Raw genomic sequence first — 55109 nt, 5'->3', positions numbered from 1 at the left:
TTACAATGTTTGTCTTTTATACGTAATTTAAGTGTTTTCATGGGCTTATATTAGCTCATATTAGGCTTGAAATATTGTTTTTTAGCAATTAAACGACATTTCATGTCGTGTCGCTTATATCTCTGACCTGAAAGACAGAGGTTTACGCTCCATTTGATAAAGTCGGGGATAAAAAATGGCGCTCTGAAGCGCCACAATTATGATAGATATTTAATTATTTGGTTTCTAACAGATTCACCTGCTCAACCTGCACATCACTCATGATGTTGCCATGTTCTAACAGTTGATTAAAATAGTTTTCCACCACCTGATACTGCTCGGCCGTGCTTTCCACACGGTACATATTCTGGCGGAATTCATTGCTAGAACGCAGTCCTTTGGTGTACCAGGCAATATGTTTACGTGAAATACGGCAGCCTGAATATTCTCCATAAAAGCTATAAAGTTCAGATAAATGCCCAAGCAATACCTGTTTGACTTCTTCAATACTCGGTGCAGCCAAATGTTCACCGGTCGTCAGATAATGGGCAATTTCACGGAAAATCCAGGGACGGCCTTGTGCCGCACGGCCAATCATAATCGCATCTGCACCGGTATAATCCAGCACCATTTTAGCTTTTTCCGGACTGTCGATGTCGCCATTGGCAATGAGGGGAATATTCAGCTCGGCCTTAACCTGCTTGATTAACTCATAACGCGCCGTGTTCAGGTACATATCTTCGCGGGTACGACCATGCAGGGCCAGCGCTGCAATACCGGCCTGCTCCGCACGCTTGGCCACACGCAGAATATTTTCCTGACCGTTTAAAAAACCGAGTCGGGTTTTTAAAGTTACCGGCACATCGACTGCTTCTACGACTGCATCTAAAATCCGGGCGACCAGATCTTCATCCTGCAATAATGCCGAACCGGCCAGCTTATTACATACTTTTTTGGCAGGACAGCCCATATTAATATCGACAATCTGTGCACCATTGGCCACCTGATAACGCGCAGCTTCAGCCAGATCAGCCGGATCGGAGCCGGCAATTTGTGCAGAAATCGGCGCGATTTCGCCATCAAAATTGGCCCGATACAGACTTTTTTTGCTCATGCGCAAAGTCTTGTCCGAGGTCATCATTTCACTGACTGCATGGCCTGCGCCAAAATATTTGCACAGCGTTCTAAACGGCCGATCAGTGACGCCTGCCATTGGTGCCACCCACAGCTTTCGCTCAATAGGACGATCAAACAGTTCTTGAATGACAGGATGTGAACTCAATGTAGGAACCTCGGGAAACAGAAAATGCGCAGCTTATCCTGACCTGGGAGAAAACTGGATACGGCGCTGAAAACCGGGCTAGTTTAAAGCCTTCTGACTAAAATTTCTATGCATCTGTACCGACCACAGCATATCTGTTTTTAGCAGATGCTAAAAAACAAAAGCCCATCAGAAGATGAGCTTTTTGCAGCGAAACCGGCAATTAGATTGCAGTAATACCGCTGGCCTGGTCGCCTTTTTTACCCGCTACGATGGTAAATTCAACGCGCTGGCCTTCATGTAAAGTTTTGAAGCCCTGGTTGGTAATTTCGCTGTAATGAGCAAAAACGTCCTGACCTGAATCTGCCTGAATAAAACCAAAACCTTTAGTTTCATTAAACCATTTCACAGTACCAGTAACTGTATTTGACATAAGATAATCCTGTATTAAAAAACTTTTAAATTGGTCATAGATAAACCAATAATTAACTGGAAAATGACTTTGAAACTAAAAATCTGATACTACGAAGGATATTAAAAAACGACGGAGGGAAAAGATTTGCTGAAACAATAGTAATTCTTCTAGTTAACGACCACTATACAGACTTCTGTTCTGAATGCAATAAAAATAAATTAATTCAATTTATATAACTGATTTAAAGCAATATAAAAACTTTTACCATCCAGGTTAAATTCTACCTGCTGTCCGGACTGAAGCTCAATCATTTTACCGACTTCCACCCAGATAAAACCCTGGCTCGAGCGCTGCTTCTTTTTCAGCGGCATTACTTTTACAAAAATTTCCTGACCATTGACTGCAGTGGCCAACTGCCAATTTTCTACATTATTCAACATAACTGACTCATTATATGAGCTTAGGTGATCATTTAAGAAAGCTGTTCCATTTTATTAAAATTTCATCTTTCAAAAATCGGATAAAAACACAATCAAATTTGATTATTTTAAACTTTTCACTGTCCCAATTCTCACAATTATGGACAAATATTCAATCACTATAAGCATTAAAAGTTGGATGCGGGAGCCGGATTTGAACCAACGACCTTCGGGTTATGAGCCCGACGAGCTACCAGACTGCTCCACCCCGCAAAGGAGAGTTAGCTTTATACGCCCTATATTTGCTAAACACAAGGTTTATTTAAAATATACACTAAAATAACCACGGTTCTACGCTAAAATAATTCCCTTTATTTTGAGTAGAAAATTTTGGAATTATTAAAAAACAACAGATAATAGATTTCTTTCATAAGACATTTTTTACTCAGTTCCAAATTATAGATTCCAGCAATTAAATTGAATCTTAAGCCTAGTCTTTTTCCACGGTTACGATATCGCTCAGCAAGAATTTCGAAGGTTTTCAAACTGCCGAATACATGCTCAATCCCTATTCTTCTTTTATTGATTTCCTGATTATAGATTTTGAGTTCAGGATCCAGTTTGCAGCGCCTCTTTGCTTTTAATGGCAACAAGCTATTTGGATACACTGTATAAATTCCCTGATAACCCTTATCTGCAAGAATAAAGGCACCTGCAGGAATCTGATTCAAGTTACGTTTGAAGAGTTCAAAATCATGTACGGCACCGTGACTGCTACATAAACTCAGGATTTTTTGAGTTTGATAATGAATGATGGCCTGTACTTTGAAGGTGTGGGTCTTTTTCTTGCCGCTATAGCTTTTCTTCTGTTTTTTTAGGCCTTTGGATTGGAATTTCTGTGGCATCCACGATCACAACATTCCAATCGATGCCTTCGCCCTCGGGTAAATCTTTGGATAAATTAAAGAGATTGGACCGAATCAGGCAGTCTTCAACATGACGGACAATTCTTGAGGCTGTGGGCTCTGACACGCCATAACTTGTTGCGACATGGAACAATGTTCGGTATTCACGCCAATAGCTTAGACAGAGCAGAACCTGGTCTTCCAGGCTTAACTTGGGCGGTCTGCCTTTGGCAGGGACATGTTTCTTCAATTGCTCAACCATTAAATCAAAGGTTGACCATGAGATGCCCGTGTATCGCTTGAACTGAGGATCAGAAAGCTTGTTTGAATCGATGTATTTCATCCGCAGATTATGCATGAATGCCAAGAAATCTGGAGTGCAAATATCAACCAAAAAGAAGATCGTTTTTTGATTTATGAAAGAGATCTAATATTTTAAAAACAATTCAGATGATTTTATACAGCATCACCCTTATTTATTTAAATTTTTTCCTTAAAATAACCGAAGATCATCAAATTAAAATCAGCGCTTTATTTTGAAATAGAATTTAGTATCTAACCCTACAGTATCCGCTTTTTGAGCCACTCAATTCTCTGGCATCTTGCAGATAAAAATTGACAGCGCAACGTGGGCCGTATACATATATATTCACACTTGTATAGCCGAATTTCTGTATACTTCATCTGCCCTGTAGGCTGACCCGTCTGGACCGAGTTTTCCTGTTTATGAAACACACCTTCCTGTCATCTGTAATCAAACCTTTAAGCCTGATTGCATTATCTTTAAGTTTAGCTGCCTGTGGCGACAGCGCCTGGTGGAATAAAGGCGATGAGCCAAGTCTAGATGCAGATCAGATCAAGCGACTGATTCCTTCCCGCGTGAAAGATCGTGATTCATGGGCCAAAGATATTTACGATATTAGTGAACAATTGGGTATTCCGCAGACCAAGGAAAATATGTGTACCATTGTCGCCGTGGTCGATCAGGAATCCAACTTTGTTGCCGATCCACAGGTCTATGGTTTAGGTGAAAAAGCGGTTAAAGAAGTCCAGGAACGCTTAGACGAGAAGTTTAAAGATAAACTCGGTGAAGCCATTGGAGGCACCATTGCCGGCTATTTTCAGGATGTACTGAAAAACCATCCAAGCCCGGAAGATAACTATTTAAGCCAGATGCGCCGGGTCAAAACCGAACGGGAACTGGATGAACTTTATCGTGAAATTTTTGACTATATGGCCAAGCATTATCATGTGTCGGCCCTGACCGGCGCCGCCAAGCTGTTTGGTCAAAATATCGGAGAAAAGCTGAATCCGATTACCACCTTAGGTTCGATGCAGGTGCATATCAGTTATGCCAAGGAACATAAACGCCAAGGCGGCAATATTGCAGAATTACGTACCGATTTATACAGCCAATATGGTGGCCTGTATTATGGTATTCACCGTCTGATGATGTATCCGGCCGACTATGATAAACCGCTATATCGCTTTGCCGATTATAACTCGGGTATGTATTCCAGCCGTAATGCCGCTTTTCAGAGCATGCTCAATGATTTAACCGAAGCCGAATTATCTCTAGACGGCGATTTACTGCTCTATAGCAAAGATGGCGGTGTTCGCAGTGCCAAGAGTCAATCTGAACGCGAGCTGATTAGTGTTTTTGCCAAACATAATATTGTGCTCACCCCACGCCAGATCCGCTCCGATCTGAAAAAAGAAAAAGAGCAGGATTTTGAAGATACCGCCTCGTATCGCGCCTTATTAAAACTGTATCAGGAACAAACTGGCAAAGCACCATTTTATGCGATAATGCCAGAGGTGGTAATTTCCGGGCCAAAACTCAGCCGTGATTATAATACCAACTGGTTTGCTACTCGGGTCAACGGGCGATATACCACATGCATGCAAAAAGCCAAAAATATAAAAATCTAGCCTTATTCGATTTTGATGGAACCCTGTATGAGCATGATAGTTTTACCGGCTTTATTTTCTACAGTCTGGGCAAACGGCATATTCTCAAGCGTGGACTGACCACCCTCCCCTGGATTATAGCTTATTATTTAAAGCTCTATCCGGCGCATAAAATGCGGCCCCGACTGTTTAAGGGAATGTTTAAGTCGGTACCGCAGCATCAAATTAAGGAAAAAGCAGAAAGCTATGCAGCACAATTGGTTCAAGCTTTAAATCCGAAATTACTCAATCAACTACAAAAGCATCAAGCCCATGGAGATGATATTGTGTTGGTCTCTGCTTCTATTAATATTTATTTGGAAGCGGTATGTGAGTTATTAAATATTGATTTAATCTGCTCTCAGGTGGCTTTAGAGAACTCTATCTTTAGCGGTGAATATTTAACGGCAGATTGCAGTTTATATGAAAAGAAACAACAAATTATAAAGCGTTATGATTTAGAGCAGTACAATGCTATTTATGCCTATGGTAATAGTTATGAAGATGAGCCAATGCTGAATCTGGCAACCTATCCTTATATGGTGGGCACAGATCAAGCTTTACCTGAAGTGACGCTCTATAAAAAATTAGCTTGATTTTAGAAAAGCAATAAAAAACCCACAATTTATTGTGGGTTTTTAGTGGATTGGGGTTACATGTAGCGGATGCCTTTAGTGGTAAAAGTATTATTTTTAATAGGTATAATGTTGCCACTTGCTTTAGTTTGACCTAATTTGATTTTAACATCACCTTTCATTTCAGTTAGATCCATGTCCTTTGCAACAATTAAATTACCTATGACTTCAATTTGACCAGTACCAGCGAACTTTCCAGAAGCCTTACCTGTATTACCAGCTCCTTTGGAACCAATTAAATTACCAAATAATTTTGTTTGAGTTTGATTATCTGCATGAACCACAAACCCTTCGTCAGCCATTCCAATTAAAGTGAAAAGACTAGTCGGATATTTAGAAGTATCTTTTAAAAACACATTATCAACAGCAAGAATATCATCATAATTCTCAATATCATCTACTTGTTGTTGAGTAAAATCTTTACATAAATTTGCAGGACGCTCTGAATTAAGACAAACCTCCGCCAACCTTACCTTCATCGTAGCTAATTGCAAACTAAGTAAGTCTGCCCTATTTTCGCCTAACAACAACTTTTGCGCCTCTGTTAAATTATTACCATTTGAATCTTTGCCAGTTTTTAATTGCTTATCTATCATCAAAATTTGAGCGGTAATATCTGTTGCAACGATATAATCATAAGGTGAAAAGACATTTAATTCACCTGAACTACTACTTGCATCTTTTTCAATTGTTAAATTTCCAGTCGTAATGATTGTATTTCTAAAATATTTTGAGCTATCGTTTTCTGAGTCTGGTAAACGTATTACTACATCTCCATCAAACCAAAAAATTCCATCAAATTTCTGACCCATTTCTATTTTGCTTTGAATCAGTTTATTTACATCTACAATCCAAACATCTGTACCTGATGATTTTCCACGTGTTATAGCATAGTCCCTTTCAACTTCTTCATAATATGGGCAAGTAATTGATGTGGCAGAGTTTTGCAAATTCGTATTTTGCTTTTCACAACTGATTGTATCACCAACATGCTTAAAAATATAATTTGCATGTGCTTTCATATCAATCGCAGGTATTAAATCCAGCCCACCATCAAATTTATTTACTTTAATTCCGTCTGTCTCAGGTTGATAATCGACTACAGTTTTTCCATTACTTAGGTAAATATTACCTGATTCAAGCCCTTCTTTTATATTTGCACCAACAGATATTGCTACATTTTCAGTTAATGCTTGAAGCGTTTCTTTCTTTTGAACTTTCAAACCTCCCGCAAAAACTGAACCCTCATGTGCAGATAATCCTTCTCCTTGAACTATAATAAGGTCAGTTCTTAAAATCGCGGTAGCGCCACCACTTTTACCTACAATATCAAAACAGTAGCGACCAGCCCCACAAGAAACTCTTGTAAATTCAATAACCTCTGAACCACCACTTACAGTGCCTGATTCAATTTTATCAATATTGATTGTACTCTCTTTTTTTAAATATTTGACCAAAGCGTGATAGCCTATCATGGCTTGCATTTGAGCTTGAGTCTGCGCATGGGTCGTGGTTGCACTGGACTGCAGGTTCCGCATTGTCGACATATAACCCACAGTTAATACTGTTAAGGACAGACCAACCAATACAATAAACAGCAGAGAGGAAACGCCTGCTTGTTTTATAAAAGAAATGCCATTGCGCATATTTCTTTTCATATTTATAACATTTTGCATGACTAATCCTCCCTATTTAAAGTTAAATAGGCATGTAGTATTTTCAATTTTTTGTGTAGCAGTTTCGGTACTTGCCGCATAAGTATTCGTGGTAATAATTATCTGATACTTACCAGGGTCTAAATCAGCATCATTCACAATACCAAATGGCCAACAATTATTTTGAATGACCCTAATTGTCATTGCGCCAATTTTTTTATCCGTAGCCTTGCTTGACTCAAATTGAATGTTTTGAACAGCATCATTGATTTGAATTAAACGCTCAACAGGATCATTCGTCACATTTGGTTTTGACAAATTTGTACAGTCATAACCCGCACCTTTACCGTACAACAATAAACCATTACTTGCATTTCTCAATGCCTGACACTTATTCGTCGCAACTTTCCAGACTAGATATTCGGCATTATCTGTACTTGATGCTGTTACGTTATAAGTATCTGAACCATTTTCTTCCAATTTATATGCTTTTAAATTTGTGCCGTAACTAGACGTATCACCAAAACCAATACCTTGCAAAATACGGTCTGTCGCAATTAAACCCAGCATCATACTGCTATCACTTTGTGCACCCAATGATGCTTCAGCAGTCACTTTACCTGTTGTAACAAATGCGCGTAGCATTGCCAAAATAATAATAATCGAGAGCGTTAATGCGATTAAAATTTCGATTAAAGTAAAACCACGCTGTGAAAGTTTTAAGCTGTGCATGTTCTTTACTCCTTTCACGGCGCTATTTCAACAGGAATAGGCACGTTCCAATGCGTTGTAGAATCAGTTTTTTCAACCACTTTTACAGTTGGTGATACAACTATAACTTCACGATCAACTGGAGTTACAATAACATTATCACCATTATCCTTAGTGATTACGTTATAGTCCTTTGTTTGCACAATACAATTTACTGTTACTTTTTTCCCCGCCACATCTAAATCAACATTATTGCTACAACCACTACCGGCAGAGCTTTCAAGGTACTGCCTCATTTGGTTCACAGTGTGCAAATGTAAATTTTGATCACGATGCAAAACTGCAGTACGACCAGAAATATAAGCCGCACCCAAACCAATAATTGCCATAAGTAACATAGACACTAACACTTCAATCAGTGTTACGCCTTGTTGATACTTAGATATCGCAGAAGTTTTATAATGTTCCTGATGCATTGTTACCACCTCCGCTTGCAGCTATATTGTAATAAGTGCAACTACCGGTACGTAAATATCCATTATTATTCAATGTTAGTTGCTGATGTCCTGTAGTACAGCCTATTGATAGTGTTACTGTAATGAGAGGAGATATTACTGCTTCCCAAATGACTACATTTTTACTGTTTATTACTTCAATCTTTTTGTCTGTATTATTCACTTTTAACGTGGCTGCAACATCATCCTCTTTAACCGCATTCGGGTTACGCAAAGCTTCATTTTTAGCGCGGGAATATGCTTCCAAAAACTCTTTTTCCGTTTTGGTTATTTGTGCATTAGCTACCCAAGCTCGACCAAGTGGAAAAATAGCCATTGCCAATATTGCAAACAAAGCAATCCCAATCATCAATTCGATGAGGGTCACACCACGTTGTCTTACCATGATGTTAACCCACCACAAGCAGAATCGCCTGTAATACTACGTGAATTTGTATTTGTTAAAGTAATCTCACAACCATGATTACGATCATTACCAATAGCTTTTAAACTATATGTTGTGGTTGTCACAGTAAGCTTATAATCAAAAGTATCTGCCGATGGTTGCCAGCTTCCAGTCATACTATTGGTAGTGAAATAATCACTAACTGTTTTTTCACCTGCAGAATCAACATATTTTAAGTTTCGCTGATACAAACTTTCCATCACCACGCTTAAAGCAACCAAATCTGACTGGGCACTACGTGCTTTGGCTTTGGTGATGTAATTTGAATACATAGGCATGGCAATGGCTGCGAGAATAGCCAAGATAATGACAGCCACCATTAATTCCAGGAGCGTAAAACCTGCGCTAGACGTGTGGAAGTTCGAGCCTTGTTTCTTATACATTTTCTTTCTTTACCAAAAGCATACTTACTTCTATAAAACTAGCATAGGATTTGTTTAGTATATGTTGTATAAACCTCCAAATTGTTTAGAAATAATTCACTGCATTTTAATTATGATTATGATTTTCAATTAAAAAATGTTTAATCCTAAATATTTTTACCAATTGTTAAAATATGTAAATAATTAACATGTTTTTCATATACATATTTAACTGAGTGTCATCAATCTTGTTGTGCTTTAAATTTTCATCAAAACTATATACTTATACTCACATAGAGTATATAAGCTTGGATATCATTGTACTTATCAAGTAATTGGCATAAATGCTCAAAGTTAATCATTTATGTGAATTATTTTATAAACAATTAACAAAAATCATACCAAATAACCTTTTTCTCCAGATTTCCGAGTTGGCTGCTTTGTTTTTAGTTTTTATGGCTCTTTCTATACAATAAAAAAGGCAATTTCCTATGAAAATTGCCTTTTTGTCTTAACGCATTTTATGCCTATTTTTTAAACGGAAACGCATACTTGGCAATCCGTTTCAGTACACTGCCATATTGTTTAAACAGGCTGGCATTGTTGTAGTGCAAACCATATTTTTCACATACTGCCTGTACTTTTGGCGCCATCTGACGGTAACGGCGTGCCGGTACATCCGGATATAAATGGTGTTCAATCTGGTGGCTTAAATGGCCAGTCAGAATATGGAACGCTTCTGAACCAGTCAGGTTAGAAGAACCGCGAATCTGGCGCATATACCAGTGACCACGGCTTTCATTTTTCAATACCGATTTTGGGAATACCTCAACATCTTTGGTGAAGTGACCACAGAAAATAATACTGAAGGTCCAGATGTTACGAATCCCGTTGGCCACCAGGTTGCCAGTGAATACCGGTAACGCAGCAGGACCAGCAATCAGCGGGAAGAACACATAGTCTTTAAACAGCTGTTTAGAGATTTTGCTCTGTAAAGGTTTCCACTCTTCTTTCAGCTCAGCCTTGGTTTTACGGCCCATCCACACTTTACCAAGTTCCAGGTTTTGAATCGCAACACCCCACTGGAACAGTAAACAGAATGGAATACTGTAAATCGGTTGTAGCAGATGACCCGGTTTCCAGCGTTGTTCTGGGAACAGACGTACCAGACCATAGCCGATATCATCATCCATACCTTTAATATTGGTATAGGTATGATGCTTGTAGTTGTGGGTTTGACGCCAGTTTTCAGAGGTACCGACAATATCCCACTCATAGGTCTGACCGTTGAATTTTGGATCGTTCATCCAGTCATATTGACCGTGCATGACGTTATGGCCAAGTTCCATATTTTCCATGATTTTGGCAAAGCCGAGCAGACCAGTACCCAAAATCCAGGCTGGCGGGAACCAGCCAGCAAACAGGCAGGCACGACCCGCAATAGAAGCATAACGGATGGTTGAGTATACACGGCGGATGTATTTGGCATCTTTTTCGCCTAAATCATCCAGCACTTCCTGCTTGATGGCGTCTAATTCACGCGCCAATTCATCCAGTTCTAATTGGGTTAATTCGCGGTTTTTAGGATTTTTAAAATATTCAAATTTGACTGGCATATTCATAGTGAGTGTACCCGCTTATAAGTCAATAACTAAGTCTGTTTGTGCCGAATTCACGCAAAGCTTGAGCAAATTACCCGGTTCGGTGTTTTGTGCACCATTCACCAGATTTTTGGTCGAGCCTTCGACTTTGTTGCAGGCACATTTATTACAAATTCCCATACGGCAGCCATGCTTCGGTTGAATATTCTGCTGCTCCAGGCTGGTCAAAATAGATTGGCCTTTGGGAATGGTCACGGTTTTATTCGATTGGGTTAAGGTCACCTGCACAAAACCAGCTTCTTCATTGAGCATTGGGCTCATGCTAAAGGCTTCAGTTTTTAATTGTTGTGCATGCGCAAACAGTTCTTCTACCCGTGCAGCAAAACCCGATGGACCACAGGCATAGACTGCGCTCTGTTCAATCTGCTCAAGGGCTTGCAGATGGCTTTCATTCAGACGCTGTGCCGGTGTTTCCCCTGCCTGGGTATAAAACACGTCAAAGCTAAAGTGTGGATATTGTGTCGCCCATTGTTCAAACTGGGTTTTAAAAGCAACATCGGCAAAGGTTTTTACCCAGTACATCAGTTTAACCGGGGTCTGCTTTAATTGACCCGATTTGGCCAAAGCATCGACCAGGCTATACATTGGGGTAATACCACTACCGGCAGCCAGCAAAATGAGTGGCTGTGTCGCTTCAGGCAACAACATATCGCCATAAGGCTGGCCAAATTCCAGAATATCGCCCACATTGGCCTGATTGACCAACCAGCTGCTGACTTTACCCTGATCGACTTTTTTAACGGTTAACAGCACATGCTGAGTATCCAGTTGCGTCAGGCTGTAGGTACGCTCATAGCGAATTCCTTCAATGGTGACAAAGACCGGGTGATGTTGGCCCGCCTGTCCAAGCTGGAATTTCTGATTGAACTGCACCATCAGGCTGACCGTGTCCTGCGCGGTCTGCTGCTTTTGCACAATCTTGCCCAATGCCTGATTCACAGACCACAACGGATTGATTTTTTGTAACCAGAAGTTTGCCGAGTACGGATCAACAATCGCACTCGCAAGAGATTTGAGGGGAGATTTCGACTTTTCGATAACGTGCATAGCCTACACCACGCGATGAATTCTCAATTATTATACACATGTATATATATTTGTATATACGCTTGTATTGTTTCTATTCATTTCACAAGTTCACACACAACGGCTATACTACTGAAAAGCCTTTCAGCTCTGGACCCTATGACTCAGCCTGCCATGAAAATAAGTAATGATGTTCTTGCCCAAGATGTTCCCAACATCCGTGAACCCATGACGGTGCGTACGGTCGGCAGGAAAGCGACCATTACCAAGGAAGAGCTGTTTCAGGCTGCACTGAATCTGATCGGACCCCAAAAAAGTATTGCCTCTTTAAGCCTGCGTGAAGTCGCGCGCGAAGCCGGTATTGCACCGAATAGTTTTTATCGTCACTTTAAAGATATTGATGAGCTGGCCATTGCCCTGATTGACCGGGCCGGCCATGTGCTGCGTCAGATTCTGAATCAGGCACGTTTAAAAGCATCCAAACAGAACAGCATTATCCGCACCTCGGTTGAAGTCTTTATTGAACAGCTAGATGCTGATGAAGGTAATTTAAGTCTGCTGTTGCGTGAAGGCTATACCGGATCGACGTCTTATAAGCAGGCAGTGGAACGTCAGCTGAACTATTTCCAGCAGGAACTAAAAGATGACCTGATTCGTCTAGAGCGTTTGAATAACAGCAAACTGTCCCATCCGGAGATTGTTTCTTCAGCCATTACCCAGCTGGTGTTTAATATGGGTGCCAAAGTGATTGATATGCCCGCCAATGAACGTAAAATCATTGCCGAGCAAACCATGATCATGATCCGGATGCTGCTCGAAGGCGCACGCCATTTAGATGAAGCACAAATCCGTTAACTGGATTTTAAACTGCTTATTTAAAGTGTTGATCGAATCCGCTGCTGCACATCGCGTGCGCTCTGCTCAGGAGATTCCAGCGGGAACATATGCCCACCCGCTACAACACTAAACTCAATGCCATATATCTTTTTTAGTCCCTGCGGGAAACCTTGCTTATAAAAAGCACTCTGCTCTGCCGTGATTAAATGCACCGGTAAATTTGGGGCTTTACGCGGCCAACGCCACCACCAGCTTGGTACAGTTCTAAAAATATCTGCCTCGACCTGTTTTGGAATCTGTAAGCTGATGCCGGCCTCATCTTCTCTAAGACCATGCCGGATAAAATCCTGAAAACAGCGCTCATCAAACTGTTTAAACAAGGCATTGCCACGTAACTGCTGATAAGCCTGCTCACGGCTAGACCAGGCGTCTTTACGTTTCAGACTCAGCCCGGCCGGGGTTAAACGGTCAATCTGTTTTGAACCCAGCTTTTGCAATAACTCGAATATCGGCGCTGTTTTACCAATCACAAAAGGCGGGTCCATTAAAATCAGCTGGCTAAATAAATCTGGCCGTTGATAAGATGCCATCAGCAACACCAGCGCGCCAAAAGAATGCCCCAAACCGACCACCGCCTGTTTTGGTGTTTGTAACTCGATATCGGCAATGACCTGCGCCACCAGTTTTTCCCATTTTGGCTCAACCGGATAGTCCGGATTCAGGCCAATGACCGGAATATATTTCAGCTCAATATCGGCATCAAAATAATCAAAAAAGGTCTGATAGCAAGGACTGGCGATGCCATTGGCATGGGCAAAATAAACAACAGTTTTGGTCATAAAGGTATTTGAAGCAGATAATCCATTTTGCAGGAGGTAATTTTAATTTTTTGCTGCGATTCTCAAGATCAGCCAGGCTGGTTCAACACTCTACGCCTGACCAATATATTTATTTGGCCGACACCACCAGATTCTGGCTAGGCAAGAAAGTTGCACCGCAGGTGGTTTTATCACCAACAATCACCACACCACGCCCTTTGACCTGGGTGGTTGGATCAACCGCAATGGCAGCTACAGTGGTTTTACATTTTGGACAATAATGCTTCATGCCATTTAAATGCACGGCAATGCCATTAATAACAAATGAACTTTCACATTCAGCAACCACACCGCCATGTGAAGTTTTAGAGCCTAAAGTGACTAATGCTTTACCCATCGTTGTTATATCTTTTAAAAATTTGGCTCATCTTAGCATGAACATTTTACCGGACTCTAGTGCACTGATCGCCGGGCTGTTTATGTCAGGCAAATCAGCATAAAAAAGCACCCTTCAAATTAGACTAAAAGTGTCCAACTTTCGGGGTGCAGTTCACGAAGGTGCTTTTCTAAAAATTACGACTGTTATGGTTTAACCACCACCATCACCTGAATTGCTTCCGGGGTAACCGCAATACCGTCAAGCAGGCTTAAACCTTCTTTTTGCAATTTCTGCAAACGGCTGATTTCATCTTCACGGATGCTTGGGTTAAATTGCTTCAGATACGTTAGACGGTCAATTTCATATTGCCATTTCGCGCCATACATCTCTTTGGCCTGCTCTTTTAAGCCCGGCAAGGCAGTTTTGGCAATGTCCAGCGCCTGTGCATAACGCTGCTCAATCACTTCACGGCGTGCTTTTACCACCTGACGGCAGCTATTGCCATCTAAATGATGTAAATACGGTTTTAAGATTTCAGGGGCAATTTTTTGCGACAGATCCTGACCTTTTTCACTCAGCAATACACGAATCAATTGCTGCGGCAAGCTTGATGGCAGGTTCAATGCTTTTGGTGCAATCACATCAACCTTGAACCACACTTCCAGCAGCACCGAACCTTGCGGTAATGCAGCTGACTTTAACACCGCCACATTGGTACTACCAAAGCTTTGGGTATTGATCATTTCCATCACGCTTTCGGTAAATGGATGTTCCAAAGTCAGATATTGTGCATCTTCGCGGATTTGAGCCTGATCACGATAGAAAGTCGCAGTCATGCCCTCTTCATCTAAAGTCAGACCTTGCACCTGCATCTGGTCTGTTGGCTTGATGATGACTGTGCCATTGCTTTGTTCATCAAAGTCGATGTTGGTTGAAGCCATAAAGCGCTTCATGAACATTGGCAAGGTAGTGTTGTCATCATAATCTTCCAGCGCCTGGACAATTTCCTGCGCCACCACCGGACGGCAAGAGTTGTATTCCAGTAAACGGTCACGGCCTTCCTGCAGTTCAGCTTCCAAGGCTTCGCGCTGTACGCTAACCGCTTCCAGCAATTCTTCAAACTGCTGGCCTTGATCTGCCAGTAAGCAGTCTTTTAATTCAACAATGAAGTTTTCCTGCAAGGTCTGCGCCGTTGGGGAAATATTGCTGAATATATTCAACGCTTCGTTATACCAGCGGAACATGCGTTCTTGCGCCGTGCCAAGTAAATACGGCACGTGAATCTGAATCCGGTTTTCCTGACCAATCCGGTCTAGACGGCCAATTCGCTGTTCCAGTACGTCCGGATTCGCCGGTAAATCAAATAAAATTAAATCTGATGCAAACTGGAAGTTACGCCCTTCTGAACCAATTTCCGAACAGAGCAGGATTTGCGCACCATAGGAATCTTCTGCGAAATACGCCGCTGCCTGGTCACGTTCCAGCAGGCTCATGCCTTCATGGAACATCGCGGTACGGATACCGGCATGTAAACGCAGTGCATTTTCTAGCGCTTCCACCACCGGACCACTACGTGCAATCAGTAGCACTTTTTTGTGTTTTAAATCGCTGCGCAGCTTTTCCATCAGCCACATTACACGCGGATCGGTTTCCATCCACGCACCATCAAGCTGGCCTTCTTCTGGCCACATCTGTTCACGCAACTTGCCCTCTTTGGCCCAGTGCTCTGGGGCTGGCAGTGGTGCTGGCTGACAGTCCCGTCCCGGGAAGCCCTGAATCGCTTCACGGGTGTTACGGAATAAAATACGGCCGGTACCATGACGGTCTAACAGTTCATGAATGGCGCGGAAACGCTGTTCCGGATGGTCTTCAATGCGATGGCCCAGTAAGCCTTCCAAAGCGGCCAGATGACCTTCTTCCAGTGGCATGTCGGACATCAGCACTTCGGCAATTTTGGCTGTTTGCTGATATTGCGCTTCTTCATCCAGGAAACGGTCCAACGAACTGAAACGTTGAGGATCGAGCAGGCGTAAACGGGCAAAGTGACTTTCAACACCCAACTGTTCCGGGGTTGCAGTTAAGAGCAACACACCGGCCGTTTGTTCAGCAAATTCTTCGACCAGATCATAACGGTCATTGCCGCCTTCTTCTTCTGACCACATCAGGTGATGCGCTTCATCAACCACCAGTAAATCAAAACCAGCTTCAAGTGCCTGCTCACGCAGATCTTCGTGGTCAATCATCAGGTCAATAGAAGCAATAATACATTGCTCGGTCAGGAACGGGTTTAAATCCGGGTCATGTTCTTTAATTGACGCTGTACGGGTCAGATCAAATAAAGAGAACTGCAGGTTGAAACGGCGGCGCATTTCAATCATCCACTGATATTGCAGTGAATCTGGCACCAAAATTAAAATACGTTCTGAACGGCCGGTTTTGAGCTGCTGATGAATGATCAGACCAGCTTCAATAGTTTTACCCAAACCCACTTCATCGGCCAGTAATACACGCGGTGCAAAACGCTTACCGACTTCGTGGGCAATATAGAGTTGATGCGGAATCAGGCCAACGCGTGAACCAATCAGGCCACGCAGCGGACTGCTGTGCATATTGGCCTGCATCAACAGCGCTTCAATACGCAGGTCGTACCATTCTTTATAGTCAATCTGGCTGGCCAGTAAACGGTCTAAGGGTTTAGACAGCTGGATTTGCGCGCCAATTCGGGTTTCATTCAGCGATTTCTGTTCTTCTGAACCATCTTCCAGCTGACGTACCACGTTATAACGCACCACGCCACCGCGATCTTCCAGACTCTGAACCGTCCATTTCAGGCCTTCCTGGTCCTGTACTTCATCGCCCGCATTAAACACGATACGGGACAAAGGTGCATTGTTACGTGCATAGACACGGGTTTCGTCACTCTTGGGGAATAAAATGCTGATTGAACGTTCATCTACATCAATAAGAACGCCTAAGCCCAGTTCTGTTTCTGTATCTGACAACCAACGTTGACCAATAGCAAACTGCTGCAATTTTTCCACCTTTTTCTAGAAGTTAGGACTGTCGCGTTATCACTCAAGGACTGCTTGCCATTTGAGCAAAATTTGACATCGTAAAGCAATATATTTTGACATAAAGCCCACCAAAAAGTGAGCTTAAATTCATGAGGATATGTTTCCCTTAAAACGGCACCGGGCAATTAAACTCCAGTGTTTCTCCCGTTTGAGGATGTTGAAAACTTAAATACGCCGCATGCAAACACAGGCGTGGAGACAGCTGTTGCTGCTCTGGCGTGGCATATAAGGTATCGCCAATAATTGGATGACCCAGATATTGCATATGCACCCGCAGCTGATGCGAACGGCCGGTAATTGGAATAAGTTTGACCCGCGTAACCGCCTGTCCATTTATTTCAAACTGTTCCAGCGCCTGCCAGTGGGTAAGCGCCGGTTTCGAATGAGAAGGATCGGCCATATGCAACGGCGGACGGGTTGGATCATAGACCACCGGCACATCAATGGTGCCTTCGCCGTATAGATGCCCGGCCACCACTGCCTGATAATGCTTATCGGTCTGGCGTTCCTGAAACTGGCGTGAAATCTTGTTTTGCCCCAAGCGGCTAAGACCAAACACCAAAATACCTGAGGTGTCACGATCCAGACGATGAATTAACAGGGTTTTAGGCTCAATGGCGACCAAACGGCTGATCAGGCAGTCTTGTAAATCTGCTGTTTTTCCTGGCACTGTGAGTAAGCCGGCCGGTTTATGGATGAGCATAAAATCTTCATCTCGATAAATCAGGTGTTCGGTTAGAAAATTACTCAAAGTACACTTCCAGGCTGATCGCGAAAATAAGGCGGCAATGATAAAAACCTTGCACCACAATTACAATGCAATTTGCGCAAATTGCAGACGTTTTTTCCGATTTTGCTGAATAAAAATGTCAATTTTCTGAAAATGGCAAATTTAGTCCGTTAAAATCTGCAGCAATCCGTGAAGTGTGGGTTTGGACTGCAGATCTTCATAGCGAATATTGGCACCATTGGCACGCCATAAACCGACCAGACTCACCATCGCTACCGAATCCAGACCATAATTTTTTAGGTCGACATAAGGATCAATTTCCAAGGCATCCATATCCAGCTGTTCTGCGACAGCCAACATAATGCCTTTGGTCGACAATACATATTCTGACGGCGCACTTAAATCCCATAAGCGAGTCAGGCTATAGGTATTTAAGTGATGTATCCCCTGTGCCGAAATATTTTCAATCCACTGAATATGCTGTTCCTGATTCACCAATAAAATCGCATCGTCGACCACACAGAGCTGTTCGGTCACGCTATACAGATGCGGTAAAATCTGTTTTAGCATCGGAGTGACCTGTCCGGCAAAAATCAGTTGGGGATGGGTTGAAGCGTATTCACCCAACTGCTGCATGCCTTGCAGGACATCATCGCCGTATAGATCGACAATAGGAATGTCCAGTGCTTTGGCTTTATTGCTGATCTGGATCAGATGAGTCATCAGGTCGCTGTCCTGTATACCTACCATCATCCTTAGGTTTTGCAGTCCTACCAGTACCAAAACAGATTCATTTGATGCAAGCTGCCATTTGGCTTGAGATGGTACGAGTTGGATTTTTTTGGGCATGAGGTACAGCATGGAAGGCTCTTATAAATACAAAATAGCATGATGATTCATGCTATTTTAGTTTAGCATCGATTTAAAAAACACTTTGATTTCACAGACGTTTATTGTTCTAATTTCGTATAATCGCCATTATCTTAAATAAGCATAATTCAATACAAGCAATTGATCGAACTATAGATTAATTTAGGTAGTTAAATCATTAACCCTATTTGAAACAATGAAAATAAAAACTTACTCTTCTAAAGGCTTTATCGGAGTTTTATTGCTCATAATATTTATGGCATGGTTTGTACTTAAATGCATTCCTCTATCAGAGCAAGAACAAAATGCAAAAATTAGTAGCAAAATGGAAAGACAACGGCTTCGATTGGCTCAAGAATTTGATAGGTACACTCTAGAGGAACAAGCACGATTGCCAAAATATGATTCCCGTAAATATGCCCTAATTAAACGTAATAGCAGATTCTGGTTAATACCTAGAGAATATTTTAGTGATAATGGTTTTCATATAAGGTGGCCAAATACGGTAAATAGGCTACTAAAAAGAAATTGGGAAAATAAATCTAATAAAAAATACCCTATTGTGCGAGTCTTGATGGAGTCACGACAATTTAATGCATCTACAGGTTATGCAGGTAATGATAAATTTCTAAATGTAGAGCCATGCAAAAATGGAAATGATTGGTTTATTTGGAATGGAATAAATGTTCGGATATACCCGAGTGATGTACCTAATCTTTCAGATAGGCAGCGTTTAGATATATGTTTAACAGTATTGAAAATACTCAATGAGGAAATAAAGGAAATAAAGGAAATAAAGGAAATAAGTTAATTAACTTTAAGATTTCCTTAAATTAACATAATACACGTTGTACGAAATTCTTTTGATTTCCTTTTTAAATCATAATTTTATTGTATATAGGCAAGCCCAATCATTAGCGATTGGGCTTTTTAATTCATATTTAACGTTCCACGCTTCATTTTGGTACAACTTTGGATGAATTTATTGAGTTGAGCTAATCAATTTTTTTCTTGAATTAACTTTGCTGTGCTACAAACTTCTCAATCGCTACCCGTGCAATCTCCGCATCTTCAAACGACTTCACACCCGACACACCCATCGCACCGACGAGCTGCCCTTGATACATAATCGGTTCACCACCTTCTAGCATCCCTGAAAATGATTCCATGGTCAGGAAGCCCATCTGACCGCCTTTGATAATATCTTCAAACAGTTTGGATGCATGGCGACTCATGGCAGAACATTTGGCTTTTTCGATGGCTAGATTTGCAGTCATTGGTGCTGCCCCATCCATACGTTTCATGGCCAGTAAACTGCCCGTTTCATCCACCACGGCAATACTGACATTAAAGTTATGCTGTATCGCATATTGATGCGCTTCATTTAATAGAAATTCAGCATCACTTAAAGTCATATAATGTTTGGTTTTCATTTTGATCTCGAATTAACTGAAGCTTCCCTCTCCTTTTAGGAGAGGGTTAGGGAGAGGTCAAATTTACGCTTTCATCTCAGCAAAAGTGGCTTTTGCCGCCTGAATGGTAAACTCGATATCTTCATCGCTGTGCGCGCTTGAAATAAAGCCGGCTTCAAATGCAGATGGTGCCAGGTTCACGCCACGCTCCAGCATGCCGTGGAAGAATTTACGGAAAGCATCGACATCACATTTTAGCATCGAGTCAAAGCTGGTGATATCGTCCTGATCGGTAAAGTACAGACCAAACATCGCGCCCACTTGCTGGGTTTTAAACGCAATACCGGCTTCATCCGCAGCAGCTTGCAAGCCAACCAGCAGTTTCTCAAGTTGCGCAGACAATTTCTCATAGAAACCTTCAGCACGAAGATGTTTGAACATCTCTATACCGGCACGCATTGCCAATGGGTTACCTGATAGCGTACCTGCTTGATAGACCTTACCCAATGGTGCGATACATTCCATCACTTCACGTTTACCACCGAATGCACCGACTGGTAAGCCGGCACCGATGATTTTACCTAAAGTGGTTAAATCCGGAGTTACGCCATAATGTGCTTGCGCACCGCCTAAGCCAACACGGAAACCGGTCATCACTTCATCAATAATAAACACCGAGCCATGTTCATCACAGACATCACGAATGGCTTGCAAGAAACCATCAATTGGCGCAACCAGGTTCATGTTACCGGCAACCGGTTCCACAATCACCCCGGCAATTTCTGAACCAAACTTGGCAAAGCATTCTTTTAAGGTGGCAATATCGTTATATGGCAGGGTTAAGGTGTGTTTGGCAAAATCCGCAGGAACACCGGCAGAGGTCGCTTCACCCTCACCTTTGGTTAACAGGCCAGAACCGGCTTTCACCAGTAATGAATCTGAGTGACCGTGGTAACAGCCCTCAAATTTCACGATCTTGTCACGGCCGGTATAACCACGTGCCAGACGAATCGCGGTCATGGTCGCTTCAGTACCGGAGTTGGTCATACGCACCAGTTCAATTGATGGCATGATTTCGCAGATAATATCGGCCAGCGTCGTTTCATGAACGGTTGGCGCACCAAAACTTAAACCGTCTACCGCAGCATCCTGCACCGCTTTAATAATCGCTGGATGGGCATGGCCCAAAATCATTGGCCCCCATGAACCGACATAATCGACATAGCGTTTACCATCTACATCATATAAATATGCGCCTTGGGCTTTTTCAATAAAGACCGGCGTGCCGCCTACACCATTGAACGCACGCACCGGTGAGTTCACGCCACCTGGAATATGTTTGCTGGCTTGTTTAAATAATTGTTCTTGCTTTGGAGATAGGCTCATGAATCGACTCAACTCAAAATAAAATCAGACAAAAATTTCGGCTTAAACCGCCTTTTTAAATAGTTCAGACCAGTCATATACGCGTTGAGCAACGGTATGCATCGGACGACCTAATATATCACTAATCACCGCACAAAGGTCGGCACCAGCATCAATCACCTGCTGACTATTTTCCACGGTTAACCCACCAATCGCGCAGATGGGTACATTCAGTTTTGCTTTGGCCTGCTTTAAGGTTTCTAGACCAATATTGCCGGCTTCCGGCTTAGTATCGGTGGCGAAAATTGCCCCAAATGCCACATAGTTAGCGCCATCGGCAATGGCCTGCTCTGCCAGTTCAAGTGAATTGTTACAGCTGCGGCCAATCAGGACATTCTTCGGTAAACGTGCTGCGGCTTCGACAATTGAGCCATCATCTTGACCCAAATGCACGCCGACACCATATTTTACCGCAGCTTCCAAATCATCATTAATCACAAATGGCACTTTGTACTGTGCACACAATGATTTCATATATTCAATTTCATAAGCCTGATCTTCTTTTGCCACCTTTTTACGGCGATATTGCAAGACTGCAACTTCATAGGTCGCCATTGCACCTTCAAGTTTGGCTAAAAGCAGTTCAATCGGATCATCATTGGTAATTAAATATAAGCCACGCATTTTGCCTGCCTGAAACACCTCAAAAAATTGGCTCTCATTATTACATAGTTACAGCTCAAGAGCAGGCCTTGCCTGTATTTTCGCTGATGCTTTGTTTCAGTTCAGATTTTTATGCAAAATCCCTAGTATTGGGGATAGAGTCAGCGCCGGTTTCGGTATTTACTAAGACTCACAATAATAACGATATAAGTTGTTGTTTTTTATTTTTTTATATCAATAACAACCAACGTGCATTCATGGTCTCATGGACGTACTAGAATTTGATGCCAGGACGCATTTGGGGAAATGTGATCAAACGCTAGCACGTCCACACTCTTTTGACTCTCTTCATTCTTTTTATTTCAATGATTCCAGCTATAAAAAAAGCCCGGAGAAAGGTCACTCCAGGCTTGGAAAGTTAAAAACTGATGTCATCAAAGTGTCATACACTCTGCATTGCTTCAATTAATAGAACATTCACTCTACAATTTCAATGAATTTTTTGACCATTCATCTTATTTTTGACCGAAAGTTTTAGTTTTGCTCGAAAAATGAAGATTAGCTGTCAATTTTATCCAGTGCGCGGTCTTTAAGACTCAGGTTGCCGCGCAGAATGTCGGCAAACATTCGCCAGTCAGAAATAAAGCTATACAGCGGCTGTTTAAAGCTGGCCGGCTTGTTTTTTTCAAAGAAAAAATGACCGACCCAGGCGCAGGCATAACCGGCCACCAGTCCATAGACAAAGTAACGTGGCTTACGCTGCCTGACCATTTGCGTCAGGCAAATCAGGCCGATACCACTGCCCAGCATATGCAGACGCCGGCTCATGATATTGCGGTGTTCGGTTAAATAAAAACGATAAAACTCGTGATAATTTTGAATTGGACCTTGAGGCGTGTCATCCGGTTTTTTCGCCCATTCGGTGTTGAGGGGTGCGTTCATGTTCATCATCCTGATGCTCTGTTCTTGCTCAAATTACCGCATTTTCTGTACAAATAAAAGCCACTTTGTTCGCGCTATTTTTCTGGCTACTTTTTTCAGGACAGATTTTGGTTACAATCAGAAGCCTTAAACAATGAACGCCTTTTCTGGACGCTTGATAATAATTTGGTATAGCGGCGTCATCTGCCAGAAAGCTACTTTTTTGCTGTATTGCTCAATTTTTTAGGACCAATTGAATGACCGAGATTGAATTAAAATTTCAAATTCCTGATGCGCGCCGTAATGCCTTACTTAAAGCGCTGGATCCTAAGAAATCTGAAACCATTTCGCTGCAAGCCCGATATTATGACACTGCCGACCGCCTACTGGCACAGCATGGTATTGCGCTGAGACAACGCTTGGAAGGCACGCGCTGGGTGCAAACACTGAAAGCCGGCAAAACCCATATTGAACGTTTTGAACATAATCATGACCTGGGCGAACTGCACCAGCCACCTGCGCTTGATTTAAGCATTTACGATGCCGCTCCCGAAGCCAGACAGCTATTAGATGCAGTTCTCAGTCAGACTGAAAGCCCGCTGCAACTGCAATTTGAAACCGATATTACGCGTACTTTGCGTGTTATCCAGCTAGATGAAGTCGAGATTGAAGCCAGTTTAGATGTAGGCTGTATTCGCAGCGGCGAGCGTGAATATCCCGTCCATGAGGTTGAGTTTGAATTAAAATCTGGTTCGGTGCAGGCCCTGCTGGCCTTCTGTTTTGAATGGGTCAAGAAATACCAGCTCTGGTTAGATGTACGCAGCAAGGCCGAAATGGGCAATTTGCTGGCTTTAGACTTACAAGTCAGCCCGCCGCGTCTGGCTGAAGAATTCCGTTTAAATAAAAAAGCCTCAGCCGATCAGAATTTAAGACTGTTAATTGCCCAGCAATTGCAGCATTTACTACCTAACATTGCGGCTATTTCAGCGGGTGTTAATGAAGCCGAGCATATTGTACAGGCGCAAAATGCACTGAATCAGCTGTATTTAACCGTGCATTTGCTCAAAGACTGGAGTGCGTCTATTTCGGAAAAATGGGCCAATCAGTTACTGGCGTTTAGACAGCAGTTTGACCAGCTGCAACATTTAGAGCACATGCAAAATACCCTCGGCACCTTTTTGCAGAATCCGAATACCGCCTCGAATCTGGCCAAAGATATTTTATATGCTAAAGAGAAACTGGCCAATCTGGTGAAATCGACCCAGAATGTACATCATTATCTGGAACTGTTGATGTTTAGCCTGGATGAAGATGCCTCCCACCCTGCGCAGGATTTAAAACAGGCCGCTCAGCAGACTTTGCAGCATCAATATAAATTACTGCAAGAACAGCTAAACCAGACCAGCCAGACCGATTTTGACAGTCTGGATCAGCTGGCGCAGAAAATTAATGCCCTGAAATTTATTTTCCCGGTACTCACCACGATCTATGATGTTAAAAACCTGCAAAAGTACAGCAAAGCCCTGAACGATGCCCAACTGGCCGCGCAGGAATATCAGGTTCTCTCCTCCGCTGCGCTGTATATCCAGCAAACTGAGCTGGAAGCCAGCGATTGGTTTGTACTCGGCTGGCTGACCGCAAAACAGGAAGTCCATGCGCAAGCCTTGCTGGATGCCACCGAACAATTCCTGGTGAGTCGCAAGTTTATTAAGTAAGTTCAGCCACTCCCCGCTCCGGCCAGACAAAGGAATACGCTTTATGGCTACTTTTTATGCATGGCTTGGCCTATAGTAAGGTCAATCAAGAATAAAAATTGCAGGAGTTGGTTATGGCGGAAATCGAACTGAAATTTCAGGTGCCGGTGCATCAGCGCCGCGCCTTTGAAAAAGCCATTGCCAAGAAAAAAGCCGTGCCAATGCAGCTGTGGGCCAAATATTATGACAGTCCTGAGCAGCAGCTGGCACAGCATGCCATCGCCCTGCGTCAGCGTCTGGAAGGTCAACGCTGGTGTCAGACCTTAAAAGCACCGGGGCAGCATCATTTTGAGCGTTTTGAACTGGAACTGGCCCTCGGCCCAGATGAACCGGAGCAGCTGGATCTAAGCCTGTATCAGGAACATAAACAGGCGCAAACCTTGCTAAAACAGGCGCTGGAGCTGAAAAAGGCCGATTTAAAAAATACCGGTCTGGAGCTGCAATTTGAAACCGATGTGCAACGCCTGATTGTGCTTGAACAAGTCAAAGACAGTGCAATTGAACTGGCGTTTGATCAGGGCGAAGTCCGCACACCAACAGCACAAAGCGATATTTACGAAGTCGAGTTTGAACTGAAACATGGCGATGTTAGCGACCTGATTGATTTTGTGCAGCCATGGGTAAAACGCTATCAGCTCTGGCTTGATGTTCGCAGCAAATCACAGCGCGGTCAGATGCTCAAGAATCAGCAGGACATCTTGCCCGTTCAACATCAAACACCTTTTAGTCTCGATAAACATGATTCGAGTAGCCGCGCGCTGGCCAAAATTGTCAGCAACTGTCTGACTCATTTATTACCAAATGCCACGGCGATTGCCGACAATCATTATCAGAGTGGTCATGTACATCAGGCCCGTGTGGCCATTCGCCGTTTACGCAGCGCGCTGAAAATCTTTGGTCACTGGTCCGAACAGGTACAACCCGAATGGCAAGCGCAATTGGCAGAACTGTTCCGGCAACTTGGTTCCACCCGCGACCGCGATGCGCTGAGTGAAAGCCTGATGCCACGTCTGGCCAAGGCCGGCTCTCCCCTCGCGGAACTGCCAGCAAGTAGCGAAAGCAGCGATGAAATTGATGCACTATTTCGCGCGCCAGAAACAGTGCGCCTCTTGCTGGAGCTGCTACAGTTTAGCCAGTGCACAGCACATGAAGATGATCAATCGCTGAAAAAACAGGTACGGAAACAGCTTGCAAAAATGCACCGGCAAATTTGTCAGGATGCCGTGCAGTTTGAACATCTTGACAGTGAACAGAAGCACCGCACCCGCAAACGACTCAAACGCCTGCGTTATTCAGTCGAGTTTATTGCCTCTTTATTTGAAGCGGATGCCGTCAAACAGTATCTGAAAGCACTGAAACCGGCACAGGAATCTTTGGGGCAGTTTAATGATCTGGTGGTGGCCGAAGCCCTGTTTCAACATGAGGTTCAGCAAAACCCACAGGCCTGGTTTGTTCTGGGCTGGATTGCTGCCGAGCAAAAGCATGTTCTGGCCGAAGCCCAGCAGCATTTGCTGGAATTTACCCGCAGCAAAACCTTCTGGTCGGACTAAAGCCCAGCACGGAGATAATCATTTAGCGGTACTTGCCAAATACCTTCCAGGTACCGTTATCGGCCAGCGGATCATGATAACTATCGCTCCGCTGCTTGCGCGGTTTTTCCCGGGCATCCACCAGCTGAAAATGCGGTTCGACACTCAGCACAATACCGTTGACATAAAAACGGGTGCGGGTGTATTCACTTTGCCCATGCTGAAACACATAGGTACGCAAATCAATAAACTCACGGTGTGCCACCAGTGCGGCGCTGTCGTCACTCTCCAGCCACTGTTTCATCGCCAGCATCTGCGTAGCATCAAACTGGCCGCACTTTTCCATCAAGCTGGCCAGACCGCGAAAAGTTTTTGATTCTTTGGCCCGGGTTTTATTAATCCGGATTCGGTCAACATGAAAGAAAAATAAAGGCAGGTTTAAGTGACTTGGCAGATGAATGGCATCCAGCACTTCATCTTCCATAAAGGGCTGAAACAGCTCTTGTGCCCGCTCAATCAATCCGGACCATTGCTGGAAATAGGCTTCAACTTCAGCCGGATTGCCATAATAAATTGGCAGCCCTTCTACATTGGCCAGATGTGCCGGCGGCCAGATGTTTTGTCGCAGCAGCGCAATATCACTTTTTAGACTTTGAACCGCAATTGCATCTTGCATCGTGATTCCTTTTTCTTGCTTAGGCTATTTTTAGAGTAAGACAAAGGTTTAGTTTCTGCAAGGCTTTGCCTATAATTATTGTTTATGATTTTAGCTTAGGAAAAATTCATGGTTCAAAAGATTGAAGCAACCGATGTTACCGAAGAAGAAGCGTTAAATGCTGCTTTCTTTGAACGTGCTGATGAATTTATCAAACAGGCCAACGAATTTTGTCGCGTCGAAAAAGGCTCACAGGAACAACCGGCGGAAAAACGCGGTCAGGTCAGTGCTGCCATGTTGTTCGGCACGGCGCGTTTTAATACCTGGGTCGCAGCCAATAACTTCAAAGATGGTGAGGAAATGCGTGCTGCCAAAGATCAGGTCATGTCCTACATTTTGCAGCAGTTCCAGATGATGCTGGAAGACAATTATGATGAATACTGTGAACAGTTCGAGAACTATTTACGTTTCCGTCGTAATGAAGAGTTTCACAGCAATAAACACAAACATGATCACGATCATTAAATTGCTAAAAAAAGTCCACCCTGTTGGGCTTTTTTAATGTCATCTTTTCGATAAATACCCTTTTCTTTTTTGCAGACTTGGCTTTGAATAAAATAGACATCTTCAAGGATCAAACCAACCTGCTATGCAAAATCTTGGATTTGCACTGATTGATGCGCATATTCATCAATGGGACCCGTATAACACACCACACAGCGCACGCTTGGCGGTCAAGCTGCTGGGGAAATATCCACGCTTACTGGATAAAACCATCCGTACGCTAAAATCCAAAGCGCTGATTGACACCCTGGGACATACCCAGCATGTCACTGCCCCCTATTTGCCCGAGCATTATTGCCGCGATGTCGGCTTTTATCCGGTTGAAAAAGTGGTGCATGTGGAGGCCAGCTGGCATGACCACAAAGGCAAAGGTGTGGTTGGAGAAACCCGTTTTATTGAGTCGCTGGATTTTACCAAAAATGGTATCCAGCTGGGTGCAGTGGTGGCCACGGCCGACCCGCGTGACAGCCAGTTCAAGCAGATTCTGAAAATGCATCAGAAAGCGGCGCCGCAACATTTTCGCGGGATTCGTAAAATGGCTGCGGTTCATGAAGATAAAGACATTTATGCCTGGGCCGATGATCCGCATTTATACCGTGACAAAAAATTTCTGAAAGGCTTTGAACTACTGGCACAGCATAATTTAAGTTTTGATGCCTGGGTCTATTCCAGCCAGCTGGAAGATGTGATTGCCCTGGCAAAACAGTTTCCGGAAACCTCAATTGTGCTGGATCACCTCGGTACACCGGCCGGTCTGTTTGGTCCGGTCGGCTCGCATACCGGTATTACCCAAACTGCGCGCGACAATATCCTGTTTCGCTGGCAGGAAGACCTGGCAGAACTGGCGCGCTGCCCGAATGTCTATACCAAATTGTCCGGGCTGTTCATGCCGGTACTGGGTCATCAGTTTCATCAGCAGCAACGGCTGGCCTCAAAACAGGAAATCATTGATTTAACTGCCCCGCTGATTCAGCATGCGCTAAAAAGTTTTGGTATGTATCGGGTGATGTTTGGTTCCAATTTCCCGATGGATCGGGTCAGTAGCGACTTAGTCACGATTATTGATGCCTTTAGCGATGTGGTGGCGACGTATCATCCGCAGGCATTAGCGCAGGTGTTCCATGATAATGCCAAACAATTCTATCGGCTCTAATTCTCTATGATAAATTCACCTCATACTTACTCATAGCACCTATAAGGATTGCTGGCAGATGGGATCAGTGCCAACATAACCGGCTTCATAAAAATCTCCCGTTTAGGGAGATTTTTTATATGAATGATCTGTAATCAGCACTTATTTTACCGGCTGACCATATTGATCAGCCATGACTTCGACCCAATGTTGCGGCAGCAGATATTTCTGGATCACCGCATCAATATCGGCTTTGCTGAGTCGGGCAATGGCCTGATCACGTTTTTCCCGATACGGTAAATCACGGTCAAGTTCCAGCTGTGCCACCAGCATCCGGTGAATACGGCGCTCATCTTCCAGCGCTGTGACACGCTGTTTCAGAATGTCAGCCTTGGCCGCCGCTACTTCCTGTGCAGTCACGCCATTTTTGCGCAACTCCTGAAAGACTTTATGTACCGCCTGCGACAACTGCGCCGCTTTACCGGCAGTATAGTTGGCACTCACACTGAGGGCACCGGAATTTTCAAAGCTGCTTAAACTGAGCGAACTGCCAAAACTGTAGACCAGCGCATTTTTTTCACGCAGCTCTTGCGCCAGACGTGAGGTCAGTTGTGAGTCCCCTAAAATATGACTCATGACCATTAATGCGGCTGCATCGGGATGATCATTTCCCACGGGCAGGGTCATCACGCCCTGATAACTGCCAAACTCACGCTGTTCGGACAGTACATGCTGTTTTTGCGCCGCATAGCTGTTATACGGCACGCTTAAACGCTGATACGGCTGTGCTCCGTTCCAAGTGGCAAACTGCTGTTGCAACAGCTTGAGAACCGGCTTGGCCTCATAATCGCCGGTAATGGCAATCCGGGCATGATCCATGGCAAAAAACTGCCGATACAGCTGTTTGACTTTCTCATTGCTGGCCTGGGTCAACTGCTGCTTGGCAAATTCCGGCTCGAAGTGATAACGCAAATCTCCCGGCTGATAACGCTCGATCAAACGTGCCATATTTAAGGCAGCCACGGTTTCCGGCTCGGTATACGGCCGGTCCAGACTGGCCAGACTTTGTGCCTTGATCAGATCAAACTGGGCCTGTTCAAACAGCGGCTTTTTCATGATTTCCAAGACAAATCTGAAAAACTCATCAAATTTATCTTTTTTGGCCACAATCGAAATGGCCACGCCATTGCTATTGGCCTGTGCCGAAGCTGAACCACCGGCGTCAATGGATTTGTCGGCAATATCCTGCAGGCTGTACTGATCTGAGGCACGCAGCATTAAATAGGCCATCAGGTCAATAATCTCGCCCTGATTAAACAGCGATTTTTCATTGCCAAAATCGACTATAATGGTGGCGTAGGTTTTATCGTCCCGGGTCGAGGTGGGAAACAGTGCATATTTCATGCCATTGGCCAGTGTGCCACGCTGGATTTTGGCTTCAGTCTGGCTTAAGGCCTGTTTGGATGTGTGCAGATACTGCTGAATTTCCTGCTCATAGCTGCTGATGTCTTTGAGTGGCTCGGCCTGTACATCCATTTGATCGAGGGTTTTCAGCGGTTCAGCAGCCTGCTGTTGCTGGGCCTTTTTCTGCTCTTCTGGTGTCGGCTGAATATGCCCGCGCATACGATGTTCAGGAATCAGGAATTGCTGTAAACGTGTATTGACCTGATCCACCGTTAAGGCCTGTAATTCCTGTTGATGGACAAAATACTGTGCCCAGTTGCCCTGCTCCGATACCACATAATCACTTAGCATACCGGCAAGAGCACTGGCATTGCTAAACAGACTGTCCTGGCTATTACGAATCAGGGTTTTGACCCGGTTCAGCTCGGTCTGATTAAAATTTTTGCCCTGCTCGACACCCTGCTGCAAGGCAGTTTCAACCTGCTTGGCATTATGAGTCGGTGCATACAAGGCACCCATAAAGACCAGATTAAAATCCTGATCCAGCCAGGTGGTCGATTGCACCATGGTGCTGATACCGGTTTCAACCATGCCCTGATACAAATGCCCGCTCGGCTGCATGGTGTATAAATACGGCGCCAACGCCAGAGCGGTTTTATGCTGGCCGTTCTGACCATTTAAATAGATATTGAACTTGGCCAGCTGGCTGCCTTTTTGCACTAAAAAATCCCGGTTTTTGATGGTACGGGCATCCAGCACTGGCACCTTGACCTGTGCCGGAATCTGGCGTTTGGCCAGCGGACTAAAATGCTGATCAATCTGCTTGAGTACCTGCGCTTTATCAAACTTGCCGGTCAGCACCATCACGGCATTATTCGGTGCATACCAGTTACGATAAAAACGCTGCAATTCCGGCATCTGAATCGACTGCAACTCATTCAGATCACCAATCGGTAAACGGCCCAGATACTGGTTGCCATAGGCCGCTTTCCAGACCTGATCCATTAACACCGCATAGGGCTGATCCATACGCACTTCGCGTTCACGCTTCACAATCGCAATTTCTGCCGGCACAAATTTTTCTTGCAGCACCAGCTTGTCCATACGCTCGGCTTCAAGATAAATCATCTCATTAATGGCTGTCTGATCTGGGCGGATGGTGTTCAGATATTTGGTCGAGTAGTAATCGGTGCTGGCATTATTGCTTAAGGTGTACTGGTTTAAACGGCGCTGGAATTCATCTCCCGGGACATTCTGGGTGCCTTTAAACGCCAGATGTTCCAGTAAATGCGCCATACCGCCTTTGCCTTGGGGATCATTCAGGGAACCGGTAAAGTAGATGGTACTCATCACCACTTTATTTTCTTTGGCATTCGGCGCCAGAATCACCCGAAAACCATTATCCAGCCGGTATTCTTCAATCTGCTGTTCAGATTTTACCAACACCGGCTGGGCAAATGTCGTAGCCCCCACACCCATGATCAGCAAAGACAGGCTGAGCTGTTTAAACCGCATTAACATAATTTTTTCAATACCTTTTACCTGCTGCAGCCGCTTGCATGACTGCAGCATTAAATTGTTTGTTGTTGTGACTTATGTTTGAAAATCACCGGCATACCCAGCGTGATTTCCCTGTTCTGTTTTAATCTAAAAATAACTCGGCCACCAGATATAATTTGGCATAACCGGAAATTTCAATACGCTGCTCTGCTTGTAAGGCACAGTACAGCATTCCACCTCGCGCCGAAGCCTGATAAGCCACCAGTTCAGTTTTGCCGGTTTTTTCTGCCCATAACGGCGCCAGACCGGTATGCATGGAACCAGTCACCGGATCTTCATCAATCCCTTTATGCGGGGCAAAGTAGCGAGCAATATAGTCATAGTCCTGAGAGGGCGCGGTCAAGGCCACATCTAGGTCTGTCGCGGTAATTGCGGTGCTGACCTGATGCAGCTCTGCAATCTGCCGGATTTTGGCCAGATCGGGCTGGGCGGCTAACACTGCCTGCTCAGATTCCAGTACCAGAATATAGGCCTGTGCATTTAAATAGACTTCCTTGACCGGCTGATCAATCACATCCAGCAATTGCGCCGGAAATTCATCTTGCAGTACCGGCACACGGGTTGGAAAATTCATGCGGATTTTGCCATCATCATCTTGCGTGACAATAAAAAGACCTAAATTTTTGACATGAAAATGAATGGTTTTGGCGCGGGTATAATCCTTAAACAGTACAAAGCTGCTGGCCAAAGTGGCATGGCCGCAAAAATCGACTTCAACTGTGGGGCTAAACCAGCGGATCTCGAAATTTTCAGCATCCATCGGCTTGACAAAGGCAGTTTCGGAAAGGTTATTTTCCAGTGCAATATTCTGCATTAAAGCGTCATCAAGCCAGTCTTCGACCACTATTACTGCGGCCGGATTTCCCTTAAATAATGCTGTTGTGAATGCATCAACCTGATACATTTTCATGAATCTGTCTCCCGCTGTATTTTGTGCTTTTTCCCAAGCATGCATCAATGATATAAGTTTTAACACCCGGTACAATGCAGAATTGTTGTTTTCCTGCATATCTCTGGAATGATCTCTGATTGAGGAATAAAAAAATATGACGCTCCCTGCTGATCTGCAAACTGTACCTTTGGAAAAGGCCTATCGTTTGATTAATCATGGTCCGACCGTGCTGGTGTCTGCGCAAGATCAGCAGGAAACCGATGTCATGGCTGCAGCCTGGGCCTGTGCGCTTGAGTTTAATCCTGCCAAAGTTACGGTAGTGCTGGATAAAAGCACCAAAACCCGTGCCATCATTGAACAGTCAGGTTATTTTGCCTTGCAGGTACCGACCTTAAAACAGCTCAGGATGGTGCATCAACTGGGAAGCATCAGCCTGTTTCAGGAACCGAACAAGCTGGACCGCTGTGGGGTCGAGCTATTCCAGTTTGAGCATTCTCCTGTGCCGACAGTGGCCGGATGCGCCGCCTGGCTGATCTGTGAACTTATTCCGGAGCCGCACAACCAGCAAACCCATGACCTGTTTATAGGCAAAGTCATTACAGCCTATGCCGATCAGCGGGTATTTCGTGACGGGCACTGGTATTATCATGAAGTGGCCGATGAATGGAAAAGTATCCACCATATTGCCGGCGGGCATTTTTATAGCATTGGCCAGCCGGTTTCGGTGGAATAACAGCGCTTAGATTAGCAAACAAATTGGCCAGATCAGCGGGCAACTGCAATAGCCCGCGCGCCATACAACAATATTTTACGCATAATAAAAAGCGCAAGGAATCTGCATGGATGCACAGCAACGCCGCCTCAGCCTGTTTTTACTGCTGTCCACCTGTTTAGGTATCGGTATTTTTCGTTTTTCTTATACCGCCTTGTTACCCAGTACCCGCCTGGCTTTTGAATGGAGTAGCGAGTTTGCCAGCCTGTTGGGCAGCGCCAATTTACTCGGTTATTTAATTGGTGCGGTCTGGGCCATGCGCTTAAACCAGCAGCTATTAGGCTGGATTCAGGCCGCGGCCTTTCTCGGCAGTTTAAGTTTATTCTGCTGTGCGTTCACCGGTTTTGAGGGTAGCTGGTATCTGTTCTGGCGAATATTGTCCGGCATCTGCGGTGGCTGGCTGATGATTCTGGCGCCGAGCGTGGTTGCGCAGCACTGTGAATTGCAGCATCGGTTTAAAATTAATGTGATTGGTTTTAGTGGCATCGGACTTGGTGTGCTGCTCGCCACATTATTTTTGCCCTATTTAGATCATATCTCCACCTCAAGCGCCTGGCTGATTTTATGTGCCTTTGCCGTGCTGTGCAGTCTGGGTTTAATCCTGCTCAAACCCAAAGCCCTACCGGTTAACATCCAAAGCCAGCCTCAAAGCGCTGCTGCTGTGCCCATCAATAAAAAGGTCTTTGCCAGCCTGCTCTTGGTGTATAGCTGTAGCGCGTTTTCCTATGTACCACACTCGCTCTTCTGGATTGACTATTTAAGTCAGGTGCAACAACTCAGCCTGTTCTGGATCAATAGCCACTGGATTTTATATGGCCTGGGCAGTGCCTGCGGAGCGGCCTGTGCCTATTTTCTGGCAAAACAGCTCGGCAATTTCAAAGCACTGAAAATCCTGTATTGCCTGTATGTGGCGGCCATTTTAGCGGCAATCGCCCCTTGGTCAGTGATGACCTTTCTGTCTTCCTTTTTTACTGGCCTGCTGAATCCGGCGGTAGTGTTTCTGACCTCTTATACCCTGCTCCAGCTGTATGGTCTGGCCTATAAAAAATTATGGGGCATGGCTACTTTATGCTTTGCCAGCGTGCAGCTGATAGGAGGCTTAAGCTTTAGCGGCTTACAAGTCGCCGGCTGGTCCTATCCGCAGCAGTTTTTACTGGCCGGTGCGGTTCTGGCACTGGGAAATCTGTATTTTATTTGCAGACTGCCGGCCACCAAAACCCCGGTTTCTACAATCGAGGTAAACTGATCCCATTTATTCATCGGTCAGTTCTTGTACCAAATAGGGATAAGGATTCACGGCGCCTTGTCCGCCTAAATAAATCCCATAATGCAAATGTGGCGGTGTATTTTGAGCATTGCCGCTATTACCGACATAACCAATAATTTCACCGGCTTCAATCCAGTCACCTTCCTGAATCTCCGCTGCATAATCCTCTAAATGCGCATAATAATGATGGCTTAAGCCCGGACCAATCACCCAGACCACTTTACCCCCAAGGTTGTTGGTGCCCACCCGCGATACAATTCCAGCCGTGGTTGAGCGTACCGGCGTGCCGCGTTTGGCAAAAATATCAGTGCCTTCATGCCGACGCCCTTCACTGCGCGCCGCACCCCAGGTATCACTGATCTGCCTGGCCTGCACACCTTCTACCGGGACCGGTAAAGGCGCCATGAATTCCTGCTGTTGCAATTTCAGATACAGCATCGGATAGCGCATACCGGCGGCATCACCCGAAGGGGGTGGCTGACAGCCGACCAGCAGCACACTCAAACTTAAGCCAAGCGCCAGACCGGCGAGCCGTTTAGAAATCAAGATATTCATGGCACCTGCATCATCAAGGGATGACTTGATCTTAAGGTCTGCTCAGGGGTAGATAAAACACGGTTTTTGTACAGGTTTTGCTGATCTGGGTTTGGAGATGATTCCTCTGCTGCTTTCCGATCTAGATCGTCATGGGCTATATAGATATGACAAAGGCTCTCATCATGAGAGCCTTTGTCAGTAAATCAATTTAAAAACCTATCTGCGCCTTTAGGCGATGAAAAAGTTTTTAAATTGGGGGGGCGACATCATTGCTGACGTTGGTTTTTCTGTTTTTGATTTTGTTGCTGAGGCTGTTGCTGCTGTTGACGTTGATTGTCATTCTGCTGCTGATTTTGTTGACGTTGGTTTTGCTGATTCTGTTGATTCTGCTGGTTTTGTTGATTAGCCATTTCATATCACTCCTGTATCAGTTCGATATGTCGCACAATATGTACAGGTATTACTCTACCGGGTTTTGTTTTTTGCCCAAGTCATAAGCTGTATCAAATTGCCTCAATGTAATTGGGCACAGGATTATCCATTACAAATTAAGTGAAAATAGTTTTACTATTTTACCTTAGTCACCCAAAGCATCACTGTGGTTACTTGTCATTACATTGACACAAATGGATGAGAAGATAAGGCATAAAAAACCCGCGTTAAACGCGGGCGGTTGCATCAAATAGATAGCGTTTTATTGGTCCATCTTGTCAATAATCGCCTGACCAAACTCAGAGCAGCGCAGCAAGGTGGCATCTGGCATCAGGCGTTCAAAATCATATGTCACCGTTTTGGCTGCAATCGCACCGGATACACCCCGAATAATCAGATCGGCCGCTTCAGTCCAGCCCATATCGCGCAGCATCATTTCCGCAGACAGAATAATCGACCCCGGATTGACCTTGTCCTGCCCAGCATACTTTGGCGCAGTGCCATGGGTGGCTTCATACATATGAATTGCCCCGCCAATATTGGCTCCCGGTGCAATGCCAATCCCGCCGACTTCTGCCGCCAGTGCATCTGAAATATAATCCCCGTTCAGGTTTAAGGTGGCAATGACCGAATAATCTGCCGGGCGCATTAAAATCTGCTGTAAAAAGGCATCGGCAATTACATCTTTAATCATAATCTCTTTGCCGGTTTTCGGATTTTTCAGCTTCACCCACGGCCCGCCATCGAGCAATTCGCCGCCAAAACGCTCCAGCGCCACTTCATACCCCCATTCCTTAAAGGCGCCTTCGGTATATTTCATGATGTTGCCTTTATGTACCAAGGTCACACTTGGCTTGTCATTATCAATCGCAAACTGGATGGCTTTACGCACCAGACGCTGAGTGCCTTCTTTGGAGACCGGTTTAATCCCAATACCACAGTTTTCTTCAAAGCGGATTTTGGTGACACCCATTTCCTCTTTCAGGAATTTAATAACTTTTTTCGCTTCCGGTGAATCGGCTTTCCATTCAATCCCGGCATAAATATCTTCCGAGTTTTCCCGGAAAATCACCATATCGGTCAGTTCCGGATGTTGCACCGGTGAAGGCACGCCTTCAAACCAGCGTACCGGACGCACACAGACATACAGGTCCAGTTCCTGACGCAAGGCCACATTCAATGAGCGGATCCCACCACCAACTGGTGTGGTTAGCGGCCCTTTAATCGACACCACAAATTCACGCAAGACCTCAAAGGTTTCTTCCGGCATATAGGTGCCATAAATCTTGTTGGCCTTTTCGCCGCAATACACTTCCATCCATTCAATCGCACGTTTGCCACCATAGGCTTTTTGTACTGCCGCATCCACCACGGCTTTCATAGTCGGGGTAATATCCACCCCAATCCCGTCACCTTCAATAAAAGGGATAATCGGATTGTTCGGCACATTCAGGGATAAATCTGCATTTACCGTAATTTTGCTGCCATCTGCAGGCACGACGATTTTCTGATAACCCATAATCCTTGCTACTCCCTGTGATTGGTGGGCGGGCAAATCCATACTATTCTTGCCCGGCACCGGTCTTTTTTGGCTGTCTGCTTAATTGTATTTTTAACTCGATGATCTTTTCAGTTTAATCAAAATTTAACCAGCCCGGGATTTATAAGGGAAATGGCCTTATTTCTGTGCTTAATAAATCGGCATATATCCTGTAGCATCTCTCAGCAAGTTTTACATTTCCAATCAAAATCATCTGCTCAGCTTTGCCATAAAGTTCAGGCAGATCAGACAGAATCTGCTATAGTAGCCGGATATTGTGGACCTTCTTTTTGCTCATTGTCACCCTTTCTCTCCCATACCGGGTTTTATTACAGTTAGCATAAGAATCACACCCAGATTTTGTTATATTTTTTAGCAGGTTACAGTGAAAATAGTTATTCTTAACAAGCCTTATGATGTGCTGTCGCAGTTTCGTCCCGATGAAAAGCACCCAACCATGGCCGACTTCATTGATGATCCGGATTTACGGATTGCCGGTCGTCTGGACATGGATTCAGAAGGTTTAATGTTCCTGACCGATCATGGCGGTTTAAACCAGTTTATTACCAACCCGGCCAATAAAAAGTTTAAAACCTATCTGGTCCAGGTCGATGGTGACATTACCGAAGAAGCGCTGGAACAGCTGCGTAAAGGTGTAGAACTGAATGATGGCATGACCTTGCCGGCCAAAGCGATTAAAGTGGCTGAACCGGAGTGGTTATGGGAACGTCATCCGCCGGTACGTTACCGTGCTTCGGTGCCGACCTCCTGGGCTGAAATTTCAATTTGTGAAGGCCGTAACCGCCAGGTGCGCCGCATGACCGCTGCGGTCGGCTTCCCAACTTTGCGTTTAATTCGCACCAAAATCGGTTCGATTGATCTGGTTCAGCTGGGCCTGCAACCGGGTGAAACCCGTGAAATTGAACCACTGCTCTATAGCGACTTTAAAGATGTACCAGCCGAACAGCCGTATCGCTCACGTTCTTATGTGAAGAAACCGGGCGGCACTGGTGGCAAACCGATGCAGAAAAAAGTCAACAAAGATGGTACCGCCAAGAAAAAATCCGGCACACCACGCATCTGGCAAATGGAAGAAGGTGAAAAGCCACGTCGCAAGACCAATGGCACCACCCGTCCCAACACCAAATCACGTGGTCGTCGTGCCCGTTAATGGGGCTGGCATCTGTATAGCTAAAAAAGCTGTTGCAAAGATGCGTTGAATAGACGATGAAAATAAGGCTCCAACGGGGCCTTATTTTTTGCTTGTCTTTTTATCATCACAATGCTATTTATGATTCATATAATTTTAAATTTAAAATAAAACGTATCTTAAAAAAGGAGTCTGCTATGGATCAGCAAGTTAATCCCATGTTTCATCAGGACCGATTAATGCAGCATCTGGGCGCCCATTTGGTGTCGTTTGGTGAACACAGCGCACAGATTGAATTAAAAATTACCGAGCAGCATTTACAAGGCCATCAAACCTGTAACGGTGCGGTGATTTTTGCGCTGGCGGATGCGGCTTTTGCCATTGCCTGCAACACCGGCGAACATCCGGCGGTGGGTCAGCACTGCGGTATTCATTATTTAAAACCGGGCCTGCTCGGCGATACCCTGACTGCGGTGGCAGAACATAAGGCCAGCAGTGGCCGCAGCGGCATTTATGATATTCGGGTCACGAACCAGAAGCAGCAGATTGTGGCGGAGTTTCGCGGTACTTCCCGCCTGATCATCAAATAAGGTGTGATTACGATAGGGTTTATGACGATAGATCTGCATAAAAAAACCGATGCCTGAGCATCGGTTTTTTATAGTATAGATTTCAGACTGTGATTTTACACTTTTAACCAGCGATCCAGTTTGGCCTGATCTTCAACTTTTAATTCAACTTCAGTCAGTTCAGAACCTGCTGCATTCACTTCAAACTGCATCAGTTCATCACGGCGGAAAGCGTGTACTGTAAAGCTGCCGCTCTGTTTGGCATACTGCTCGATCAGTTTGCTGCTGGCTTTGAGGCCATCAATGGCAATAATCACATCATGCGCCGACAGACCGGCTTGCGCTGCCTGACCATCACGGCGTGCGGCCTGTACCAGTACGCCTTCCGGTTTATCGGCCAGTTTTAGCCCCAATGGCAAACGCTTGTCATTTTTTAAGCTGTAGCTCAGACCAAATTCCGGGAACAGCTGATCCAGCGGTAATTCTTCAGTGGTGTTAATCAGGTGGTTAATCTGCTCAGCCCAGCTATCACCGGTTAATTCCTGACACAATTCATAAATCGTGCGCTCATGCACCTGAATCCCCTGCTGCGCATTGTCATACAGCTTGCGCATTAAGGCATCCAGACTGGAGCCACGCAGACGTAAACCAAGATCTAGACACAAGGCCACCAGACAGCCCTTGTTGTAATAGCTGGTGCCGGCATGGTTGGAGTTTTCATCCTGACGGTAGAATTTCACCCAGGCATCAAAGCTTGATTCAGCCACGGTTTGGATTGCCCGACCCGGATTTTGCAAATAACGGTCAATCTGCGCTTTTAATAAAGCAATATAAGACTCCTGATTAACCACACCGCTGCGTAATAAAATCAGGTCATCATAATATGAGGTGAAACCTTCAAAAATCCACAACAAAGAGGTGTAACCTTCCCGGTTCAGGTCATAATTGACAAAGCTGTCCGGACGGATAAATTTCACCAGCCAGGAGTGGAAATATTCATGGCTGCACAGCCCCAGAAAACGCTGATATTCTTTCGACGGCTCTTCCGGCTCATTGGCTTTTGGCAAGTCATCGCGCGGGGTAATCAGGCTGGTACTGTTTGGATGCTCCAGACCACCATAACTGTTCCCGGTCGCCATGGTCATAAAGGTATAATCCTGAAACGGTGCAGAACCGAACATGGCAATTTCAGTGGCGCAGATTTTTTCCAGGTCCTGCTGCATTCTCGCAGCATTCATGGCATGTTTGCCCGACACCACAAATTCATGTGGAATGCCTGCTGCATCAAAACTAAAACGGGTCTGCTCGGCCAGCTCAAACGGCGCATCAATCAGTTCGGCATAGTTTTTGGCTTTTAAGGTATAACGCCCTTTCACCAGACTTTTGGCCACCAGTCCGGTCGCCAGCTGGAAATGTTTCAGTTCGTTTGGCAGGAACACTTCGACTTCAATCGCTTTATCTTCCTGACCTTCCAGTCCTAAACAGGCACAGGCCGGATTGACATATAACCGGGTCTGATCAACATAGGCACCACGCACCGACAGGTCGTAGGCATAAACATCATATTCCACCGTAATCAGTTCATGATCGGTATTAAACAAACGCCATTTGTTCTTTTCAAATTTCTGGATTTTTAAAATACGCCCGGCTTCATCATAAGCCTTGACCGCTTCAATATGTTTGGAAAATTCACGAATCAGATAGCTGCCCGGAATCCAGGTCGGTAAAGCTAGAACCTGTGTCGGATTGGCCAGAAAGCGCAAAGTGACATGAATAAGATGCTGACGATAATCGTCAAATTCGATTTGATAATGCAACATAATGGGCGATATAAAAGATCAAAGAGATAACTTATCAATTAGCTTAACATTTTTTTGTCATGCAATGCGCAGTCGTCTTCATTGTCGAAAATTATCGCTAGTCAGGCGGCAAAAAAAAGCATAGCATGCCTAAAATTTTTATGTTTATGACCAACGGACTGGTTAAAAAAGGAATCCCCTTGAAACGTGTCATCTACCTGATTGCGCTGCTGTGCTGGCTATGCAGCTCGCTTGCGCATGCCACCTTATTATCTTTTAATCCTGAAACGGTTGAAGCAGAAGCCTGGACCGTGCTTGATCCACAATCGGGTCAGGTCATTGCAGAACACAATAGCCAGATTCAGCGCGCTCCGGCCTCGCTGACCAAGATGATGGTGGCCTATATTGTGCTCAAGGACATTCAGGCCGGCAAACTGAACGCGGCAGATGTGCTGACTGCAACGCCGGTGGTGAAACAGGTAATGTGGGATGAATCCCAGATGTACCTGAAAGAAGGTGAGCAGATTTCTGTCGATCAGCTACTAGCCGGTTTAATTGTGATGTCTGCCAATGATGCCGCCTTAACCCTGGCCGAACGGATTTCTGGCAGCGTACCGCAGTTCGTGGCACGTATGAATCAGGAAGCACAGGCCTTGGGAATGCAAAATACCCATTTCCAGAATCCGGCCGGGATTACCATGCCGGAACATTATTCTACCGCGGCCGATCTGGCCCGTCTGGCACAGGCGGTCGTCAATGACACTCCGGATTATCTCGCTTATTCCAAACAGACCAGTTTTACCTATAACCAGCGTTATCACCGTGCCACTAACATTCTGCTCAAACAGGACCCGACGGTGGATGGCTTGAAAACCGGTTATACCCGTGCCGCCGGTTATAACCTGGCGCTGACGGCCAACCGTCTCACCCAGAATTTTGATGATCCGAACCGGCGTTTAATTGTGGTGGTTTTGGGTGCCAAAAGTGCATTTAAACGCGCTGAAATTGCCCAGCAACTGATGAACATCAGTTATGCCTACACCCGCAACGAAGTGGCTTTAAAAAACAAGCAGCTGATTGCTGAGTTGCCAGTGGTAAAGTCGACCCTGAAAATGTTCAAGGTTGAAGTGCAGCAACCGAAAATTGTCACCACGTCTTTATATGGCGAAAATAGCGCGATTGATTTAAAACAGTTTGATGTGACCCAGCAGCGCCTGTTTGTTAACGATACCTTCGGTCAGACCCGGCTGATTGAACCCTTAACCCAGACCGAAACCCATTTGAATGTCGAGCTGAAAGAAAAGTTACTGACGGCCCCGCTGGCACAGGTGATGCAGCTGGCCACCGTGCATGTTTATCAGAATAACCACCTGATCAATACCATTCATCTGGAAGAAGAAGTACATATTGCCGAAGCCAGCCTGTTTGAAAAACTGCTGATCTGGCTAAAAAGCCTGTTTAGCTTTTCCTCCAAGGATGAAACCGCAGCCAAAACTTATCCGCTGGTTTAATCCTGTGAACAAGCACAGTGGAAATGCTACATGATGTAAGTTGTCGAACAATCTGAGCCATTTTCCTGACCGGGAGATGGCATAAATTGAGCCTGTTCTTGCATTAAAAATAACAATATAGGTTCATCATGTCAGCATTACATCGTATTGTGATTGTCGGTGGCGGCGCCGGCGGTCTGGAGCTTGCTACCCAACTCGGTCATCGTTTGGGTAAATCGGGCAAAGCGCAGATTATTCTGGTCGATCAGAAACTGACCCACATCTGGAAACCGCTGCTACATGAAATTGCAGCCGGCACGCTCAATCCGCATCAGGAAGAAACCAACTATTTTGTCCATGCTGCCCAGCATCATTATCAGTTTACATTAGGCACACTGGTTGGCCTTGACCGGACCCAGAAAAAGATTCAGTTGCAGGCACCGCAATTTTCCAAAAAAGAACAGCCACCGAAGCAGATCGACGTGGATTATGACACACTGGTGCTGGCGCTGGGTTCCACTTCCAATGACTTTAATACCGAAGGGGTGAAACAGCATTGTCATTTTCTGGACAGCCTGCCTCAGGCCACGGTGTTTCATCAGGACTTGCTACACCTGTATTTAGAAGCCCAAAATCAACCGCAAAGCCGTGCCCTGAATATTGCCATTATTGGTGCGGGGGCCACCGGTGTTGAACTGGCAGCAGAGCTGTATCAGGCCAAACAGACTTTTGCTCAATATGGTTTAAACCGGATTGATCCGCAACTGGTTCGCATTACGCTCATTGAAGCCGCCGACCGGATTTTACCGGCCCTGTCACAGCAAATTTCCCGGCATACCCAAGCCCAGCTGGAGCGCTTTGGTATTGAAGTGCTGACCCAGTATCGGGTGGCCAAAGTCGATGAAGAACAGGTTTATTTTGCTGCAGGTAATCCGCTGGAAGCAGAAATTAAAGTCTGGGCTGCCGGAATTCAGGCCCCGGAAATTTTTAAACAGTGGGATGATTTTGAAAAAGATCATCTGCACCGTTTAAAAGTCTATGCCACCTTACAGACTTATACCGACCCCAACATTTTTGCCTTTGGCGATTGTGCCCATTGCCAGCCCAAAGCCGATGAACCGGTGCTGGGTCCGCGTGCGCAGGTGGCCAGTCAGCAGGCCAGCTTTCTGGTTCGTGCCCTGAGCCAGCACGTGAATGGGAAACCACTGCCGATGTTTAAATTCTCCGACAAAGGCTCGCTGATTTCTTTAAGCCAGCATACGGCCGTGGGTGAATTACTCGGTCGGGTCAATGTACAGGGCATAGTCGCCAAGTCGATGTATGTGTCTTTATACCGGCTGCATCAGGCCACCATTCATGGCTATACCCATGCCGGGGTGCTGACCGCCAAAGATATGCTCGGCAGAAAAATTGGCCCTAAAATAAAATTGCATTGAAATTTTATCGACTGCCCCAATATCTGGGAAAATGTCATAAAAAAGCCAAATGTGAGTTTTTTGAGTAAAAGTATTCAACAAATTTGCCTTTTCACTTTATGATGTACCCTTAGAAAACTAAATGGATCTATAACATGACTGCTATTGCAAATGACCTCGTGGTTTCTTTCCACTACACATTGACTAACGCAGAGGGTGAAACTCTCGACCAATCTCAAGGTGAACCACTTGCCTATTTGCATGGTGCGGGTAACATCATCCCTGGTCTTGAAAAAGCCCTAGAAGGTAAAACTGTGGGTGAAAAATTCACTGTAAACGTACCTGCTGCTGAAGGTTATGGCGAATACAACCCTGACCTGGTTCAAGAAGTTCCAGCGCAAATGTTCCAAGGCGTAGACAGCATTCAGCCTGGCATGCAGTTCCAAGCACAAACTGATGATGGCGTACAGATCGTAACGGTTAAAGCAGTTGAAGGCGAAAACGTAATCGTTGATGCAAACTTCCCGCTTGCTGGTCAAGACCTGACGTTTGAAGTTGAAATCGTAGAAATCCGTGAAGCGACTCAAGAAGAGTTAGACCACGGTCACGTACATGGTGTTGGCGGTCATCACCACTAATCTTGTGACAAGATTGAAAAGGCAAAGTCTGACTTTGCCTTTTTTTATGCCTGAATTTTAGTGGGTGAATAAACCATCACGATGCTGATTCGCCCGTTGTAGACAAAGCCTGGGCCAGATTGTGTTTGGCCTGTGCTTCATAATGCTGCTGAAAATACCGGGTCTGATACAGCGGCTGCATCTGATAAAACTGCATCAATACCGCACGGCGCTTGGGCTGATAAAGATTCTGCTCGACCCAGGCATATTCCTGATGAATCTGTTGCTGATATTCAGCAAAACGTACTGGCGGCGCAGCCAGAATTGCCAGATCAATATCCAGCAAGGCATTTAAATCTGGCTCATCACTAGGCTGATGCTGCCGGGTCGCGAGAATCCAGCGGCTCACTATAGGCCGCCAGCAGCCGCGCATACAGCTGCTGCGTCTGGCAGCGATTCAGCGCAAACTGCTGAGCGCAGCGTTGCCAATACAACTGAAAATCAGCAAGTTCTGATTGCATGGCACGCACTCCCCTGTTTATGCGGCTTGCTCATCTCGCTTAAACACCAGCTCACCTTTTAGGGAGCTGTCAGCATCGAAATAATAGCCATCGCTATTAAAGCCTTTTAAATCTTCAGCACGTTCAATTTTATTTTCGATGATATAGCGCGCCATCAGGCCACGGGCTTTTTTGGCATAGAAGCTGATGACTTTATATTTGCCATTTTTCTGGTCTAAAAATACCGGCTTGATGATTTCTGCCTGAATCTTGCTTTCTTTCACCGATTTATAATATTCATCCGAAGCGATATTCACCAGCAATTCAGACTTGGCCGCAGCCAGATCTTCATTGATCAGATCAGTAATGATGGTGCCCCAGAATTCATACAAATTGCTGCCACGCGGATTTTTCAGCTTGGTGCCCATTTCCAGACGATACGGCATCATTAAATCCAGCGGGCGCAATAAGCCATACAAACCTGATAACATGCGCAAATGCTGCTGTGCATAATCAATGTCCTGATCCTTCAGGCTATAGGCATCCAGACCGGTATAGACATCACCTTTAAAGGCAAACAGCGCCTGACGCGCATTGGAAAAATCAAAATCGGCCTGCCAGTCGCGGAAGCGTTCTACGTTTAAATTGGCGATTTTTTCGCTCACACTCATTAAATTGGCGATTTCTGAAGCAGATAGCGTACGACTAACGTCGATAAGTTCTTGTGAATGCGCTAATAGTCTTGGTAAGGTGTGGCTGTCGGTGGGTAATGCAGATTCATAATCTAAAGTCTTAGCAGGAGAAATTAAGGCGAGCATACACATCCTGATCAAAAAGTGGTTAAAAAATAATTAATCAAACTATAACAGTCAGCTTATTTTAATGCCAATCTGTGTTTTTCCTAAACATAATCGGTAAAATAATCGATTCTCCTGCCATTATTCGATTATCTTATGTCCGAGCAAATTTTCATTCCAGGTCCTGTGGGTCGAATTGAAGTTTTCGTAGATTATCCACAGGGTGAAGTGAAAGGATTCGCGGTTGTCAGCCACCCCCATCCATTGCAAGGCGGCACCCCGCAACACAAAGTTCCTGCATTATTAGCACAAATGTACCTTGAGCGCGACTGCGTGGTATATCGCCCAAGCTTCCGTGGTTCAGGCCAGAGTGAAGGTGTGCATGATGAAGGCTTTGGCGAAACGGACGATATTCTAGAAGTCATCAAATATGCGCGTAGCCAGCACATTGGCCTGCCGTTCTATGCCGGCGGTTTCAGCTTTGGTGCGCATGTGATGGCAAAGAGTTATGCAGCACTACCGGTTGAATTACAGCCAAAACAGACCATTTTATGCGGCTTGCCGACTGCGACAGTAGCTGGTGTACGTCACTATGTAACTCCTGAAATTAAAGGTGACATCCTGTTTATTCATGGCGAAGCTGATGATGTGACCCTGCTCTCGGACATGATTACTTGGGCCAAACCACAGCGTCATCTGGTTACCATTTTACCGGGCGCTAACCATTTCTTTACCGGCTATTTAAAACAGCTGCGGATTGCAATTACCCGCTTCCTGGCCTTAGGCTAAAGACAAAAACCCATCTGCTGATGGGTTTTTTTATGGGAGGAGATCAGTGACGGTACTGTTAATTTTAAAATGGATACAGACGAAATGGCTTCGCAATTCCAATCTGGGATTGTTTTAATTTTTCCATTCAAAGGCCGTAAAGTTTTCATCCTGTTTTAAGGTCTGCTCGACCGCCTGGGCCAGCTGATTTAGCAGGCTTTGCGATTCAATCCGGTCAAACCAGTCCTGCTCTTCTTCCGGATAAGACAGGATTTCACACACCAGTCGTCCTTCGGCATCGCGGCTTTCACAGCTCACGCTTAAGGGCAAAGGATGATCTTCCACACTAACCGCAATTTGTGCGCCACTTTGCGGCAAGGTTTCAAAGCCGTGCTGGTTTAACTGTCGGGCCAGCAAATCTGCCACATAATCCTGGGCAATCTTACAGTCCTGTAATTCGGCCTTGTTATCACATTGTGCGGTAAACTGGAGTGTTTTCATAAACGACCCTACTGCTGTTCTTGTTGTATATTTAGCATAAGCAATATAAAACAAACAGCCAAGCAAAAGCTTGGCTGTTTTGGGTTATTTTTCTCTTTATTCGGTCACTTCAATCTGCAGGCCGGCCTGAGCGGTCAATTGGGTAAAGGTCGGGAAGCTGGTCGCGACCGTTTCTGTACCTACAATTTTAATCACTTCCGAGTTACGTAAACCGGCAATCGAGAAACTCATGGCAATACGGTGGTCATGATGTGACTCAATTTCACCGCCGGTGAACACAGGCGACCAGTCACCTGCTTTGCCCTTGCCTTCAATGATGATGCCATCTTCAGTTGGGGTACAGTCAATGCCCATGGTTTTCAAGCCATCTGCCATCACCTGAATCCGGTCAGATTCTTTGACGCGAAGTTCAGCTGCACCAGTCAATACAGTCTGACCTTCCGCACAGGCTGCTGCAATAAACAGTGCCGGGAATTCATCAATCGCCAGTGGCACCTGATCTTCCGGAATATGAATGCCTTTTAAGGTACGGCTGCCCTGAATACGAATGTCGGCAATCGGTTCACCACCGGCAATACGCTCGTTGGATACAGTAATATCTGCACCCATTTGTTTGAGGATTTCAATCACGCCAGTACGGGTCGGGTTAATGCCCACAGCTTCTAAAGTGACATCGGCATTTTCAGTAATGGCCGCGCCCACCATAAAGAACGCTGCAGATGAAATATCTGAAGGCACCTGAATATTGGTTCCCACCAGTTTACCGCCGCCTTGCAGGGAAATACGGTTGCCTTCGGTTTTCACTTCATAACCAAAAGCACGCAGCATACGCTCGGTATGGTCGCGGGTTGGTTCCGGTTCAGTTACTGCAGTTTCACCTTCGGCCCACAAACCGGCCAGTAAAATTCCTGATTTCACCTGTGCCGAGGCCATTGGTAAATCGTACTGTATGCCTTTTAACTGCTGGCTGCCCGTAATTGACACCGGTGGCGTACCACGCTCACCTGTGGTCTGGATTTGCGCCCCCATTTCACGTAATGGCTTGGCAATACGCTCCATTGGACGCTTGGACAAGGATGCATCACCGGTCATCACCGAATCAAAGGCCTGCGCCGACAACATGCCTGACAGCAAACGCATGGAGGTGCCAGAGTTCCCCATATACAGCGCACCAGCTGGAGCTTTGAGGCCCTGCATCCCCACACCGTGAATGGTCACTTCACCATTTTTTGGGCCTTCAATACTGACGCCCATATCGCGAAAAGCCTGCAAGGTCGCCAGTGCATCTTCACCTTCCAAAAAGCCGGTGACATGGGTGGTGCCTTCTGCAATTGCACCAAACATGATTGAACGATGTGACACAGATTTATCACCTGGCACAGTAAATTTACCCTGGAAATTTTTAGAGCCCGGTAAAATCGTAAATTGTTGTGTCACTTTATTGTTCTCCATCAACGGTTTTTTGGCCAGCATATGATTAAAATGCTGACGCGCTGCTTGAGCATGTCCCAGCAGGCCCATTAAAGCCTGCGAGTTTTCCTGTTCGATCAGCTGGCGCAAGATTGCCAGCTGTTGTTCAAAGCCATCGACTGCATTCAAAATTGCCTTTTTATTGGCAAAGAAGATGTCGTGCCACATTTGTGGATCACTGGCTGCAATTCGCGAGAAATCACGAAAGCCGCCTGCAGCATAGCGAAAAATATCTAAATTGTCTTCCCTGTTGGCCAGTTGCTCCACCAGGTTAAATGCCATTAAATGCGGAAGATGACTGGTATGTGCCAGCACTTCATCGTGCTTGTCCACATCCATACAGATCACTTCCGCTTTGGCTGCTTCCCACAGTTGAATCAGTTTATTGACCGCCCAATCCGCACTGGTCGGTAATGGAGTCAAAATCACTTTATGATTGGCGAATAAATCGACCTTACCGGCATGGACCCCAGTATGCTCGGCTCCAGCAATCGGATGCCCCGGCACAAAACCGGCAGGCAGTTGTTCACCAAAAACCGCTTTGGCTGCATCGACCACATTGCCTTTGGTACTGCCGACATCGGTCAGGATTGCATCAGGTTTTAAATACGGTTTAATCTGCTGCAACACATATTCGGTGGCACGTACCGGCAAGGCCAGTACCACCAGATCAGCATCTTTCACCGCCTCGACCGGATCGCTATAACCGGCAGCAATTAAACCCAAGGCTTTGGCATCTTCTAGCGTTTTTTGCGAACGGGTCGATGCCACTACCTCATGAGCCAGCTGTTCAGCCTGAATCACACGCGCCAGACTTGAGCCAATCAGCCCAAGTCCAATAAAAGCGACTTTTTCAAACAGGGGTTGCGTCATGGCTTATGCCTTTGCGTCCAGACCTAACACCTTCGCCAGTGCAGTCAGGAATTTGGCATTTTCTGCTTCTGTTCCAATCGATACACGAAGATGGTTTGGAATACCAACCGGACGTACAATCACGCCTTCTTTGAGCAAGGCATTGAAGGTTTGTGCCGGATCAGCCTGTACATCAACCAGAATAAAGTTGGCACGTGAAGGCACATAGTTCAGGCCCAGTGCCTTAAAGCCCGCTTCCAGCTGCGCCATACCAGCCTTGTTCACTTCACGTGATTTTTCGATAAAGGCGTCATCTTTCAGCGCTGCTACAGCTGCCACCATAGCTAAATGGTTCACGTTAAATGGCTGACGGATACGGTTTAAATAGTCAGTCACCTGTACAGAGGCCAGAGCAAAACCAACTCGTAGCGCTGCCAGACCATAGCACTTCGATAAAGTACGGCTAACAATCAGGTTTGGATACTGATCCAGATATTTCAGGCTGTTGAAGTTTTCCGGGAAGTATTCCACATAGGCTTCATCCAGTACCACAATTACATTGGCCGGTACTTTCTGCATGAAGGCTTCAAATTCAGCTTCTTCAAACCAGGTGCCAGTCGGGTTATTCGGATTGGCAATGAACACCAGCTTGGTGTTGGCTTGAATGGCTGCAGCCATCGCCTCTAAATCGTGCGAGAAACCTTTGGCTGGTACTTCAATGGCCTGTGCATTAATGGCCTGAGTCACCAGTGCATAAACCGCAAAGGCGTGCTGGCTATATACGATTGAGTCCTGCTCGGACACAAAAGCGCGGGCAAACATTTCCAGCAGGTCATTTGAACCATTACCCAAAGTAATCCGTTCATGACCAAAACCAAACTGCGCTTCAATCTGGTCTTTTAAAATAAAACCACCACCATCTGGATAACGACCAATTTCTGCCAGCTCGGCAGCCACAGCCTCTTTGACTTTGTCTGAACAGCCCAACGGGTTTTCATTGGATGCCAATTTCACAATATCGGTAATACCCAATTCGCGCTCAAGTTCACTGATCGGCTTACCTGGTTGATATGGCTTTAACTTAGAGATGCCTTCATTGGCTGGGACAAACGACATTTTTTACTTCCAGATTTACAGGTGAAAAGCAGCCGCATGCAGCGCACACGGCCACCAGAGAATTTTATAAAACTGCCGCCGGATAAGAGCCGAGTACACGGACTTCTTTCACCAATGGACGGATTTCTTCAATCGCAGCTTTAACATTGTCTTGCTCAATATGACCTTCCAGATCAATAAAGAACACATAGGCCCATTTTTCAGGTAAAGCCGGACGGGTTTCAATACTGGTTAGACTAATGTTGTGTTTGGCAAATGGCGCCAGAATTTCCAGCAAGGCACCGGCACGGTCATGTGCAGACACCAGCAATGAAGTTTTGTCATTGCCGCTTTGTGGCACTTTCTCACGGCCAATCACCAAGAAGCGCGTGGTGTTTTCCGGGTTGTCTTCGATATTGCTGTGCATGATTTCAAGATCATAAATGGTTGCCGCAATTTCAGAAGCAATGGCCGCAGAATGCCATTCATTACGAATACGGCGCGCCGCTTCACCATTGGAACTTAAAGCCACACGCTCCACCCCAGGATAATGCGCATCTAGCCATTTACGGCACTGTGCCAGCGTTTGCTGGTGAGCATAAATCTGTTTAATGCTGTCTTTACGGGTATTTGCAGAAATCAGGAACTGATGATGAATCGGCAATTCAACTTCGCCAATCACATTCAGATTTGAAGTTTTAAAGCAGTCTAAGGTATGGTTCACCACCCCTTCAGAGGAGTTTTCTACCGGCACCAGACCATAATGCGCACTGCCCGCTTCCACTTCACGGAAGACTTCATCAATGGTTTGTAAAGGGCGCACCAGGGCATCATGACCGAAATGCTTGAGTACCGCAGAATGGGTATAAGTCCCAACAGGCCCCAGGAAGGCAATACTTTGCGGCGCTTCCAGTGCCAGACAGGCCGACATGATTTCACGGAATAAACGTGCCATGGTCTGGTCCGACAATGGGCCTTCATTGCGATCCATAACATTACGTAAAACTTGTGCTTCACGTTCCGGACGGTAAAACAGCGGATTCTCTTCAGCGGCAAATTTGGCTTTGGCCACCGCTTCTGCCAATCGTGCGCGACGGTTAATCAATTGTTGAATCTGCATATCAACAGAGTCAATTTCCTCACGAATATTGTTCAGGTCAAGAGAAGTCGTTGTGTTTTGATCGTCGTTGATCATTGTTATGTCGCCCTTCATAAACGGTATGCAAACAGTATAACAATAGTTAGCTTTCAAATGTTGCGCAATACAACTTTGATTGATTCAGTCTTAAAAACAAACAGTTGGTTAAACTCTCTGCAACTTGTGAGACTGTTTATCAATTGAGCAGCTATGGCTCATGAATAATTCTGAACAAGTCACGACGCTTTGCCTGTTTTTCCATCCAGAGTGTAGCGAATTTAAGCAGATGAAACAGGGTCTTTTTCCAATCAGCCGATAGCTTTTGCATCTGAATTCGATGAATAGTGATAGGATTTTGCAAGTTTATTGCGTAAACTGAACAGGCGTCATAATTACTTACATAGAAAATAACGCCCATAAATATTGAATAAAATTCCAGAAATTTTAACTTGAAAAAGAAATAAGAAAACTGGTTACAAAGCAGCAATGAAATTTTGCTTTTTCCCCTTTACTCTTTTATTTAAAGCAATTCGGAGAATAATAATGTCAAAAAGAATCGCGGTGCTGATTACCCATGATTATGAAGATGCAGACTATCCAGAATTGATCCACGCCTTCCGTGCAGCGCGGCATAGCGTGGTAAATGTTGAAAACAAGGCCGGCAATATTGTCTATGGTTATCAACGGCGCAGCTCGGTGACCATCGACCAAAGTATAGATGATGTGACCATTCATGATTTTGATGCGCTGCTGATTCCCGGCGGCCAATCTCCGGCACAACTGCGTGATGATTTACGTTTTGTCGATTTTGTCCGAAATTTTGCCAATGCCCAGAAACCAATTATGAGCACCTGTCATGGTCCGCAACTGCTGATTCATGCCAGTGTGGTCAAAGGCCGGCGCATGACCAGCATTGCCCCGGTGATGCTGGAACTGATGGATGCCGGCGCCGTGTATTTTGATGAAGCGGTGGTAAATGACAATAACCTGTATATTTCCTCACGCTCACCAGCAGACTTGCCGATTTTTATTCGGGAAAGTCTGCATGTGCTCAGCCTGCATTAAAATAGTCTCAGAAACACACCCACCAAGAACACCCGCCCAGTCGATGCTGGGCGGGTGTTTTCATTTGGTCTGATGTATAGGACTTAACGGCCCAATAAACCGCGCGCCACAATCTCTTTCATAATTTCATTGGTGCCGCCATAAATTCGCTGGATACGGGCATCGACAAAGAAGCGTGAAATTGGATATTCGGTCATATAACCATAACCACCAAACAGCTGCAGCAGCTGATCGGCCACTTTCATCTGCATATCGGTCGAGAAGCTTTTTAATGCTGCTGCTGTTTCAACATCCAGTTTGCCCTGCATATACAGCTCAACATTCTGGTTATAAAACGCAGCCGTGGCCAGCTCATCAATTTTAGCCTGTGCCAAAACAAAACGGCTGTTCTGGAACTGGCCAATTTTCTGACCAAAGGCCTGACGTTCCTGGACGTATTGCGTGGTGATGTCAATCGAACCGCGGATAGCGCCCAAGGCGGTGGCGGCAATCGCGGTCCGTTCACGTGGCAATTCCTGCATTAAATAGGCAAAGCCCTGTCCCGGCTGGCCCAGTAACTGTTCTTTGGGTACTTTCACGTTATCAAAGAACAATTCCGAGGTGTCCTGAGCGTGCAGGCCAATCTTGTCGAGGTTGGTGCCTTTTTTAAAGCCATCCAGATGGGTATCGACCAGCAATAAAGACACACCTTTGGCGCGTGCCTGCGGATCGGTCTTTACCGCCAGCACCACCAGATCGGCATGTTGGCCATTGGAAATAAAGGTTTTAGAACCATTTAAAATATAATGATCATCCTGCAAAATGGCATGACTGCGCATGGCTTGCAAGTCAGAACCAGCACCCGGCTCGGTCATACCAATCGCACCGACCACTTCACCGCTAACCATTTTGGGCAGCCAGTACTGTTTCTGTTCTTCTGAACCAATATTTAAAATATACGGTGCAGCAATTTCTGAATGACAGGAAATACCGGTAGACAGTGCGCTATAACCGGCACGTGCCGATTCTTCCACCAGCATCAGCGAATAATGGGTCGGTACACCATAACCGCCATACTGTTCCGGTACATCTACACATAAAAAGCCGTTTTCACCCAGCTGGTTCCAGACCGAGCGCGGCATAATTCCTTCCCGTTCCCACTGTTCATAATGCGGGGCAATCTGTTCGCTCATAAAGCGGCGGAAGTTGTCACGGAATAATTCTAAATCTGCATCATAAGCCAGCATAGTCGATCCTTGTAGGGTACATTCTTGTTTTACATTCAGCCCCATGCTATGCATTTTTAAGCGTACTGTCATGGTCTCGCCCGGCTTTTTTATTGACTGCCAAGTAATAAAAAAAGGAAGCCGAAGCTTCCTTTAGTCACCGCCCTGCTGTTAAGCCGAAGCAGATTGCTGGCTTTGTTCTGCCATCTTACGGTCAATTTCTTCCGGATTATTTAATGCATATTGCAGCTTTTCCTGATCTAACTGACCGACCCATTTCGCTACAACAATGGTCGCCAATGAATTACCCACCAGATTGGTCAAGGCACGCGCTTCAGACATAAAGCGGTCAATACCCAGAATTAGCGCCAGACCAGCCACCGGAATATGACCCACAGCCGCCAGTGTTGCCGCCATCACAATAAAGCCTGAACCGGTCACCCCTGCTGCGCCTTTAGAGGAAATCAACAGCACCAGCAATAAAGTAATCTGATGATGCAGTTCTAAAGGTGTATTGGTGGCCTGAGCAATAAAGATTGCGGCCATGGTCAAATAAATCGAAGTACCATCCAGGTTAAAGGAATAACCCGTTGGAATGACTAAACCCACCACCGATTTTTCACAGCCGGCAATTTCCAGTTTCTTCAACATGCGCGGTAATACCGATTCTGAAGATGAGGTCCCCAATACAATCAGTAATTCTTCACGAATCATGCGGATCATTTTTACGATACTGAAACCGGTCATACGCGCAATACTGCCGAGTATGATAAAAATAAACAGCACACAGGTCAGGTAGAAGCAGATAATTAACTGCGCCAGTTGTGCCAGACTGCCAATCCCGTATTTACCAATGGTAAAGGCCATCGCACCGAAAGCACCAATTGGCGCAACTTTCATGATCATGTTCACAATGTTAAAGAACACATGCGAAATCTGGTCAATCAGTTTCAAGACCGGCTTACCTGCTGGCCCTAAACGGTGTAAGGCAAAACCAAACAGAATGGCAAACATCAGCACCTGCAGGATTTCACCCTGGGCAAAGGCACCGACCACGGTATTTGGAATGATATTTAACAGGAACTCGACTGTAGATTGTGCTTCACCAGTTTCTACATATTTGGAAATACCTGTGGTATCCAAAGAAGCTGGATCAACGTTCATGCCAACGCCTGGTTTCCAGACGTTAATCACCACCAGACCAATAATCAGGGCGATGGTAGAGACAATTTCAAAATACAGTAATGCCACGCCACCGGTTTTACCCACCGATTTCATGCTTTCCATACCGGCAATACCACTCACCACGGTACAGAAAATCACCGGCGCAATAATCATTTTGATTAAACGGATGAAGCCATCACCTAAGGGTTTCAGCTGCTCACCCAGACCCGGAACATACTGTTCCACGCCATTAACAATTTGTGTGCCACTAGGAGAATAATGACCGACGAGAATACCTGCAATAATTGCAATAATCACCTGAAAGTACAGGGATTTATAAATAACCTGAATCGCGGATAAGAAATTGACTTGAAAAATAAGAGGACTAGAGCCATCAGTTGAGTTACCACACCAAACTCACAACTCTAGTCCTGATGTTCAATAGTACCGAATTATTCTGCGTAATTG

Annotated in this window: 53 protein-coding genes, 1 tRNA gene and 1 pseudogene; 18 read left to right on the top strand and 37 right to left on the bottom strand. The window is 45.2% G+C overall.

All coding sequences use genetic code 11. From position 1 onward, the window contains the following. Positions 1-214: 214 nt before the first annotated feature. From dusB to FTT68_RS11270, 6 genes are all read right to left on the bottom strand, one after another. Positions 215-1234 carry a tRNA dihydrouridine synthase DusB gene (dusB, locus tag FTT68_RS11295; protein WP_257219151.1) on the bottom strand — a complete coding sequence of 340 codons (1020 nt, stop codon included), beginning with the start codon at positions 1232-1234 and terminating at the stop codon, positions 215-217. Between the two features lie 229 nt (positions 1235-1463). Beyond that, a complete protein-coding gene (locus tag FTT68_RS11290) occupies positions 1464-1673 on the bottom strand; it encodes a cold-shock protein (protein WP_005178879.1) in 210 nt (69 codons plus the stop codon). Positions 1674-1873: 200 nt separating this feature from the next. Beyond that, the gene (locus FTT68_RS11285) at positions 1874-2095 is read right to left on the bottom strand and encodes a hypothetical protein (RefSeq protein ID WP_005178882.1); all 222 of its coding nucleotides are present in this window, start codon (positions 2093-2095) and stop codon (positions 1874-1876) included. Positions 2096-2270: 175 nt separating this feature from the next. Beyond that, positions 2271-2347, bottom strand: a tRNA-Met gene (locus FTT68_RS11280). A gap of 98 nt (positions 2348-2445) precedes the next feature. Then, on the bottom strand, positions 2446-2979 hold the full coding sequence (locus FTT68_RS14095; RefSeq protein WP_253586871.1) for a transposase family protein: 534 nt from the start codon (positions 2977-2979) through the stop codon (positions 2446-2448). Beyond that, on the bottom strand, positions 2927-3322 hold the full coding sequence (locus FTT68_RS11270) for a transposase family protein (RefSeq protein WP_075166718.1): 396 nt from the start codon (positions 3320-3322) through the stop codon (positions 2927-2929). The genes FTT68_RS14095 and FTT68_RS11270 overlap by 53 nt, the downstream gene beginning before the upstream one ends. Before the next feature lie 383 nt (positions 3323-3705). Here FTT68_RS11270 and FTT68_RS11265 point away from each other — a divergent pair, with 383 nt between their 5' ends. Next, entirely contained in the window at positions 3706-4911 is a 1206-nt protein-coding gene (locus FTT68_RS11265) for a DUF1615 domain-containing protein (protein ID WP_104470323.1), read from the top strand. Then, positions 4878-5525 (top strand): HAD-IB family phosphatase, encoded by a 648-nt coding sequence (locus tag FTT68_RS11260; protein WP_104473436.1) that lies wholly within the window; start codon positions 4878-4880, stop codon positions 5523-5525. Before FTT68_RS11265 ends, FTT68_RS11260 begins: the two co-directional genes overlap by 34 nt. Before the next feature lie 56 nt (positions 5526-5581). Here FTT68_RS11260 and FTT68_RS11255 read toward each other — a convergent pair whose 3' ends face one another. The 7 genes from FTT68_RS11255 to FTT68_RS11225 all read right to left on the bottom strand — a co-directional run bounded on the left by FTT68_RS11255 (position 5582) and on the right by FTT68_RS11225 (position 11960). Continuing rightward, on the bottom strand, positions 5582-7240 hold the full coding sequence (locus tag FTT68_RS11255) for a hypothetical protein (RefSeq protein WP_180175358.1): 1659 nt from the start codon (positions 7238-7240) through the stop codon (positions 5582-5584). 12 nt (positions 7241-7252) lie between these two features. Then, complete coding sequence (locus FTT68_RS11250; protein ID WP_180175357.1) at positions 7253-7951, bottom strand: prepilin-type N-terminal cleavage/methylation domain-containing protein; 699 nt, start codon at positions 7949-7951, stop codon at positions 7253-7255. 14 nt (positions 7952-7965) lie between these two features. Next, a complete protein-coding gene (locus tag FTT68_RS11245; RefSeq protein ID WP_168400342.1) occupies positions 7966-8406 on the bottom strand; it encodes a prepilin-type N-terminal cleavage/methylation domain-containing protein in 441 nt (146 codons plus the stop codon). Continuing rightward, complete coding sequence (locus FTT68_RS11240; protein ID WP_180175356.1) at positions 8387-8830, bottom strand: prepilin-type N-terminal cleavage/methylation domain-containing protein; 444 nt, start codon at positions 8828-8830, stop codon at positions 8387-8389. The genes FTT68_RS11245 and FTT68_RS11240 overlap by 20 nt, the downstream gene beginning before the upstream one ends. Further along, a complete protein-coding gene (locus tag FTT68_RS11235) occupies positions 8824-9273 on the bottom strand; it encodes a type IV pilin protein (RefSeq protein WP_180175355.1) in 450 nt (149 codons plus the stop codon). Before FTT68_RS11235 ends, FTT68_RS11240 begins: the two co-directional genes overlap by 7 nt. 506 nt (positions 9274-9779) lie before the next feature. Next, entirely contained in the window at positions 9780-10874 is a 1095-nt protein-coding gene (locus FTT68_RS11230; RefSeq protein WP_005178901.1) for an acyl-CoA desaturase, read from the bottom strand. Positions 10875-10889: 15 nt separating this feature from the next. Next, entirely contained in the window at positions 10890-11960 is a 1071-nt protein-coding gene (locus FTT68_RS11225) for a ferredoxin reductase (RefSeq protein ID WP_156189208.1), read from the bottom strand. Between the two features lie 207 nt (positions 11961-12167). Here FTT68_RS11225 and fabR point away from each other — a divergent pair, with 207 nt between their 5' ends. Beyond that, positions 12168-12794 carry an HTH-type transcriptional repressor FabR gene (gene fabR, locus FTT68_RS11220; RefSeq protein WP_228151050.1) on the top strand — a complete coding sequence of 209 codons (627 nt, stop codon included), beginning with the start codon at positions 12168-12170 and terminating at the stop codon, positions 12792-12794. Between the two features lie 20 nt (positions 12795-12814). Here the strand turns inward: fabR and FTT68_RS11215 are convergent, their stop codons facing one another. The 5 genes from FTT68_RS11215 to FTT68_RS11195 form a co-directional block, all read right to left on the bottom strand. Continuing rightward, a complete protein-coding gene (locus tag FTT68_RS11215) occupies positions 12815-13615 on the bottom strand; it encodes an alpha/beta fold hydrolase (protein ID WP_016659144.1) in 801 nt (266 codons plus the stop codon). 109 nt (positions 13616-13724) lie between these two features. Continuing rightward, a complete protein-coding gene (locus tag FTT68_RS11210) occupies positions 13725-13991 on the bottom strand; it encodes a PAAR domain-containing protein (protein WP_180175354.1) in 267 nt (88 codons plus the stop codon). Positions 13992-14176: 185 nt separating this feature from the next. Beyond that, complete coding sequence (gene rapA / locus FTT68_RS11205) at positions 14177-17014, bottom strand: RNA polymerase-associated protein RapA (RefSeq protein ID WP_104513564.1); 2838 nt, start codon at positions 17012-17014, stop codon at positions 14177-14179. Between the two features lie 139 nt (positions 17015-17153). Further along, positions 17154-17798 carry an RluA family pseudouridine synthase gene (locus tag FTT68_RS11200; RefSeq protein ID WP_163145690.1) on the bottom strand — a complete coding sequence of 215 codons (645 nt, stop codon included), beginning with the start codon at positions 17796-17798 and terminating at the stop codon, positions 17154-17156. A gap of 141 nt (positions 17799-17939) precedes the next feature. Then, positions 17940-18638 carry a phosphopantetheine-binding protein gene (locus FTT68_RS11195; RefSeq protein WP_168396160.1) on the bottom strand — a complete coding sequence of 233 codons (699 nt, stop codon included), beginning with the start codon at positions 18636-18638 and terminating at the stop codon, positions 17940-17942. Between the two features lie 205 nt (positions 18639-18843). Between FTT68_RS11195 and FTT68_RS11190 the strand changes: the two genes are divergently transcribed. Then, positions 18844-19458 carry a hypothetical protein gene (locus tag FTT68_RS11190; RefSeq protein ID WP_180175353.1) on the top strand — a complete coding sequence of 205 codons (615 nt, stop codon included), beginning with the start codon at positions 18844-18846 and terminating at the stop codon, positions 19456-19458. A 205-nt stretch (positions 19459-19663) separates the two neighbouring features. Here FTT68_RS11190 and FTT68_RS11185 read toward each other — a convergent pair whose 3' ends face one another. The 4 genes from FTT68_RS11185 to FTT68_RS11170 form a co-directional block, all read right to left on the bottom strand. Next, the gene (locus tag FTT68_RS11185) at positions 19664-20080 is read right to left on the bottom strand and encodes a heme-binding protein (RefSeq protein ID WP_104499001.1); all 417 of its coding nucleotides are present in this window, start codon (positions 20078-20080) and stop codon (positions 19664-19666) included. A gap of 63 nt (positions 20081-20143) precedes the next feature. Next, positions 20144-21445 (bottom strand): glutamate-1-semialdehyde 2,1-aminomutase, encoded by a 1302-nt coding sequence (gene hemL / locus FTT68_RS11180; protein WP_160243004.1) that lies wholly within the window; start codon positions 21443-21445, stop codon positions 20144-20146. A gap of 42 nt (positions 21446-21487) precedes the next feature. After that, a complete protein-coding gene (thiE, locus tag FTT68_RS11175) occupies positions 21488-22108 on the bottom strand; it encodes a thiamine phosphate synthase (protein ID WP_180175352.1) in 621 nt (206 codons plus the stop codon). A 537-nt stretch (positions 22109-22645) separates the two neighbouring features. Then, positions 22646-23029 (bottom strand): DUF962 domain-containing protein, encoded by a 384-nt coding sequence (locus tag FTT68_RS11170; RefSeq protein WP_016659152.1) that lies wholly within the window; start codon positions 23027-23029, stop codon positions 22646-22648. 236 nt (positions 23030-23265) lie between these two features. Here FTT68_RS11170 and FTT68_RS11165 point away from each other — a divergent pair, with 236 nt between their 5' ends. Together FTT68_RS11165 and FTT68_RS11160 are read left to right on the top strand one after the other, a co-directional pair. Then, a complete protein-coding gene (locus FTT68_RS11165) occupies positions 23266-24723 on the top strand; it encodes an inorganic triphosphatase (RefSeq protein WP_180175351.1) in 1458 nt (485 codons plus the stop codon). A 113-nt stretch (positions 24724-24836) separates the two neighbouring features. Further along, positions 24837-26312, top strand: coding sequence for a CYTH and CHAD domain-containing protein (locus FTT68_RS11160; protein WP_180056558.1), 1476 nt, complete (start codon positions 24837-24839; stop codon positions 26310-26312). 22 nt (positions 26313-26334) lie between these two features. On the opposite strand, the gene FTT68_RS11155 is transcribed toward FTT68_RS11160, so the two are convergent. Further along, positions 26335-26967: a hypothetical protein gene (locus FTT68_RS11155; RefSeq protein ID WP_016659155.1), complete on the bottom strand. Its 633-nt coding sequence runs from the start codon at positions 26965-26967 to the stop codon at positions 26335-26337. Positions 26968-27075: 108 nt separating this feature from the next. Here FTT68_RS11155 and FTT68_RS11150 point away from each other — a divergent pair, with 108 nt between their 5' ends. Further along, positions 27076-27471 (top strand): DUF3144 domain-containing protein, encoded by a 396-nt coding sequence (locus FTT68_RS11150; protein WP_005178954.1) that lies wholly within the window; start codon positions 27076-27078, stop codon positions 27469-27471. Between the two features lie 124 nt (positions 27472-27595). Continuing rightward, positions 27596-28663, top strand: coding sequence for an amidohydrolase (locus FTT68_RS11145; RefSeq protein ID WP_160241186.1), 1068 nt, complete (start codon positions 27596-27598; stop codon positions 28661-28663). 141 nt (positions 28664-28804) lie between these two features. On the opposite strand, the gene FTT68_RS11140 is transcribed toward FTT68_RS11145, so the two are convergent. Both FTT68_RS11140 and FTT68_RS11135 read right to left on the bottom strand, forming a co-directional pair. Then, positions 28805-31567, bottom strand: a complete 2763-nt coding sequence (locus tag FTT68_RS11140; RefSeq protein WP_035363281.1) for a pitrilysin family protein — start codon at positions 31565-31567, stop codon at positions 28805-28807. Positions 31568-31688: 121 nt separating this feature from the next. Further along, positions 31689-32516, bottom strand: a complete 828-nt coding sequence (locus tag FTT68_RS11135; RefSeq protein WP_005178958.1) for a PhzF family phenazine biosynthesis protein — start codon at positions 32514-32516, stop codon at positions 31689-31691. A gap of 136 nt (positions 32517-32652) precedes the next feature. Between FTT68_RS11135 and FTT68_RS11130 the strand changes: the two genes are divergently transcribed. Both FTT68_RS11130 and FTT68_RS11125 read left to right on the top strand, forming a co-directional pair. Then, positions 32653-33231, top strand: coding sequence for a flavin reductase family protein (locus FTT68_RS11130; protein WP_168384636.1), 579 nt, complete (start codon positions 32653-32655; stop codon positions 33229-33231). A 106-nt stretch (positions 33232-33337) separates the two neighbouring features. Then, complete coding sequence (locus FTT68_RS11125; protein WP_180175350.1) at positions 33338-34516, top strand: YbfB/YjiJ family MFS transporter; 1179 nt, start codon at positions 33338-33340, stop codon at positions 34514-34516. Positions 34517-34522: 6 nt separating this feature from the next. Here FTT68_RS11125 and FTT68_RS11120 read toward each other — a convergent pair whose 3' ends face one another. Beyond that, on the bottom strand, positions 34523-35092 hold the full coding sequence (locus tag FTT68_RS11120) for a M23 family metallopeptidase (RefSeq protein ID WP_168405072.1): 570 nt from the start codon (positions 35090-35092) through the stop codon (positions 34523-34525). A 217-nt stretch (positions 35093-35309) separates the two neighbouring features. On the opposite strand from FTT68_RS11120, the gene FTT68_RS11115 reads away from it, so the two are divergent. After that, positions 35310-35480 (top strand): hypothetical protein, encoded by a 171-nt coding sequence (locus FTT68_RS11115; RefSeq protein ID WP_168384624.1) that lies wholly within the window; start codon positions 35310-35312, stop codon positions 35478-35480. A gap of 288 nt (positions 35481-35768) precedes the next feature. Here FTT68_RS11115 and icd read toward each other — a convergent pair whose 3' ends face one another. Continuing rightward, the gene (gene icd, locus FTT68_RS11110) at positions 35769-37025 is read right to left on the bottom strand and encodes an NADP-dependent isocitrate dehydrogenase (RefSeq protein ID WP_016659160.1); all 1257 of its coding nucleotides are present in this window, start codon (positions 37023-37025) and stop codon (positions 35769-35771) included. A 406-nt stretch (positions 37026-37431) separates the two neighbouring features. Between icd and FTT68_RS11105 the strand changes: the two genes are divergently transcribed. Next, complete coding sequence (locus FTT68_RS11105) at positions 37432-38217, top strand: rRNA large subunit pseudouridine synthase E (RefSeq protein WP_045794865.1); 786 nt, start codon at positions 37432-37434, stop codon at positions 38215-38217. A gap of 176 nt (positions 38218-38393) precedes the next feature. Continuing rightward, complete coding sequence (paaI, locus tag FTT68_RS11100) at positions 38394-38786, top strand: hydroxyphenylacetyl-CoA thioesterase PaaI (protein WP_005178971.1); 393 nt, start codon at positions 38394-38396, stop codon at positions 38784-38786. Positions 38787-38881: 95 nt separating this feature from the next. On the opposite strand, the gene FTT68_RS11095 is transcribed toward paaI, so the two are convergent. Then, entirely contained in the window at positions 38882-40585 is a 1704-nt protein-coding gene (locus FTT68_RS11095) for a M61 family metallopeptidase (RefSeq protein ID WP_104490604.1), read from the bottom strand. A 179-nt stretch (positions 40586-40764) separates the two neighbouring features. Here FTT68_RS11095 and FTT68_RS11090 point away from each other — a divergent pair, with 179 nt between their 5' ends. From FTT68_RS11090 to slyD, 3 genes are all read left to right on the top strand, one after another. Continuing rightward, positions 40765-42075: a D-alanyl-D-alanine carboxypeptidase family protein gene (locus FTT68_RS11090; RefSeq protein ID WP_253586870.1), complete on the top strand. Its 1311-nt coding sequence runs from the start codon at positions 40765-40767 to the stop codon at positions 42073-42075. A gap of 128 nt (positions 42076-42203) precedes the next feature. Beyond that, positions 42204-43490, top strand: coding sequence for an NAD(P)/FAD-dependent oxidoreductase (locus tag FTT68_RS11085; protein WP_180175349.1), 1287 nt, complete (start codon positions 42204-42206; stop codon positions 43488-43490). Positions 43491-43624: 134 nt separating this feature from the next. Beyond that, complete coding sequence (gene slyD, locus FTT68_RS11080) at positions 43625-44107, top strand: peptidylprolyl isomerase (protein ID WP_005178991.1); 483 nt, start codon at positions 43625-43627, stop codon at positions 44105-44107. Between the two features lie 76 nt (positions 44108-44183). Here slyD and FTT68_RS11075 read toward each other — a convergent pair. From FTT68_RS11075 to yaaA, 3 genes and pseudogenes are all read right to left on the bottom strand, one after another. After that, positions 44184-44495 (bottom strand): annotated as a pseudogene (locus FTT68_RS11075) (metal-dependent hydrolase); the annotation flags it as partial. After that, a complete protein-coding gene (locus FTT68_RS11070) occupies positions 44455-44607 on the bottom strand; it encodes a hypothetical protein (protein WP_180056547.1) in 153 nt (50 codons plus the stop codon). The pseudogene FTT68_RS11075 and the gene FTT68_RS11070, both read right to left, overlap by 41 nt. Positions 44608-44624: 17 nt before the next feature. After that, positions 44625-45404, bottom strand: coding sequence for a peroxide stress protein YaaA (gene yaaA / locus FTT68_RS11065; protein ID WP_005178997.1), 780 nt, complete (start codon positions 45402-45404; stop codon positions 44625-44627). Between the two features lie 135 nt (positions 45405-45539). On the opposite strand from yaaA, the gene FTT68_RS11060 reads away from it, so the two are divergent. After that, positions 45540-46172 (top strand): alpha/beta hydrolase, encoded by a 633-nt coding sequence (locus FTT68_RS11060; protein WP_180036672.1) that lies wholly within the window; start codon positions 45540-45542, stop codon positions 46170-46172. 114 nt (positions 46173-46286) lie between these two features. On the opposite strand, the gene FTT68_RS11055 is transcribed toward FTT68_RS11060, so the two are convergent. From FTT68_RS11055 to pheA, 4 genes are all read right to left on the bottom strand, one after another. Continuing rightward, positions 46287-46652, bottom strand: a complete 366-nt coding sequence (locus FTT68_RS11055) for a hypothetical protein (protein ID WP_005179001.1) — start codon at positions 46650-46652, stop codon at positions 46287-46289. 96 nt (positions 46653-46748) lie between these two features. Further along, a complete protein-coding gene (locus FTT68_RS11050; RefSeq protein ID WP_005179002.1) occupies positions 46749-48995 on the bottom strand; it encodes a bifunctional prephenate dehydrogenase/3-phosphoshikimate 1-carboxyvinyltransferase in 2247 nt (748 codons plus the stop codon). A gap of 3 nt (positions 48996-48998) precedes the next feature. Then, on the bottom strand, positions 48999-50090 hold the full coding sequence (gene hisC, locus FTT68_RS11045) for a histidinol-phosphate transaminase (protein ID WP_180056545.1): 1092 nt from the start codon (positions 50088-50090) through the stop codon (positions 48999-49001). 64 nt (positions 50091-50154) lie between these two features. After that, complete coding sequence (gene pheA / locus FTT68_RS11040; protein ID WP_005179005.1) at positions 50155-51264, bottom strand: prephenate dehydratase; 1110 nt, start codon at positions 51262-51264, stop codon at positions 50155-50157. 486 nt (positions 51265-51750) lie between these two features. Here pheA and FTT68_RS11035 point away from each other — a divergent pair, with 486 nt between their 5' ends. Then, positions 51751-52272 carry a type 1 glutamine amidotransferase domain-containing protein gene (locus FTT68_RS11035; RefSeq protein ID WP_005179007.1) on the top strand — a complete coding sequence of 174 codons (522 nt, stop codon included), beginning with the start codon at positions 51751-51753 and terminating at the stop codon, positions 52270-52272. An 83-nt stretch (positions 52273-52355) separates the two neighbouring features. On the opposite strand, the gene FTT68_RS11030 is transcribed toward FTT68_RS11035, so the two are convergent. Next, a complete protein-coding gene (locus FTT68_RS11030) occupies positions 52356-53498 on the bottom strand; it encodes an acyl-CoA dehydrogenase family protein (RefSeq protein ID WP_075166939.1) in 1143 nt (380 codons plus the stop codon). Positions 53499-53648: 150 nt separating this feature from the next. Further along, positions 53649-54992, bottom strand: a complete 1344-nt coding sequence (locus FTT68_RS11025; RefSeq protein WP_180175359.1) for a dicarboxylate/amino acid:cation symporter — start codon at positions 54990-54992, stop codon at positions 53649-53651. Positions 54993-55109: the final 117 nt, after the last annotated feature.

Origin of the sequence: Acinetobacter sp. Q85-2 (genome assembly GCF_013420555.1) — a bacterium.
GTDB lineage: Bacteria > Pseudomonadota > Gammaproteobacteria > Pseudomonadales > Moraxellaceae > Acinetobacter > Acinetobacter indicus.
The sequence above is the reverse complement of the archived record's forward strand: the minus strand, read 5'-3'. Positions and strand labels throughout refer to the sequence as shown.

What these genes read in the sequence shown, in the direction of transcription:
- FTT68_RS11290 (WP_005178879.1), bottom strand. Translation starts at nt 1,673, where the DNA reads ATGTCAAATACAGTTACTGGTACTGTGAAATGGTTTAATGAAACTAAA.
- FTT68_RS11285 (WP_005178882.1), bottom strand. Translation starts at nt 2,095, where the DNA reads ATGTTGAATAATGTAGAAAATTGGCAGTTGGCCACTGCAGTCAATGGT.
- FTT68_RS14095 (WP_253586871.1), bottom strand. Translation starts at nt 2,979, where the DNA reads ATGCCACAGAAATTCCAATCCAAAGGCCTAAAAAAACAGAAGAAAAGC.
- FTT68_RS11270 (WP_075166718.1), bottom strand. Translation starts at nt 3,322, where the DNA reads ATGAAATACATCGATTCAAACAAGCTTTCTGATCCTCAGTTCAAGCGA.
- FTT68_RS11265 (WP_104470323.1), top strand. Translation starts at nt 3,706, where the DNA reads ATGAAACACACCTTCCTGTCATCTGTAATCAAACCTTTAAGCCTGATT.
- FTT68_RS11260 (WP_104473436.1), top strand. Translation starts at nt 4,878, where the DNA reads ATGCATGCAAAAAGCCAAAAATATAAAAATCTAGCCTTATTCGATTTT.
- FTT68_RS11255 (WP_180175358.1), bottom strand. Translation starts at nt 7,240, where the DNA reads ATGCAAAATGTTATAAATATGAAAAGAAATATGCGCAATGGCATTTCT.
- FTT68_RS11250 (WP_180175357.1), bottom strand. Translation starts at nt 7,951, where the DNA reads ATGCACAGCTTAAAACTTTCACAGCGTGGTTTTACTTTAATCGAAATT.
- FTT68_RS11245 (WP_168400342.1), bottom strand. Translation starts at nt 8,406, where the DNA reads ATGCATCAGGAACATTATAAAACTTCTGCGATATCTAAGTATCAACAA.
- FTT68_RS11240 (WP_180175356.1), bottom strand. Translation starts at nt 8,830, where the DNA reads ATGGTAAGACAACGTGGTGTGACCCTCATCGAATTGATGATTGGGATT.
- FTT68_RS11235 (WP_180175355.1), bottom strand. Translation starts at nt 9,273, where the DNA reads ATGTATAAGAAACAAGGCTCGAACTTCCACACGTCTAGCGCAGGTTTT.
- FTT68_RS11230 (WP_005178901.1), bottom strand. Translation starts at nt 10,874, where the DNA reads ATGAATATGCCAGTCAAATTTGAATATTTTAAAAATCCTAAAAACCGC.
- FTT68_RS11225 (WP_156189208.1), bottom strand. Translation starts at nt 11,960, where the DNA reads ATGCACGTTATCGAAAAGTCGAAATCTCCCCTCAAATCTCTTGCGAGT.
- fabR (WP_228151050.1), top strand. Translation starts at nt 12,168, where the DNA reads ATGACGGTGCGTACGGTCGGCAGGAAAGCGACCATTACCAAGGAAGAG.
- FTT68_RS11215 (WP_016659144.1), bottom strand. Translation starts at nt 13,615, where the DNA reads ATGACCAAAACTGTTGTTTATTTTGCCCATGCCAATGGCATCGCCAGT.
- FTT68_RS11210 (WP_180175354.1), bottom strand. Translation starts at nt 13,991, where the DNA reads ATGGGTAAAGCATTAGTCACTTTAGGCTCTAAAACTTCACATGGCGGT.
- FTT68_RS11195 (WP_168396160.1), bottom strand. Translation starts at nt 18,638, where the DNA reads ATGCTGTACCTCATGCCCAAAAAAATCCAACTCGTACCATCTCAAGCC.
- FTT68_RS11190 (WP_180175353.1), top strand. Translation starts at nt 18,844, where the DNA reads ATGAAAATAAAAACTTACTCTTCTAAAGGCTTTATCGGAGTTTTATTG.
- FTT68_RS11185 (WP_104499001.1), bottom strand. Translation starts at nt 20,080, where the DNA reads ATGAAAACCAAACATTATATGACTTTAAGTGATGCTGAATTTCTATTA.
- hemL (WP_160243004.1), bottom strand. Translation starts at nt 21,445, where the DNA reads ATGAGCCTATCTCCAAAGCAAGAACAATTATTTAAACAAGCCAGCAAA.
- thiE (WP_180175352.1), bottom strand. Translation starts at nt 22,108, where the DNA reads ATGCGTGGCTTATATTTAATTACCAATGATGATCCGATTGAACTGCTT.
- FTT68_RS11170 (WP_016659152.1), bottom strand. Translation starts at nt 23,029, where the DNA reads ATGAACGCACCCCTCAACACCGAATGGGCGAAAAAACCGGATGACACG.
- FTT68_RS11165 (WP_180175351.1), top strand. Translation starts at nt 23,266, where the DNA reads ATGACCGAGATTGAATTAAAATTTCAAATTCCTGATGCGCGCCGTAAT.
- FTT68_RS11160 (WP_180056558.1), top strand. Translation starts at nt 24,837, where the DNA reads ATGGCGGAAATCGAACTGAAATTTCAGGTGCCGGTGCATCAGCGCCGC.
- FTT68_RS11155 (WP_016659155.1), bottom strand. Translation starts at nt 26,967, where the DNA reads ATGCAAGATGCAATTGCGGTTCAAAGTCTAAAAAGTGATATTGCGCTG.
- FTT68_RS11150 (WP_005178954.1), top strand. Translation starts at nt 27,076, where the DNA reads ATGGTTCAAAAGATTGAAGCAACCGATGTTACCGAAGAAGAAGCGTTA.
- FTT68_RS11145 (WP_160241186.1), top strand. Translation starts at nt 27,596, where the DNA reads ATGCAAAATCTTGGATTTGCACTGATTGATGCGCATATTCATCAATGG.
- FTT68_RS11140 (WP_035363281.1), bottom strand. Translation starts at nt 31,567, where the DNA reads ATGTTAATGCGGTTTAAACAGCTCAGCCTGTCTTTGCTGATCATGGGT.
- FTT68_RS11135 (WP_005178958.1), bottom strand. Translation starts at nt 32,516, where the DNA reads ATGAAAATGTATCAGGTTGATGCATTCACAACAGCATTATTTAAGGGA.
- FTT68_RS11130 (WP_168384636.1), top strand. Translation starts at nt 32,653, where the DNA reads ATGACGCTCCCTGCTGATCTGCAAACTGTACCTTTGGAAAAGGCCTAT.
- FTT68_RS11125 (WP_180175350.1), top strand. Translation starts at nt 33,338, where the DNA reads ATGGATGCACAGCAACGCCGCCTCAGCCTGTTTTTACTGCTGTCCACC.
- FTT68_RS11120 (WP_168405072.1), bottom strand. Translation starts at nt 35,092, where the DNA reads ATGAATATCTTGATTTCTAAACGGCTCGCCGGTCTGGCGCTTGGCTTA.
- FTT68_RS11115 (WP_168384624.1), top strand. Translation starts at nt 35,310, where the DNA reads ATGAAAAAGTTTTTAAATTGGGGGGGCGACATCATTGCTGACGTTGGT.
- icd (WP_016659160.1), bottom strand. Translation starts at nt 37,025, where the DNA reads ATGGGTTATCAGAAAATCGTCGTGCCTGCAGATGGCAGCAAAATTACG.
- paaI (WP_005178971.1), top strand. Translation starts at nt 38,394, where the DNA reads ATGGATCAGCAAGTTAATCCCATGTTTCATCAGGACCGATTAATGCAG.
- FTT68_RS11095 (WP_104490604.1), bottom strand. Translation starts at nt 40,585, where the DNA reads ATGTTGCATTATCAAATCGAATTTGACGATTATCGTCAGCATCTTATT.
- FTT68_RS11085 (WP_180175349.1), top strand. Translation starts at nt 42,204, where the DNA reads ATGTCAGCATTACATCGTATTGTGATTGTCGGTGGCGGCGCCGGCGGT.
- slyD (WP_005178991.1), top strand. Translation starts at nt 43,625, where the DNA reads ATGACTGCTATTGCAAATGACCTCGTGGTTTCTTTCCACTACACATTG.
- FTT68_RS11070 (WP_180056547.1), bottom strand. Translation starts at nt 44,607, where the DNA reads ATGCAATCAGAACTTGCTGATTTTCAGTTGTATTGGCAACGCTGCGCT.
- yaaA (WP_005178997.1), bottom strand. Translation starts at nt 45,404, where the DNA reads ATGCTCGCCTTAATTTCTCCTGCTAAGACTTTAGATTATGAATCTGCA.
- FTT68_RS11060 (WP_180036672.1), top strand. Translation starts at nt 45,540, where the DNA reads ATGTCCGAGCAAATTTTCATTCCAGGTCCTGTGGGTCGAATTGAAGTT.
- FTT68_RS11055 (WP_005179001.1), bottom strand. Translation starts at nt 46,652, where the DNA reads ATGAAAACACTCCAGTTTACCGCACAATGTGATAACAAGGCCGAATTA.
- FTT68_RS11050 (WP_005179002.1), bottom strand. Translation starts at nt 48,995, where the DNA reads ATGACGCAACCCCTGTTTGAAAAAGTCGCTTTTATTGGACTTGGGCTG.
- hisC (WP_180056545.1), bottom strand. Translation starts at nt 50,090, where the DNA reads ATGTCGTTTGTCCCAGCCAATGAAGGCATCTCTAAGTTAAAGCCATAT.
- pheA (WP_005179005.1), bottom strand. Translation starts at nt 51,264, where the DNA reads ATGATCAACGACGATCAAAACACAACGACTTCTCTTGACCTGAACAAT.
- FTT68_RS11035 (WP_005179007.1), top strand. Translation starts at nt 51,751, where the DNA reads ATGTCAAAAAGAATCGCGGTGCTGATTACCCATGATTATGAAGATGCA.
- FTT68_RS11030 (WP_075166939.1), bottom strand. Translation starts at nt 53,498, where the DNA reads ATGCTGGCTTATGATGCAGATTTAGAATTATTCCGTGACAACTTCCGC.